Raw genomic sequence first — 56,726 nt, forward strand, 5'->3', positions numbered from 1 at the left:
TCACCGGTGGAGGACACGCTGGCTTCGCTCTACGCCGAGGTTCTCGGTGTTCCCCGCGTGGGGATCGATGACAGTTTCTTCGACCTGGGTGGGCATTCGCTGTCCGCGACGCAATTGGTGAGCCGGATTCGGTCGGTGTCGGGGGTGGAGGTCCCGATCCGGGTGATCTTCGAGTCTCCGACGGTCGCCGAACTCGCACCCCGCCTGGGTGAGGAGGCCGAACCCGACTCCCTCGATCCGTTCGCGGCCATCTTGCCGATCCGAAGCGAAGGATTAGGACCGCCGCTGTGGTGTGTCCACCCGGGTGGCGGACTGAGCTGGTGCTACATGGGCCTTCGCGCCCACCTCCCCGGCCGGCCCATATATGGCCTGCAAGCACGGGGCTTCGATGGAATGACGCCGCTACCGACGTCGATCGAGACGATGGCCGCCGACTATCTCGAGCAGATCCTCACCGTTCAGGACGAGGGCCCGTTTCTTCTGCTCGGATGGTCGTTCGGTGGCCTTGTCGCCCATGCGATCGCCACCGCGCTGGAACGCCGAGGGCTCGAGGTTGCATTCCTCGCGATGATGGACAGCGTGCCTGCACTTACGGATCGTCACATCGCTGAGGAGCCCTCGGATGAGGAACTGCGACAATCGATATGGGCATGGGCGCATGACCGATACGGAGAGATGGTCGATTCGCCTGAGAACGCGTCCATCGAGGATGCTGCCTTTATGCTGTATCGGAATCATCTACAGTTGACGAAGACCCATATCCCGCCGGTCTATCACGGGGACATGTTATTTCTCCGCCCAACGTTGACGGAAGACGGATCAATTTCACGCGACTCGTCTGCTGAAAGCTGGGAGTCGTACATCACCGGGAACATTGAGACACGTGACGTCCACAGCACACACGCTGATATGGACCAACCCGAACCACTCGCCGAGATCGCGCAGATCCTCAACGACGAGCTTTCGAAACCCGACCGGTACACGCGACTACGCGCCTACCGTACTCGGCCGTGATCATCGCAGCACAGAAGCACCACGGAAAGGGGCTTGAACTGGGAATATGACACGTCCCCTTGGGTTCGGTCGAGAAGATTTGCCCACCGCCGCCGGTATCTGGTTGCGCGGGACTACATCCACCTCTGTCTGATCCGCTTTGCTTGTAGGCTCGCGCGCGGTACGCACCCAGGCCCGGGGACAGCGACACCATCTGGATCGACGGCGTCGGAGGGTTGCCCGTAGAGCAGCGGAACCGACAGCGTTTCGAGGGACATGCTCACGATCAGCACCGAGCTGTAGACGATCGGTGGGCGCAACATCGGAACCACGACCGACCGGAGGATCCGCACGGGTCCGGCGCCGCAGACCTGTGCCGCCGATTCGAGGGAGGCGTCCGCCTGGCGCAGCGCGCCGACACAGAAGGTGAACGCGATCGGGGCCAGGGCGACGGCTTCGGTGAGCGCCATCCCGGGGATCGAGTACAGGTTCCACGGGACGAATCCGAAGAACTCGCGGAACTGGACGCTGAAGAATCCGGCGGGTCCGTAGAGGATGATCCAGCCGAAGCCGAGCAGCAGTGAGGAGATGTAGAAGGGCCAGCGCATCGAGCCGCCGATGAAGTTGCCGAAGGGCAGTTTGGTGCGGGTGCATCACGATGGCCATCGGGACGGCGAACAGTTGCGCCAGGATCGTGGTCAGGCCGGCGAACAGCACCGTGTTGACGATGACGTCGCCGAACCCGGCTTCGGTGAACAGTCGTCCGTAGTTGTCGAGGCTGAAGATTCCGCCGCTCTCGTAGAGCGGGCGGTCGATGAACGACTGGTAGAGGGTCGGCACGACCGGGGCGAGGACGAGTGCGGCGAGGATCAGCAGCACGGAGTACTGGATGATCGTTTCGCGGCCGATGTTGCGGAATTTGCGGTAGCGCGGGCTTCCGGGCTCACCCGGGCGTAGCGGGACGAAGGATTCGGGGGTCCGGGTGTCGGGCGGTGTCGTCAGTGTCATGGTGTGATGTCGCTATCTCGGCTCAGCCGGCTTGCAACGAAGACCAACGGTCCGAGAACTGTTGGATCTCTTCGTCGGATGCTTTGGTGTACGGGATGAGGATCGTGTTCTCTTTTCCTACCGAGGCGATGACGTCGCTGTAGGTGGGCACACCGCCGTCGGCGCGCTCCACCCCGTCGCGGTAGGCGGTCAGTCCGCCCTCGGCGACGGCGGCCCGCCGTCCGCGGACAACACGAAGTCGGTCAACAGCTTCGTGGTGACCGGGTGCGGGGCGCCCTGCAGCATCGACATTCCGCGGCGCAACAGCGGCGTGCCATCGTCCGGGAAGACCGCTTTGATCAGTCCGTCGGCGCGCTGCTCCGCAGTCAGGGCCGGTGAGCCCATGACGAATCCGACGGAATACTCACCGGCCGTGACTTTTTCCACCTGCGATCCGGTGGACGGGAGGGCCGGTTCTTGTTCCTCCTCGAAGGCGCGGTTGATCTCGAAGAGATCGGTGGCGACGTCGTCCGAGACTGACGGGTGCCTGAGGCGCACAATCGGTGAATGGCTTTTCGGGTCGTACAGGAGACAGTCCGTTTTCTCGCGGTCTCCGATCCCGGCAGGCTGCGGCTACGTGCCGCAACCGCCACGACGATCACCGTCATTCTCGCGATGGTGGTGCTGCTACCGGGTTCCAACCTGATCGGCCAGCCACTCACCGTCGCGCTGCTCGGGACGGTCGTCGCGATGCAGTCCTCGGCGGCGGTCAAGGACAGGGATCAGCACAGCAGGGTGATCACGACACTGCTGCTCGTGTTCCCTGCACTCGCGGCGGTGTCGATGTCCGCGGTGCTGTCACAGTTCGGGAAGGTCGCCGATGTGGGCTTCATCGCGGTGCTCTTCGCGGCCGTCTGGGTGCGGCGCTACGGCCCGCGAGGGACGGCTCTCGGGATGGTCGCGTTCATCTGCTACTTCTTCGCACTCTTCCTTCGGGCCCAGCCTGGGCAGATTCCCATCCTCGCCGTGTCCATCGTCACCGGCGTCGGTATCTCGCTCCTCGTCCGTACCGTGATCCTGCCGGACCGGCCCGGGCTCGAACTCACACGGTTGGTTCGGGCGCTGCGGGCCGCGTCGATCGACGTGCTGGAGGTGGCGTCGAACAGGGGCGATCGGAATCTCGATCTACTTCGCAAGAAACTCGATCGGCTCGGAAGCACCGCCCTGATGATCGACGACTGGCTCGACCGCAACGATGCAGCTCAGCTCCTGAGCGTCACCAACGATGATCTGTCCGTTCGTATCTTCGATGCGCAAATCGCTACCGAACAACTCGTCAGCGCGCTGTGGGCGCTCGACCCGGACAAGTCGTGGCCGAATACGCTGGGGCAGGCGACCACGGCACTGGGATCGTGCCTGCAGAACAATCCGTCGGATGACCAGCTCCGCGCTGCCCGACGGCTCGCCGCCGCGGCCGCAGACAAGTCCGATCCATCGACTCCGGCGGGTATCGCGACCGCCGTCGCGATGCGAGCAGTGCAGGCGCACATCGCGATCCATCACATCACCCACAACGCACTGCGAACAGAATCGGAGCCGAGGAAGAAGCCGGACGAGGACGAAGAAACGGACACCGGATGGAATCCGAGCACCAAAGCCGCGATCCAGGTAGCCGTCGCGACCAGCGCTGCAACGATCCTCGGTGAGCTCATCTCGCCCGACCGCTGGTACTGGGCGGTCCTGACAGCCTTCCTCGTTTTCACCGGAGCGTCTACCCGCGGAGAGATTCTCTCGCGCGCAGGGCACCGCGTCGTCGGCACCATCGCGGGAGTTCTTGCAGGAGTATTGCTGTCCGCGTTGGTCGGAGACAACCAGCCGTTGCAGTTGCTCCTGCTCGTCGTCTGCGTATTCTTCGCGTTCTACCTCGTCACGGTTGCCTACGCATTGCTCTCCTTCTTCGTCACCGTCATGCTTGCGATGCTGTACGGACTGCTCGGCACATTCAGCATCGAGGTACTCGAACTGCGCATCTACGAAACGGCGGCCGGCGGAATCGTCGGAATAGCGGCGGCGTACTTCATCTTCTCCACCGGAACGAGATCGACGCTGACCTCGAAGATCGACGACTACCTCGATCGGATGACTGCCATCGTCGACACCGCTATCGGAGCGGTCGTCCAACCAGGGCACGAGACTGACCTCGTCGCCGACATCCGGAAGCTGGACAACGCGCTGAAGGACCTTGTCACGGCGGGCAAACCCTTGGAAATGGGACCGACGACACGGACCCGTCGGGGAGCGAAACGGTTGTTGCGGATCATGACTGTCAGCAATCGGTCGTCTCATGCACTTGCCCGAGCAGGGGTGAGCGCCTCTCGCGGCGAACCGGACAGCGGACCGTCGCAGGAGACCGCGAACGCATTTCGCCAAGCAGCCGACGTCACCAAGGAAACCATCGCCGACGTCAAGCGCGCACTCGCCGGTGAGCACGTAGAGCCTCCGGAGAAACTCACCGAAACCTCGGCACCCGACGTCATGCTGCAGTCGACCACCACACCCGGGCCGGTTCGCAGTGCCGTCCGCTCGCTCAGCACCCTCAACCGCACGATGGGGGAAGCATTGACGCATGCCTGATGGCGTCGTACATGCTGCTGAACGAAGCACAAAGCAAGCCAGTCGAAGGGGGAAGCCCGTCACAGCCGGCGAATCACCCGGCTGGAGTGACTGCTCGGTCGTCTACCTCGGCAAACCCAGAATCCGTTCGCCGATGATGTTGCGCTGAATCTGATTCGACCCGCGTGCGATCCGGCGTCCCCGACTCTCGAGAAACACGCGTTGCAGAGAGTCGAGTTGATATCCGTCCCCGTCGGGGCGGGTCAGAGCCGACGCCCCGAGAAGCTCCAGCGCCGTCGACCCGAAGACACAGTGATACTCCGACCAATTGACCTTGTCGATCGCCAGCAACTTGTCCACGGTCTCTCCCTCTGCAACACGGGCACCGATCACGGAACCAACGGCACGCATCAGTTCGACCTCGACCACCAGTTCCGCCAACCGCTGGCGGACGATCACGTCGCCGAGCCGACCGTCCTTGTCCAGCCGCGCCGCCAACACGTCCAGTTCGTGGCGATAGCCGACATACTGCGTCGCCGCCTTGCCTGCTCGTTCGGCGCCGAGTGTGGTCATCGCGACCGCCCAACCCTTGCCGAGCCCACCCACCACATTGCTCAACGGGGCGCGGGCATCGGTTATCCGTTCCTGCGCGAACCCCCTGTCGCCCGACGCCATCCGGATGGGGTCGACGTCGATGCCGTTGTCCGTCATGGGAACAAGGACAAACGAGATGCCCTGGTGTCTCGGTGCGTCGCGGTCGGTGCGGCACAACAGGAACATCATGTTGGCCTGGCCGCCGCGGCTGGTCCAGATCTTGTCACCGTTTATCCGCAACTCGTCGCCGTCAACGGTTCCGCTAGTCCGCAGCGAGGCGAGATCGGATCCGGTCTCGGGTTCGGAGAAGCCCTGGCACCAGGTGTCCTCGCCCGACAGAATCCGGGGCAGGAACCGGCGCTTCTGGTCCTCGCTTCCGTGCGCCAACAGGGCGGGCGCAAGCAGGGTCTCGCCCATTCCGAGTTGCGGGCGTCGAAGTCCCGCGCGCGCGAACTCCTCCTCTACTACCAGAGTTTCGACCGGTCCCAGTCCTCGGCCGCCGTGTTCCTCCGGCCAGGACAGGCACAGCCAACGCCCCTGACGCAACAGATCGGTCCAGTGCTTCTCGGCGTCGGTGTCTTCGTGTCCGAACGGTTCCTGTGCGTATTCGAGTGGCGTTCCCTCGGCGCGGTGCTCGGCCAGCCAGGCGCGGACCTCGGTCCGCAGGTCCGCCAGCGGAGCGGGTTCGTCGGCCCGCGCCGGCGCCTCGACCGCGGTGCCGGTGGCGAGGACTCCGGCGAGCAGACGCTCGCGGTGCCATGCCGACGATCCGAACATCAGCTGATCGGTTTTCGCCCGCTTGAGATGAAGGTGAGCCTCGTGCTCCCAGGTGAAGCCGATCGCGCCGTGTAGTTGAATCGTCTCGCCGGCGATCTGCAGGTACCTCTCGGTCCCCGCGACGCAGAGCACGCTGACCAGAGCCGGCAGTTCCGGCGCATCGGTATCCGCGGCGCGAGCGGCGACGGCGACCGCAGTGGCGACCGGTTCGAGCGCCCGGATCAGATCGGCCAGCCCGTGTTTGACAGCCTGGTTGGTACCGATCGGACGACCGAACTGGTTGCGGGTCTTCGCATAGTCAGTTGTCAGGTGCAGGCACCGGCGAGCACCGCCGACCCTCTCCGCCGCCTGCACGACGAGCGCCTTGTCGAGCGCTCGGGACAGTGTCTCCGAAATGTCGGTGGGGCCGCTGATTCGTTGCGCTGCCGCGCTGTCGAAGGTGAAGGTCGTCAGCGGACGGGTCTGGTCCAACGCCGGCCGCCGGACCCGCCGAATGCTCGTGTCCGATGGTTCCACCAGAAAGAGGCCGGTCCCGTCTTCGGTTCGGGCGACGACAACGACAGTGTCGGCGCAATGACCGAAGATCACGTGATCGGCCCGTCCGTCGATCCGCCAGCCGTCGCCGTCCGGGTGTGCACGCACCGCTTCCGAGCCGGCCTGCCACCACCCGTCGGCGTCAGCAAATGCCAGACACCCGAGACGAGTGCCCGCGGCGAGACCTGGCAGCAGCTCACTGAGCCAACGCTCCTGGGCGCAATCCGCGATGGCGAGCGTGGTCAACACCGAACTCGCGAAGAAGGGGCTGCATGCTGCGGAGCGCCCGAATTCCTCGGCGACCACGACGAGGTCACCGATACCCGCGCCTGATCCGCCGTACTTCGCGTCGACGAGCATTCCTTGCAGTTCGAGTTGTTCGGCCATCGTCGCCCACATCTCGGGTCGGTATCCGAGTTCCGTGTCCTGGTCGGCCAATACTTCACTGGTTGCGGTGAGAAACTCCCGAACCGCGTCGCGAAGTGCGCGGTGTTCTGCAGTTGTTGTCATGCCCATTCGATTGTCTCCTTCGAGTGTCCCGTGTAAGCACCACCTCGGCCAGGATCCCCAGACCTGGGATGACCAGGCGTCCTGCGCCTTGTCCGCCCGGTTGTGCATTGTGTTGTCTTGTGGTATTTTGACCGCAGGTGCCGCCGTGCGTACGCATTTACACGGGCAGTGTTTTGCGCGTCAGAATCGCTTGCTTCATGGCGATTCCCCCGCCGTTGGGGTAGGCCGCAATCTTGTCGGTGAGTTCGGTTGCCCGGCTCACAACCTGCTCGTCCGGCACCATTGCGTAGGCGAAGCCGCGGCGCAGAAGGTCCGGACCGTACTGACGTTCACAGGCCAGGGTGAGCTGCAGTGCCTGGTTCACGCCGTATTTCGCGAGCAACCACTGCAGATTGTTCGGCGCAGCTACCCCCATCTCCGCCTCGCCGACCATGAGGAACGACGCCTCTCCCACTACAAGGAGGTCACAGGCGAGCGCGATCGCCGCAGCACCGTTGACAGCGGCCCGCTCCAGTGCCCCGATCAGCGGCTTCTCGAACCCGGACAGGGTCGTGTGCAGGTCGGAGATCGCCGCGGTAATTTTCGGCTCGCCCGGGCGTACTTCGGCAAGATCCAAACCGGAACTGAAGCACCCGCCCGCGCCGTACAGCAACACCGCGGTGACTGTGTCGTCGTCCTGAGCGTCAGCGAATGTTCTGGCGAGCTGGGTGACCATCGGGACCGTCAAGGCATTCTTCCGCTCGGGACGATTGAGTTCTATGTCCAGCCGTCCGCTGTGATGGTGCCGAACTATCACGACATCGCTCTCCGACGAACTCACAACATGCTCCTCACGAGTCCGTCGAACTGCCCGGCGGGGGCGGTCGGCTGCCCCGTGGCGCGTTCGCCACCTGTCCTCAGGCGCACGTTGTCTCCCGACAACATTGGTGTGATCATCGCTTCCTTCCACAATCGCTGACGACAGGCTGGTGCACTCAGGCCAGGTCGCGGACGGCGGTGCCGTCGACCGTTCTGGTTCGGCCTACTTGTTCGGGTGGTGTGCGGCGATCGTGGTTGCATCACGTTCGGGATTGACCAGGACGGCGGCGGTGAGTGCGCCAACCAGCATGATGACTCCCACGATGACGAAGCCTCGGCCGTATCCGGCGGCGGTGTCGGCGGCCCCGGAGACGAGGGAGCCGATGAGAAGTGGTGCCGCGACACCGCCGAGGCTGTAGATCGCGACGGTGATCGACATGACGGATCCGCGTTGCTTGGCGGGGACCACGTCGGAGAGTAGGGAGAACGCCAGTCCCCAGGCTGCAGTGTTGAGGGAGAACGCGAGCGCGATCAGCACCATTTGAGTGGGTCCGACGGGCAACGCGGTAAATCCGATCATGCACACACCGCCGGCGGCGAGTAGGCCGGCCGCGAACAGGGCGCGGGCGGTGCGGGACGATCGTCCGGCCAGCGAGAGGCGGGTGGAGATCAGGCCGGCGAGAAAGGTCAGGATCACGGCCGCGGCGAAGGGCAATGTGATCAGCAACCCGGTGGCGTTGGCGCTGTAGTGCAGGCCTTCGCGCAGATACAGCGGCAACCAACTCACCTTCAACGCGGTCGCCCAATAGGAGCAGAACGAGAAGATCGCGACACCGATCACTGTGGGGCGAGTCCACAGGAGCCGGACGGGCACGGTGTCGGGAAGCGTCACCGCCTGATTCCCGGTGCCCGCCCCCGCATTGCCGGCGGGTCCTTCACCGCCGATGAACAGCCAGGCCACCAACCAGATCACTCCGGCGGCCATGAGCACGAGAAACGCTGCGTGCCAGCTGTAGCTCTGGACGATCCAGGTCAGGACCGGGGCGGCGATCAGCGGGCCGAGGGAGGCTCCCATGATGACTACCGAGGCCGGTAGTGAACGACGCTTCGGGGAGAACCAGGTGTGGGCGATCTGTTGGGACAACGCCCCAGCGGGGCCTTCGGCGAATCCGAGCAGCATTCGGCAGGCGAGGAAGACCCCGAATCCGACCGTCGTGGTCATCGGGGCCAAGCTGAGCACCCATAGACCGACCAGGCCGGCGAGGAGCCATCGCGCGGAGATGCGTCCGCCGAGCGATCCGAGGGCGACCGCGCCGACGGCGAAGAGCCAAAAGAACGCGCTCTGCGCGGTGCCGAACTGCTGGTTAGTCAACCCGAGATCGGTCTTGATCTCGACGCCGGCGAGGCTGACAACGACCTTGTCGGCGAAGTTGATCAGCATGAAGGCCATCAGCATCAGGGTGATGATCCAGCCACGCCGGCGAACGCGAGGGCTATCGAGTTCAGGGTCGGCGACGAGGTCGCCCTCCTCGGCGCGGGTTTGCGGATTCTGCAGGGACACAAGGGCTCCTGGGGGTCGTTATCAGTGAGGGGTAGGTGGCGCCGGTGGCGGTTCAGGTCACGTCAGGGAGTGCTCGCCCAGCCGGTAGTGGGCGACGATCTCGTGGCTGTGTTCTCCGAGTTCGGGGACCCGCCCGGCGTCCGCGGTGCGGGGGGTGCTGCGGGAGCGGTAGGGGAGGCCTGGGATGGAGTATGTGTGTCCGTCGCCGGTGCTGCCGGTGGTGAAGATGCCGCTGGCAATCACATCGGGGACACTTTGGACCTGGTCGTAGGTGCGTACGGCGCCGGCGACGATGCCGACGGATGTCAGTGCCGCTAGGGCGGCTTCGGTGTCGAGGCCGGCGAAGAACGGTGCGAGCGCGCCGAGGAGTTCGCCGCGGTGGGCGACCCTTGACGGGTTGTCGACGAAGCGGGGATCCTTCGACAGGTCGGGTTGGCCGGCGAGGTCGCAAAGCTGGGCGAATCGCTGCTTGGTGTAGGCGGAGACGACGATCGAGCCGTCAGCGGTGGGGAAGATGTCGGCGGCCGGTGCCGCGGTGGGTTGTCCGTTGCCGCGCCGGTGGGGCGCGACGCCGGTGATGGAGTATTCGCCCCAGTTCGCGCATTGCAGGTCGATCGCCACGTCGAGCAGTGAGACGTCGATGTCGTCCCCGAGGCCGGTACGTTCTCGTCGGAACAGGGCAGCCAGCACCGCCTGGGTGACCACGTAGGAGGTGGCATGGTCGACGAGCGGGAAGCCGACGCGTTGCGGGTCTCCGTCCGCCTCTCCGGTCACTGACATCATGCCGGTTTCCGCCTGGGCGGCGATGTCGAGGCCCGGCCGGCGGCGGGAGGGCCCACCGGTGCCGAAGCCGGAGACCGCGGCGAGGATGACGGTGGGATTCAGTTCGCGTATGTCGTCGGCCGACAGGCCGAGCTTTTCCATCACCCCTGGTCGCAGGTTGTGGATCACGACGTCGGCTCGGGCGATGAGGGCACGGGCGTGGCGGAGAGCGTCCTCGGCTTTGAGGTCGAGGACGATCGACTTCTTGCGCCGGTTGTAGGCGCGCATGATGGCCTCGCCGTAGACGCCGATCCCGCGTGCCTGGTCGCCGCCGGGACCTTCGATCTTGAGGACGTCGGCGCCGAGGTCGGCCAGGGTCTGCGCGGCGCCGGGCGCCGCGATGTACTGACCGAAATCGACGACCGTGATCCCGGACAGGGGCAGGTCATCGGGAGCGTACTCGGAGTCTGGCATGGTTCCTCATTCTGTGCCGGGACGGTGTGGACTCAGGGCTGGTGGAGCCGTTCTGAGTCCTCAGCGTGGCCGAATGGGTTGCTGTCGTACCATCGGCGGCTGTCACACTCTTCACGTCGGCAGTGTGTGACCCGTCACACCTAGGAGGCGTTCGATGCGTACCGCGCCCACGGACGAGGCAACCAAAGACGATCTTCACGGCAGGATCGCCCGCATTCGCCGGTCGATTCCGCGGATGGCACGGGCAACGATCGACCGCTACATCGCCGCCTCGCCGCTCTACACGCAGACCGCGGTGCCCGAACATTTGCACCGAGAAAGCGCCCACACCGTCCGATCGATGCTCGAGGTGTGCCTGCGGTCGGTCACCGACGAGTCCATCGACGTTTCCGACACGATGCGCGAAAACATCGAACGCGGCACCGAACGAGTCGCGGAAGGGTTGCCGCTACGGGAGTACATGCGCTGCTGGCAGGCCGGATTCGACGTACTCGCCGAAGAACTGGAACGCGAACTCGGCACCGACCACGGACTGTTCTGGTTCGCATTCCGCCGCGCCCACACCACCTTTGACCGCATCCTACGAGAGGTTGTTTCCGCGTACGAGATCCACACTCACGACCTCATTGCGGCGCAAGACCGCAACCATGCCCCCATCATCGATGCTCTCCTGCGCGGCGACGAGTGGGTGTTCGACGACCCCGACTCCATCCCTGCCGAACCGAGCATCATGTTGCTGCACATCGATGACACCCCCGCCGAGCGATCCGGCGACCGCAACGCCCGATCGCTCGCGGCCACACGGAAGGTCCGTGCGATCCGCGCCCACCTGGCCCGAGCGGTCCTCGGCCTGTGGCTGATCGATGTCCGACCTCGGCACGCTCGGATCGTGATGCATCCATCGATCGGCGCTCTCGACCCGCTGGCCGTGGACCTCGCAAGGGTCAGTGGCGCATCGGTGACGATCGCGATCGAGAACGCCACCTCGATCACTGACCTTCCGCGAGCGGGCACCACGGCCGCCGAGGTACTCGACATCGCGATCCGGTCCGGCCGCACCGGCACGGTCAGCCGAATGACCGATGTCGCACTCGCACACCATTTTGCGCACCCCAGTGCGTCGCTCCCGGTGCTGCTGGACCGCTGCGCCTCCTTGCGATCGCGCCCGGACCTTGTGCACACCCTCCGGGTCTATATGGCCAGCAACCTGGACCGGCGCGCCACTGCGGACACCCTGACGGTCCACCCCAATACCGTCGACAACCGGCTCAACCGCGTCCGCGAGCTGACCGGCCTCGACGTACACATCACCACTGAACTCCTTACTCTTGCGGTCGCGGTCAGCGCCGCCACCGACGACCCCGAGGCGGTGGCTGACCACCCGCAGTGAAAGTGAATCTGTGATCGGTCACAGACCGGGGCCGGCAGGGGTGTGCGCACAGACGATTGTTCGGCGGATGGCCGGTGCACAGAATGAGGCGCACGGGACATCGCAGCGTCGCGGTCCGACACCCAAGCCGAGGAGAGCGCCACATGACGGACATCATCGACTACGCCGACAAGGTCTGGAAGGGCGAAGCCAACCAGAACGCCTACCACCACGGAGACCTCCGGAAGGAGGGAATGCACTACATCGCGGAAGGCGCCTACATGTGGCCGGCGTTCGGCAACGTCTACGTATTTCCCACCAATGCTGGTCTTTTCGTGTACGACACCGGCGACCGCCGCACCGCCGAAGACCTGTTCGCAGCCACCCGACATATCTCCGAGCAACCGGTACACACGGCCGTCTACTCGCACGGACACGTCGACCACGTCTTCGGCATGGACCCCTTCGACACGGAAGCGCACGAGCGCGGCTGGACCCGCCCCACGGTCCTCGCACACGAAAACGTAATCAGCCGGTTCGACCGCTACAAGAAGACCCGCGGCTACAACGGCATCATCAACCAACGCCAGTTCCAGGCACCGAACCTGATGTGGCCGGCCGAATACCGGTACCCCGACGTCACCTTCACGGACCAGACCGACCTCACGGTCGACGACCTGCAGGTGCAGCTTCATCACGCCCGCGGTGAGACCGATGACGCCGCGATCGCCTGGATCCCCGACCGCAAGATCCTGTGCTGTGGTGATTTCTTCATCTGGGCCAGCCCCAATGCCGGAAACCCGCAGAAGGTGCAACGCTTCGCACACGAATGGGCCCGAACCCTGCAGTGGATGGCCGACCTGGGCGCCGAAATCCTCCTCCCCGGACACGGGCTCCCCGTCCTCGGCGCCGACCGAATCCGCACCACCCTCACCGACGCCGCCGAACTCCTGGAAATTCTGCATGGCCGCACCCTCGAGATGATGAACGCCGGAGCGACCCTCGACGAGGTCGTGCACAGCGTCACCGCCCCCGCGGAACTTCTCCGCAAGCCCTACCTCGCCCCCTCCTACGACGAACCGGAATTCGTCATTCGCAACGTCTGGCGCCTCTACGGCGGCTGGTACGACGGCAACCCCGCCAACCTCAAGTCCGCCCCCCGCGCCGACCTCGCCCGTGAGATCGCGGACCTCGGCGGCGGCGCCGCCCAACTGGCCGAGCGGGCGCGCGCCCTACTGGCACGAGGCGAACACCGGCTGGCGGGGCACTTCGCCCAGATGGCCACCGATGCCGATCCGCAGAACCGCGACTCGCATCAGGTCCGCGTCGATGTCTTCGGCCAGCTGGAACAAGGCGCCACTTCCACTATGGCGAAAGGCGTCTACGGATGGGCAGTGGCGGAATCACGGGCCTTCCTCGACGGCAGCGACCACGCGACCGAACTGAAAGCCAAAACGGCCGGCCGCGCGCGATGGGCATTCTGACCTCCCGTCCACCAGCGGACTCAGGTTCGGCGGATGAGGAACCGGACTACCGGTACACGCTGGCGAACGAACGCACCTACCTGGCATGGATCCGCACCGCGATGGCGCTCCTGGCGGCAGGTGTGGCTGCCCACCAGTTACTTGCGTTGCCCTCCGGGGCAGTGCAGATGACGATCACGATGGTGTGTTTCGGGCTGGCCACCGTCCTCGCCTCCGGCGCGTATCTGCGCTGGAAGGCCGCGCAGTCGGCCATCAGGCGAAACCTGCCACTTCCGGGCTCCGTCCTCGTGCCCGCTCTCGCTCTCGGATTGGGGATCCTCACGCTCCTCGCCGCCGGAGCGGTATTGTGGTCGTGATCGGGTCCGTTGACCGGGATCCGGGACTACAACCAGACCGCACCGCGCTGGCCTGGCGGAGAACCACACTCTCCGCCGCCGCGACGACGGTGGCGCTCCTCCACATTCCCACTGCCCATGGTGACCGCGCCGCATCGCTCACCTTGGTACCGATGGCGGTGCTGCTACTCGTGATCACGAACATCAGCCACCGACGAGGCCGTTCGCTGCAGCGGGGGAGTCACGGTATGACCCGACACCATGCCTTGCTGGTAGCTCTACTCCTCACGGCTACAGCGGTCGCCGCTGCCGCGACCGCCGCCTTCGCCCGATAGCCGCACTCTCGAACTGCGACTCGAAGCACACCTCGGTCCGGGTCGACTCCTCGGCGGGGAGCCCAGTGTCGGTCATCGATTGGCTCACCGGTGGCGGCGACGTCGAGTTCGCGCGAGATGTGATCGCCCAAATGGAATGGGAAGCAGTGTAAGTGGCGCGAATGCTCCCGCACCCTCCGGCCGTCGACGAACGTTCCCACCACGGCATCACCCAGCGGTGGGCCCGCACCATTGCGGCCGCACATCCCGGGCTCGATGGGCTGCTGCACCGGCGTCGGTACCGGCCGGCCACGTCGAACCCGCTTGCGCATCCCGGCCTGCAACGCCGTCTCGCCGCAGCCGCAGCCGCGGAGGCGCTCGGCTGCACCGTCGTCTGCGGTGCGCCCACCGGGTGGCGGCGTGTCGACCGGGGGCACACCGCCGGTGGCCGCGGTCATTCGCGCGTTTTCAACCGTGAGGTGTGTCGCTTCGCTACGTCGAGGTCGGCGTCAGCGATTCCGAGTGTGTCCTGAGCGGCGCGGAGGGCGTCGACGGCGCTCTCCAACGCTTCCGGTGCGGTGGTCGGGTCGCCGAGTGCGTCCACGTCGAGCGTGTTCGCATCGAGGTCTGCGTAGGTGCGCTCGAGGTCGAGGAGGGTTCGACGTAGAGCGTGCAGTGCATCCCGGACCTCGGTTACCTGCTCGTCGAGATCAGCGGGCGTGCTCACACGATCACGTCCCAGAGCACCGCGGCGGCGTTGGTGAGGGGCGGCTGCTCGTCGGTCAGACGGCCGAGCTGCTGCTGCACGCGGGCTGTCGGTTGGTCGACGTCGGTCATGCGATCACTCCATCTACTGTGAATGACTGAGCTGTGTCGTGTAGGGCGCCCGCTCGATAGCACTTCGGCAAGAAAATCCGGTCGTGGTGACAGCTCTGCCCGGGGAAGTCGACACGTCCCGGGGCCGAGGGGGTGTGCCGTGTTCAGGAGCGGGTGAAGCGGGATCTGAGTTTGTGCATGCCGACCATGACTTTTTCTTCGGTGCTTCCGGGTGCGAGCGGGGAGCATGCCCAGCTGCATGGCTGTGTCGTTCATGGTGACGATGATCCGTAATGGGGCGATTGTGCCGTTGCGGTATGGCCGCCGAATTCTCAGCTGGTCGGGCCTGGCGGCGGGAGCGGTGCCGAGGAAGGCTCCGGCGGCGGTGGCTGCTGGGTGGGTGGTTGGGTGGTCGGGTTGTCCGACGGCGTAGGCGGGGGTGGTTTGGTGGTCGGGTTGTCGGAAGGGACAGGCAGGGGCGGCTGCGTAGGCGGGACCATCGTGATAGTGGGTTCCGGGCTGGTGGACGGCAAGGTCTCGGGCGGGAGCGTCAGCGTCGTGGGTAACGGCGGCAGTGAAGTGGGCGGCAGTCCGGGAAGCTGCAGATCCGTGGGCAGGGTTCCCGGCAACTGCTCGACTCCCGGCGCGGTCGTGGAACCGGGTGTCCCCGGCACGATGGCCGGCAGTTCGGTGGTCTGCGTCGGCGCGTCGGTGGTGGTGGTACCGGGCGTCGTCGTCGCGGGCGGCGTGGTGGGAGCGATCTTCTCGACCTCCGCGGCGAGCTTCGCACGCCACACGTCGAGTTCGTTGCGCAGATCGGCGTCGCGTACCCCGCCGGAACGGTCTGCGGCGCCCTCGAGCAGGTTCTTCGCCGCCTCCGCGTCGCCCGCGGCGATCAGCCGCTCGGCCTCCTGCAGCTGCGACGTGGTGTCGATCTGCGCGACGGTCGAATCGGCCTGCTGGCTGAACACGACCGACTTGACGCTCCACAGCGGATCGCCGGGTGCGGCGTTGTACGAGAAGATGGTGACGCCACCCATGACGACCGCGATCGCGGCGGCAGCGCCGGCGATGGGTCGCAACAAGCGGAGCTTGCCGCGGGCAGCGCTGCGTGCGGAACGGGCGTCCGAGGCGTCGATCGCCGCGATCACGTCGTCGAGCAGCGGCCCGGTCGGCATCGGCGTCGCCACGATGTCGGCGCGCCAATTGGTCAGCAGAAGCGCGAGCTCGTACTGCTCCGGCGAATCCGTCGCGACAGGACCGCCACCGGCGATCGCGTCGATCAAAGCGTCGTCGCGGCGCACTGCCGCGACGTCCACCGGTGCGTCGTCTCCTGGGAGATCGGCATCGGGATTGCCGTTGCGCTTGCTCCTAGCCAAACCTCTCACCTGCCCTCGTCACCCCCGCGGTACTGGTACTACCCACGGCCGGGGCCGTTTCCTCGGCTGACATACCGACCACGAGGCGGAGGATCAAGATCTCCCGGTGCTCTTCCGGCAGTGTGCTCAGCAGTTCGTTCATCTGCCTGCTCGCTTCCGAGTCCAGCGCCCTCTGTTCGGGTCCGTCATCGTTGACTACGACATCTACTACGTCGGTGACGGGCTCCGACTTGTTACCGCATGTCAGAGAAGAGCGACAAGAAATCGGAGCTCCACGTCGGTTGTGGGTTCCGGTGTTGTCCGCATGTCGTCGGTTGCCGCACGACCACACCCGTCCTCTTTGGGCCGACCCCGGCGCACTGGGGCGGTCCTGAGGCCCTGGGCCGGGGTCGACGTCTTTGCAACGGCATCGTCTTCGGAGTGGACGATTCTCCTACGTGGATTATCCCACTGGTGGCCGGTACTCGGCGAGGTCAGCAGTTGTCGCACCCTCGACTGGGCAGACCAGCGTCGCTGACCGTCCGCGCGGTCAGCCGCGGCCGATGTACGGCATCCCGGCGGCCATGATCGTCATCGCCGGCACGGTGACGTCCAGGGGAAGTTCCACCAGTCGGGTCACCGCCTCCGCGACGTACCGCGGGTCGAAGGTGGGTTCCGCTCGCATCGATCCGTCCGGTTGGCGGGCGGACTGGCCGATGCCGGCCGTCATGGCGGTTGCGGCGTTCCCGATGTCGATCTGGGTGCAGCAGATGCCGTGATCGCGCCCGTCGAGCGCGATCGACTTGGTCAACCCCGACACCCCGTGCTTGGTTGCCGTGTAGGCGACGCTCGCGGGTCGGGGCGTGTGCGCGGACAAGGAGCCGTTGTTGATGATGCGACCGCCGCGGGGTGTCTGCGTCTTCATCAACCGCACCGCCTCGCGCGAGCAAAGGAAGACCCCAGTGAGATTTGTGGCCACCGTACGGTCCCAGTCTTCCGGGTCGATCTCGTCCACCGCGCCGGAGGGGCCGAAGGTGCCCGCATTGTTGACGAGTACGTCCACGCGGCCGAACCGTTCGGCCACGACGGCGAAGAGGCTGTGCACCGACTGTGGTGACGAGACGTCGGCCGGCACCACGAGCGCGTGTTCGTGACCGTGCGCTGTCTCGTCCAACTTGTCTCGCGCCCGTCCCGTCAGCACCACGTGATGTCCGGCATCGAGTAGTCCGGTCGCCATGGACCGCCCGATTCCCGATCCGGCACCCGTCACCACGATGACCCGTTCCGTCACGTCCACTCCCTTGCATCACGTAGTTCCCGGACAGCTGTCGGCAGCCCCCGAATTGTCGCCGATCGGCGGCCTCGCTGGGGCTGTTCACGCGTTCCGTTCGCGGTTGTCGACGAGGTCGCGGAGGATCTCAGGAATCACGGTGCGCCTAACACTGGAGTGGGGGACGGCGGTCGGCTTTCCTGTCCGGGTGACCATCGCAGACATCGCACCCCGCACGGCGCTGCAGCAGCGCTACTGGGACCCCGCCCTCACCGAGCCCGCGCAGTGGAATCCGGTTCTGGAAGCCCTGCACTCGCACCGTTCGGTTCGCCGCTACCTACCCGATCCGCTGACCGACGAGACGCTCGACGTCCTCGTCTTGGCTGCGCAGTCGGCCGCCACGTCGTCGAACCTCCAGGCATGGAGTGTCGTCGCGGTCCGCGACCCCGACCGCAAGGCTCGTCTGGCCGCGCTCGCGGGCGAGCAGGCTCACATCGTCGAGGCCCCCGTCCTGCTGGTCTGGCTCGCCGACTTCGCCCGAGTCCGCCAGCTCGCCGGCGACCGCGCAACAACCCCGAGGAGGTCGCGGCGGAACTCGGCCTGCCTCCTCACGTGTTCGCGGTGTTCGGGCTCGTCGTCGGACATCCGCATCCGGACGCCGACGCCCAGATCAAACCGCGGCTGCCCCGAGCGGCGGTGTTGCACCACGAGAAGTACGACCTGCCCGCACAGCGCGACCACGTCGACGCTTACGAGGGGCGGATCGCCGCCTTCTACTCGGCGCAGCAGCTCGACCATTTCTGGATCGAAAGGGTTCTGGACCGACTCGCGTCCGCGGCGCGGCTGAACGGGCGGGATCGGCTGAAGGAATCGCTCATCCGTCTCGGGTTCCCACTTCGCTAGAGGCGAATAGCGCAACAAGTGCGGCGTGACTGTTCGAAGTCCGAAACCCGGTGGGTGGCTCTGCGGGACCTCCCGCCGGGTTTGCTGTCGCCGGGATGGGGGTGGGTCTGGCGGTGCCGATCAACTCGACGACGAGGCAGATCATCGCCGCGCTGGTATCGGCGGGGCGGGTGCGTCGGGCCTGGCTGGGGATCGCGGGCATGCAGGTTCCGCTGCCTCCGAAGCTGCAGGGGCGGATCGGGTCGAAGACTGGTTTGCAGGTGGCCGGTGTCTCGCCGGGAAGCCCGGCCGCCGAGGCGGGGTTGCGGCGCGGGGACATCATGGTCGAACTCGACGGCAAGCCGATCGTGACGACGACTGCCGTCCAGCGGTTGATGGTCGAGGATGCGATCGACCGGCAGATCGAGATCACGGTGTGGCGCAACGGTGCGCTGGTGGACGTGTTCGCTCGTCCTCGTGAGCTCGCGGCCTGATGACCACACAGCGACGTGGGATCCGATCGACGGTCACCGATTCATCCCGTGCCGGATCGCGTCCTGGACTTTCCCGTGAGCCACCGCGATACCGCCCGCGATATCGGTCAGTGTTCTTCGATGCTGGAGGCGCAACGGGTCGTTCACTGCGCCATCGTGCAGGTGTTGCCGGTGGGGGAAGACTGGGCGCGGCTCGGTCTTCATGAGGTGCCGGTTGAACGTCCCAGTGAGCTGCGACAGCTCGTTGAGTCGTCGGTAAACGTCATCGCTGGCCACGACCCGCGCCTGGCTGAGCAGGGAATCGAACTCGTCGCCGGCGATCTCGTCCGCGTCATTCGGGTGCGATGCAGCCGAAGTCGTTGCGGTTGCGGCGAGGCGGGCCGTCGCTCGCAGCAGGTCGGCGTAGATCGCGAGCCGCAGTTTCACGAGTTGGTCTCGGCGCGCAGTCTTGCTGCGCAGCCGTTCGGTGATCCACGGTAAGAGGGCCGTGCCCACGATTCCGGCCACGCCCATCCACATGATCGCATTCACGATCAGTCTCCCGTCTCTTCCTGCTTTCGGGCCGAAGACCCACGTTCACGTCCCGCCGCGTCCGCGTTACTCATTCCCGGGCACTCTGGCGGGTGCGGTTCACGGCCGGATCTGGTTCGTCGTTGTCGCCGAAGATCGCCTTGGCCTCGAGGTACTCCACCAGGCCGAATTTGCCGAACTCCCGGCCGTTGCCTGACTGCTTGTAGCCTCCGAACGGAGCATCGAAGGCCAGCGGAGCCCCATTGAGATGAACCATTCCCGTCCTCAACTTCCGGGCGACATTCCGCGCGCGCTCCGGATCGCTCGACGAGACCATCCCGGACAGCCCATACGCGGTGTCGTTCGCGATGCGGATTGCGGCGGCCTCGTCCTCGTAGCCGATCAGCATCATGACGGGGCCGAAGATCTCCTCGCGCGCGATGGTCATATCGTTCGTCACGTCCGCGAAGACGGTGGGCCGGACGAAGTAGCCGGTGGACAGTCCCGCCGGGCGACCGACTCCACCGGCGACGAGCGTGCCGCCCTCATCGATGCCGATCTGGATCAGGCGCTGCACCTTGTCGAACTGTGCCTGTGACACCAGCGGACCCACGGTCGATCTCTCGGACTCGGGTTGTCCGACGACGATCGACGCGGCGGCGGTCTTCGCGATCGCGATCGCTTCGTCCATACGGTCCCACGGAACCAGAATGCGCGAGGCGGCATTGCAGGACTGGCCCGAATTGACCACCACGCCTACAACGTCTCGGGTGATGACCTCCTCGAAGTCCGCGTCGTCCAGCACAATGTTCGCCGACTTGCCACCGAGCTCCTGTGTGACACGTTTGACCGTTGTCGCAGCGTTCCGAGCGACCTCGACGCCGGCACGCGTCGATCCGGTGAACGAGACCATGTCGATGTCGGGGTGCCTCGACAGTGCGCCTCCGACGGTAGGTCCGTCACCCTGAACGAGGTTGAAAACTCCCGAAGGGACTCCTGCTTCGTGAAATATCTCCGCGAAGATGATCGCATTCAGTGGCGCGATCTCGGACGGCTTCAACACCATCGTGCAGCCTGCGGCCAACGCCGGCGCAACCTTCGCGGCGATCTGGTTGACGGGCCAGTTCCAGGGTGTGATGAACGCACACACGCCGACCGGCTCGCGCACCACCGTCGTCGTGCCGATCTTCTCCTCGAATTCGAACTCACGGAGCGCATCGACGGCTGTGGTGAGATGCACCAGGCCGGACGGTGCCTGAGCGGTCGTGGCCAGTGAAGTAGGTGCTCCCATCTCCTGGGTGATCGTCGATGCCAGCTCGGCCATCCGTCGCCCGTAGACCTCGATTATCTGATCCAGTAACGCAATCCGGTCGGCGCGTGTCGTCGACCCGTAACCGTCGAACGCTCTGCGGGCGGCCGTGACGGCGCAGTCGACGTCCTTTTCGTCGCCCAGCGCGATGGTGGCGACGATCTCTTCTGTCGCAGGGTTGACGACGTCGAGCGTGTCGGTCCCGATCGGGTCGATCCACTCGCCGTCGATGTAAAGCCCTGGGTGTTCTCCATGGTGGTCCTTTGGTCGGTTTCTGCAGAAGGTGAGGGGTGGGGTGGGGTAGCGCATTGGTGACCGTGCGGGTGAGCCGCGATGGCGTCCCGTGTTGTGGAGTCCTGTCCTCCCGGGGTTTGCGTCGGAGTGTTTCCGGCGTCTGAATAACAATGACTCGCCGCAGCTCTGCCGTCTGTCCGCCAACCGGGCCCCGCTGGGGGAGGAATACGTGTCCCCCAATCGGAGGACAACCGCGATGTCGGGGTCGAGCGTCAGGAATGCGAGGCGGTCGATCCAGCCCGGCTGATCGGCGAACGATGTTTCTCGAGAACGGAATTACGGTGCGCTGTTGGTTCCAGCGCCGAATGCCGGTCAGTTCCGTTCGCACGAATGATCGTCTGGGGCCAACGTCACGATGTGGGATATCGACGATCGACCGTGAAGCGAGCCCTGTGCGGCGGATGGCGCGGCGTCAACGCGACGCGCTCACCGACGAGGACCGCGCGGGCCGTCGGAGTGCGGCGGCCGCCATCGTGAGCGCCACGGCATCCTCCGCAAGCGCGGCCTGCCAGTCCGGCATCCGCCGGCCGGCCCACTGTCGCCACCACGCGCCGCCGTAGGAGCCGGCGAGGGCGCCGACGGTTCCGATGATCAGGGCCGACGCCGCGTCGGCGCGGTCGCGGCGGGCCAGCGCCGCGGCGCCTCCTCCGCCTGCGATGAGTCGTCCGGTGAGCGCGGGCTGGGAGAGGCGCGACGGTACGTTCGGGTTCTTGTCGGCGACCAGTTCGCCGCCGACGAGCGCCGTCGCACCAACGAGGCGGGACCAGTGTGCCGAGCCGGGGGCACCCGAAAGCAGTGCCGCCGCGATGCCGGTGGAACTGCGGAGACCGCTGGCCACGCCGATCACGGCCGACCGGACAGTGCTCGACCGTTCCGCCCCCGGCTCCCTGCGGTGCCCCGTCGCCTCGTCCTGTTGCCGCAGGACTGTGGTGACGGTGGCGCCGTAGACGAGATGCGGCACGAGGTCGCTGAGCCAGTCCTGAGCGGTCCACTGTCGCGGGTCGCTGATGCCGCGCATGGCGATCGGGATGTCGGTGGCTGCCATCGCGGCGAGACCGATACCGATCGTTCCGGCAGCCGGGGTCAGGCGGGCGCCGGCCCGGCGGACGAGGGCGGCGGCCACGCCGAGTCCGGTGCCGACGGCGATCCCGCCGAGCGCCCCGAACGCCGACCGCCGGGCCGCGAGCACGTCACCGCGTCCCGGTATCGCGACGCCCAGAGCGGTCGCAACGGACTCGACCGTCTTCTCCGGAACGGTGCTTGCGGGGCGGCCTCGGATCGCCATGTCCAGGTATGTGACGGCGTCGAGCATCGTGGTGCCTGCGGCACCTGCAACGATGCCGGTCGTGACAGTGTTCATCGGACTGCCTCTCTCGCGTGATTCGACGACGGGGTCGTCCTTCCCCGGAGCATCCCCCGGCGGTGTACCGGGCAAACTGGACGGGAGTGTTGGGCGCGAGGCACGGCGGTATCCGGGCAGAAGTGTGCAGGACGCGATTGCGGGCGAGGGTGACTCGTTCGGCACTGGGAAAGTAGGCCAGGAATCGCGCCGGCAATGGTGGAGTCGGGGAGCGAGGCGACGCCGGATATCTTGTGGCGCAGCCAAGCGCAGCCCCCGCCAGCGATCGGTGTCAGCTGGCAGGGGCGCTACACGGACAAACCGCGCGTAGTAACGAGCGGCGCATTAGTGATCTTCGTGAGCCGGGGCATGGAAGTCCAGAGAGTGTGATCCACGCCATTGTGCAAATTTCTTCACCTCATCATTACCGACCAGTAGGTGTAATTTCGGGGTCGTCAACGGCGCATGTGTGAATAGTTGGCGCTGCCGAGTTCCGATCGGCAAGAGTCTGCGGTACCGGCCGAAATTCTCGATTGATCAGGCGAGAATTCTACGTAATGAACCGCCGAACATGCTGTGCCACAGCATGTTCAGATGTCGCTCGGAGCTGTTCTGCGGAATCGAGCCAGGCGACGAGCTACTCGCAGGCCGTTGTCGATGATCCCGGGTGTGATGAAGAACACAACATAATTTCTCGCGAAGTGTGGTGGTCGGGAATGAGGTGTGGTTAAACCCCTGTCTGGGACCCAAAAGCGGGTATGGGTGTAGGTGATTCGGCCGTTGTGTAGGTGTCGAAGTCGGACGAGTGTGTGTGGTGCACCGTCATCGACCCGGCGGCCAGAATCTCGGCACGTGAAGGAAGAGTGTAATGGCACGGATCAGCAAGAAACTGGGGTCCGATCTACTGGAAGCGTTGCGTGTCAGTGTCGTTGGCACCATTGCGTGCGCCGGACTGGTCATGGGCGTAATTGTCCTGGCGATGTGGAACTTCCCCGTACCGGGTGTGTAGGCGCGCGTGGCTTGTGGTCGTTCGCTGGTGCCGGTCATTCGGAGTGCAACACCAGGCGGCAGTTCGGCGATATAGCTGACGGGGGTGAGCCCGTGGGTTCGGATGATCGGTGAACGGCACCTGTGACGGGCGTCGTGTGGTGCGGAAGGAACTGGAATGCTTGGGACGGGAATGGGTGCGATGGTTGGCCTACTCGTGATTGCGGTGCTGGTGGTCCCCGTCTCGTTCGGCGTGGCGGTACGGGCGGATGCGAAGGCCCGCCGCCTCTCGGAGTCGCAGGCGCTCGAAACGGACCTGGGGCGATCGGTCGCGGTCGCGGAAGTGGCGGGTCGGTGCGATCAGTGGCGGCAGCTCGCAACGCGGGCGTGGCTGATCTGCGGCGGCGCCTCGCTTGTCGCAGTAGTGATCGTGGGCGTCCTGGTCTGTATCGGGTGAGGGCGGCGCGGACCCGGGACCGCGCGATTTCTGGTTCGCTGCTGCGGCTGAGCTGTCGACATCGAGCCCGAGCCTCGCGTCGCACGGGAATCTGAAACCTCTCGGCTGCCGTGACATGCGCGTCCTGAGATCGTCCGGTAGTGCGGCGAAGCGCCCGGTGAGCCGAAGCGGCCCGGTCGGAGTGTTCTCCGCTCCGGCCGGGCCTCGCCGGGACGTGCAACAGGGCGTCGCCGCGCTCCATCGGACGATTGGATCCACGCCGGTGTGCCTGGGTGGTATGCCTGGCCAATGTCTTCCCGGGCGTTGGGGATTGCATCGGCGACCGGTACTTGGTGTGTACTGGCGCGAGGAAATGGTAGATCTGCCAGCCGGTCGCGTCGCAGCGATGTGAGCTACACCACATATGTTCTTCTCGTGGTGGCCCAACTGGATGAGTGGGGTGGTCGGTGTCGATACCCTGCCGCGGTGGCGGTGAGGGGTCCCCGATCACACTGTCTGCCATGTGAAGCCGTCGGGGTCGGTGAAGGGTTCGGCGTCGCCGCTGATGACGATCCGGTGGGCGCCCGTGCCGTCGGGGGAGACGCCGGCGTCCTTCGCGAGGGCACGGCGCCCGTAGAGCGCGAGCTTGACGTTCGGGCCGGTGGCGAACTCGACGTATTTGCGACCGAAGCTTCGTGTCACTTCCAGCCCGTGGTCGAGGTAGAACTGCTTGCTGACCTTGACGTCTTCGACGCCGAGCAACAGGACGAGGTCCTCGATGTGCCGCGTGGCCGGCCCGGTGTTCTTCTTCGACGAAGTCGCGACTTTCCAGAGCGCTCCGTCGGGGCCCTGCACGACACCGCCGTACCCCCACAAGCTCTTCTTGACCGGTTTGATTGTGGTGCCGCCATTTTCGAGGGCAGCCCCGACGTAGGCGTCGACGATGTTCGGCTGGGACACGACGAGTGAGAGGGTGTAACCGCGGAAGCCGGTGGTCGGTGCGTCCGTGTCGCGGGCACTGATGCGTTCATCTATGCCGAGTGCGGCGTGGAAGGCCTTCACCGTGGTGGGCTCGGGGGTTTCGAGGGTGAGGGATTCGATGTTCATGCCGGTGACGTTAATGCGGCCCTTGGGTAGGCGCTTCTCGATTCCTGATCAGTCTGCGCCCCGTAGTTGCATGAGCGTGAGTGCACCGAGGGTGCGCGCGAAATCCGATTTCCTAGCGCCTGCATATCGAGGTCGAGGGTGGGGGTGGCGTGCGGCTGCTCGACGAGCACGGCGCGGAGCGGGTACAACGCCGGGGGCGTCGTGGGAGTTGCCAATTGAGGGTGGCATACCGTGGCTGGTCTGGCTTCTGGACTTGGTGATCACGGCTCCTGACGCCGCTGCAGGCCGACCACATGGTTCGACCTGAAAGGGTGAGATAGGCGGCGCGATCGTCACGGAGGACATTGCGCCTGTCAACTGCTGCCGAATGGTCCGGGAGGCGGCTCGACGGGGTAGGCCGCGACCTCCATGCTCACCGAGTACTCGCCCGACCAGGACGGCTGCGTGGGTGCCGCCCCCGCGGGCATGGCCCCGACAGCTGTCCCGGACGCGATCAACCCGGCTAGCAGCAATGACTTGCGCATGACGAGATTGAATCACAGGCTTCGGCGGTGTACGGGGCGTATGGGCCGGCCGACGCGAACGTCTGCTGACACACTGACACCCTGGACACGCAGAAAGCAACCGGCGCTCGGGCGCGGTGAGCGCGGTCGTGGAGACGGCGTGTTCCGCCCGTCGGGGTGGGCGGGCGAATCTTGTGCGCGCCGGCCCGTGTCGGCGAGGATGGGTCCGATCCCTGACGTGCGAAGAGGAGTCGGCGCGATGACGAAGTACCTGATCTCGTTCCCGAGTGGTGCCATGGACTTTCCCGACGAGGATCTGCAGGCAGCGTCGGATGCGTCGCATGCGGTGGTGGAGGAGGCGAAGGACGCCGGCGTCTGGGTATTCGGCGGTGGAATCGACGAGAGCGTTCCGCCTGTCCTGGTCGATGGGGATGGCACGGTGACGGAGGGCACGTACCCGCAGACGAAGCAGCTCGAAGGCGGCTACACGATATTGGAGTTACCCTCCCGCGAGTCGGCACTGGAATGGGCTGCGAAGATCGCGGTTGCCTGCCGGTGTGCGCAGGAGGTGCGTGCGTTCCATTACGATCCCGCCAGCTGACGGGGTTCGACCTCCCAGGCAATCGCATTCGGCTTCGGCCAGATCCCCTTCCCGCCCCACCATCCACCGGGGCAAGACCCGCACCGCCGCCATGTGCACCGCGACCGGCTCGCTCGGGGCGTTCAATCTGTTCACGTCGACTGCCGGGGCCAGGTCCATCACTCGCCGTGAGCCGTGTAGCGCTCCTTTTGCTCGTGGCCGAACTCGATCGGCCGGCTGTGGATTCCTGCGGGGGTGAGCGATCTGGTCGTCACGCTCGGGGAGCGTCGTGGCCACATCCGGTTCCTCTCGACGGGTCTCCCTTGTCCGCGAGCACCCGATGCGGGCACGTTCTCGGACGTCGTCGTCCGGATCGAAGTCGACCGCAAGCGCAAACATGCTGAACTCTCGGCGGAACGCTCATCGAATTCGCCTGCAGGTGAGCGCCATTCGGGGGGATGCTACCGAGCAGGAGATCCTCGACCTCGACTTTCCTCGCCGTCGCGCGGCACCCAGGACGCGTCGGCCGGGATCTGATTCACGGGCCGGCCACTGAATGGGAGATCCAGATTGCCCTCATTCGTGCAACTGGCTGCGCGAGTACAGGATCGACCACGTCGCACATCTCGGACCGTCCGCAGTCACTGGAATCGCAAACCTACTCGGACTCGACACCGAGACCATCGATCAGGCTGTCGGGAGGCCAAGGTGGTACTGACGATCCCTGGGTAGTCGTCGGCGACAAGCCTAACGTGGAGCTATGGAACTTGGACTGCACATCGCCGACTTCACCTTTCCGGACGGCCCGTCGACCCTCGCGCACGACTTGTCTCGCATTGCCGTCACCGCCGAGGACGTGGGTTTCGCCAAGATCAGCGTCATGGATCATCTCTGGCAGATCGAACCGGTGGGACCGATCGACACCGAGATGCTCGAGGCCTACACCACTCTCGGTTATCTCGCTGCCGTCACGAAGAAGGTGGACTTGCTGGCCTGGGTCACCGCGACTGTCTACCGCGAGCCAGGCCTTCTTGCCAAGGCCGTGACCACGCTCGACGTCCTGTCCAAGGGTCGTGCCTACCTGGGAATCGGCGCCGCCTGGAACGAGGACGAGAGTGTGGGACTCGGACTCCACTTCCCGCCCACGGCCGAACGCTTCGAACGGTTGGAGGAAACACTGCAGATCTGCCTGCAGATGTGGAGCGAGAACGACGGGCCGTTCGAGGGGACGCACTACCAGCTCGGCCGCACGATGAACGTGCCGCAGTCGCTCCGGCGCCCACACCCGCCCATTCTGATCGGCGGTGGGGGTGAGAAGAAGACGCTTCGGCTGGTCGCGCAGTACGCGCAGGCCTGCAACCTGTTCGGCGGACCCGAGGTCGAGCACAAGCTGGAGGTGTTGAAGAGCCACTGCGACGCTCTCGGAACCGACTACGACGCCATCGAGAAGACCGTGATGTTCCCACTCGACCCGGGTGCGGGTGGACAGAACGTGGACAGCCTTCTGGGTCAACTCGAGGACTTGTCGAAGCTGGGAGTCACCCACGTTCACGGATGGGTCCCGCAAGTCGCGTCGATCACGCCCCTCGAGATCTTGGGCGAGCGCGTGGTTCCGGTGATCGCGGACTGGTGATCCCTCCGACGCACGGATCGCTGGATCGGTCGCCCGCGGTAGCGCCCGCCAGGCCTCGGTGGAGTGCATGGTGGCGAAGCTTCGGCGAGGCCGATGGTGGACGGAAACTGGACGGCGAGGGGCGCAGCCTGGTCCCGGTGAACGCGACCGATGCGCGTGTGAACCGCGGAGTGTTCGCATGGTGAACCAAAGTGGTCGAAGTGAATCAAAATCGGGCGCTTGAATATGCTCTGATGATGTCGCACCTAACCTGGACTCGACGCGAGACCGATAGCCTCACGAGGAGCCTATCGACCTCGGAACGAACTGACGCGGGAGAACAACCATGAGCGCCGATAAGCATCCAACCATCATCTACACGCTGACCGACGAGGCGCCGTTACTCGCCACCTACGCGTTCCTGCCGATCGTGCGCACCTTCGCCGGTGCCGCGGGCATCGAGGTCGAGTCCAGCGACATTTCGGTACCGGCGCGGATCCTGGCCGAGTTCCCCGACCGCCTCACCGAAGAGCAGCGCGTCCCGGACAACTTGGCCGAGCTGGGTCGGCTGACGCAACTGCCCGAGACCAACATCATCAAGCTGCCGAACATCAGCGCGTCTGTGCCGCAGCTCCTGGCCGCCATCAAGGAACTGCAGGGCAAGGGCTACCGGATTCCGGACTTTCCGGAAGCCCCCAAGACCGACGAGGAACGCGATATCCGGCAGCGCTACGGCAGGATCCTCGGGAGTGCGGTCAACCCGGTCCTGCGTGAGGGCAACTCCGACCGTCGCGCACCCCGGGCCGTGAAGGAGTACGTCCGCAAGCACCCGCACAGCATGGGTGAGTGGTCGATGGCCTCGCGCAGTCACGTCGCGCACATGCGGCACGGCGACTTCTACCACGGCGAGAAGTCGATGACACTGGACCGGCAGCGCACGGTCCGGATGGAGTTGGTGACCGACGGCGGCGAGACGATCGTCCTCAAGGAGGGGCTGACCCTGGGCGAGGGCGACATCATGGACAGCATGTTCATGAGCAAGAAGGCCTTGCTCGACTTCTACGAGGAGCAGATGGAGGATGCGCGCAAGACGGGCGTGATGTTCTCCCTCCACGTCAAGGCTACGATGATGAAGGTCTCGCACCCCATCGTCTTCGGCCACGCGGTGAAGACCTTCTACAAGGACGCCTTCGCCAAGCACCAGAAGCTGTTCGACGAACTGGGCGTCAACGTCAACAACGGCCTCGTCGACCTCTACGACAAGATCGAGACGCTGCCGAGCACGCAGCGCGAGGAGATCATTCAGGACCTGCACGACTGCCATGAGCACCGTCCCGAGTTGGCCATGGTCGACTCCGCCCGCGGCATCTCGAACTTCCATTCGCCCAGCGACGTCATAGTGGACGCCTCGATGCCCGCGATGATCCGCTCGGGCGGCATGATGTACGGCGCCGATGGGCGACTCAAGGACGCCAAGGCGGTGATGCCGGAATCCACTTTCGCGCGCATCTACCAGGAGATCATCAACTTCTGTAAGACCAACGGCGCGTTCGACCCGACGACCATGGGCACTGTCCCCAACGTCGGGCTCATGGCGCAGAAGGCCGAGGAGTACGGCTCGCACGACAAGACCTTCGAGATTCCGGAGGACGGCGACGCCAACTTCGTGGATGTCGAGACCGGTGAGGTGCTGCTCACCCAGCACGTCGAGGCTGGTGACATCTGGCGCATGTGCACCGTCAAGGACGCGCCGATCCGCGACTGGGTCAAGCTCGCGGTCACCCGGGCACGCAACTCCGGCATGCCGGTGCTGTTCTGGCTGGACCCGTACCGCCCGCACGAGAACGAGCTGATCAAGAAGGTCGAGCTGTACCTGCAGGATCATGACACCGAGGGCCTCGACATCCAGATCATGTCGCAGGTGCGCTCGATGCGTTACACGCTGGAGCGGCTGATCCGCGGCATGGACACCATCGCCGCGACCGGCAACATCCTGCGTGACTACCTCACCGACCTGTTCCCGATCCTGGAACTCGGCACCAGCGCCAAGATGCTGTCGATCGTGCCGCTGATGGCCGGCGGTGGCATGTACGAGACGGGCGCCGGTGGGTCGGCGCCCAAGCACGTCAAGCAGCTGGTGGAGGAGAATCACCTGCGATGGGATTCACTCGGTGAGTTCCTGGCATTGGCCGTCAGCCTGGAAGATCTCGGCATCAAGACCGGCAACGAGCACGCCAAGATCCTGGCCAAGACGCTCGACGCGGCGACCGGCAAGCTGCTGGACGAGAATAAGAACCCGTCGCGCAAGACCGGCGAGCTCGACAACCGGGGCAGCCAGTTCTACCTCGCGTTGTACTGGGCACAGGAACTCGCCGCGCAGACCGAGGACAAGGAATTGGCGGAACGTTTCGCCACGCTTGCCGAGGCGTTGACCGAAAACGAGGAGACCATCGTGCGGGAGCTCATCGAGGTTCAGGGCTCGCCGGTCGACATCGGCGGCTACTACCAGCCGGACAGCGAGAAGGCCGACGCCGTGATGAGGCCGAGCAAGACTTTGAACACCACGCTGGCGGCCGCGCAACAGTGAGCCCGAACCACTGAATCGCCGGTTCGTGAACTGTGCACGGGTCGAACACTGGTGCGGGGCAGGGTCCTGGCCCTTGTGGGTCAGGGCCGCCCCTCCAGCGACCCCGTGACCGCCAGGTCGTCGAGCAGCCCCAAAAATGCTCGGGCACAGGGGAGGTCGGCAGTGGCCCCCGCCACGGTGGGCCAGTCGACCTGCTCGCGCAAAGCGCGGGCGACCGGCAGCATCGGCACGAAATCACACCGATGGGAACCGAGACGACGGAGTTTGTCGATCATCAGATCGGTTCCGCTGAGGACAGGCGCCCAGAGCTGCCCGATCCGCATCGTCTCGGCCCGTGCGAGGAGTCCCTCCCCGGTCCCAGTGGTACCGGCCGGATACAGCAGGGTGACCCGGAGATCACCGCCGACGACCTGCCGTGACCCGAGGCGGGAGGAAGCGATGGACCGCATCCCACCCGCAGCCAACGCGGTCCGTGCCTCGGTCAGGTGTTCGTCCGAGGCGATGATGGTCACCTGGTGCTCGGCTGGCGGTCCGCCGCGGGCGTAGACGGCACAGTCCCCGCCGACCGCGAACGGCACGTCAGCGGCCGAGAGGATGGTCACTGCCCGACCCAGCGTCCGCATCAGCTGGGCTTCGCGGGCCGCGACTATTCGAACGGTGGGGTAATCCTCCGTCCGCGGAGAACAATGGCGCGGCAGGTGCTCGGTGGTCATGACCGGTGGGTACCCGGCGTGTGCGGACCTCAACCGTGCGATGGGCCCTCTCGCTTCACGGAGTGCGGCCACAGGCGGTTGATCGCGGGACCTTCGTCAGGGGTGCCGAATACGGGTCTGCCAGCGTGTCTTCGCCCGTGGCGACTCTTGCAGCAGAAATCGACCGATGGGCATTCTTTTGGCGGTCTCATCGAAATGGTGGACTCCGGTGTAGTCGACTGACCGCCGTCGGTCTGCGCAGCCGCGATAGACGTGCTGGCGGCGTCAATGTCTCATTGGCTCTGTACAATTCGGAGGTACCCGATGGTGCTGGAATCGGGACGGATCCGCGGTAGGCAGGAATGGGGTCACACAGCGCGGGTTTTCCTGGAGACTCGCGGGTTTTCCTGGAGACTGATGAGTTATGACCGATCAGCTGCATGCCGACCTCACAGAACGTCTGGGCCGGGCAGTCGCCCGTGCCGCCATGGATGGTGATCCCCTGTTCGGTACCGTCGAGATCACCATCGCCGAGCTTGCTGAGCTGCTCGAAAGCCGAACCTCTCCCGGCGAGTGACCGGGGGATGTCTGGTCAGGGTTGTCACCGGTTCGTCGCGCATACACTAGGGCGATGACCGATTCGTCAGCGCCGGTGGCTCCGTTCGGGCGCGTTCTCACCGCGATGGCTACGGCGTTCACCGTGGATGGCGAGATCGATGAGGAGGCGACAGCTCGGATCGCCGTACATCTGGTCGATCATGGGCACGACGGGCTTGTCGTCTCGGGGACGACCGGTGAGGCGGCCACGACTACCACCGCCGAGGACGGTCGGATCTTGCGAGTGGTCAAGGATGCGGTGGGCGGCCGCGCGAAGATCGTTGCCGGGGTGGGAACGAATGACACGCGGCACACACTCGAATTGGCGAGGCAGGCTGTCATGCTCGGAGCTGACGGGTTGCTGCTCGTGACGCCGTATTACAACAAGCCGAGCCAGGGGGGTGTACTGCAGCACTTTCGGTACGTCGTGGAGGCAGTCGATGCTCCAGTCATGGTCTACGACATTCCCGGCCGGGCCGGTACCAAGCTGGCGCCGTCGACGTTCGAGACGATGGCGGAGTGGCCGTCCGTGGTGGCGGTCAAGGATGCCGCCGGAGATCCCACTCAGGCGATCATGTTGCGCGAATTGGGCTATGCGGTCTACTCGGGAGACGACAGTCTCACTCTGGGTTTCCTGGCGTATGGGGCGTGCGGGGTTGTCTCTGTTCTCGGTCACGTGGCAGGTGACGAGATCCGCACGATGATTGACGCCTTCTTGTCGGGGGATGTCGGAACCGCACGGGAGATCAATGCCCGCCTGCAGCCGGCGTTGCATGCGGTCATGGGTGTCCCCAATTACGGCGCGACGACGGTCAAGGGGGCACTGCAGTTGCTCGGAGTGCTGCAGAACAGAACTGTGCGGTCCCCGCTACTTGCCCTCGACGACGGCGAGTACGAGGCGTTGCGGACGGGGCTGCTCGCTTCGGGGTTGCTGCACTGACCGAGCTGAGCATGCACTCAAAGCTGTCGACGCCGACGTTCCCGCCACACATGCTGCTACCTGGCCCCAGCGCACGGGTCGCCATGGTTGTCAGGTGCCGGAGGCGGCACCGGTGGTGATTGGTTGCCTGAGGATCGTGCGTTGCTTCTCGGGCGTGATCCTGCGGAAGTCGTTGAGGTAGATCTCGTGGTGCTTGCCGGACACACACAGTCTGTTGCTGGGGATGAACTCGTCGTGCAGTTGTGCGAGCACGCCTGCTTCGTCGTCGAACGAGCCGGCGTGCAGTGTCTGCACGCACCGCCCTTCGCTCAGCGCCTCGAGTCGGACGTCGTCCAGACGTATCGGGCGGTTCTTGGCACCGGCCTGTTCGACCGCGGTGGTGAACATGGCGTGTTCGACCCAGTTCGGGGTCATGATCATCATCGTCCAGTCCCATCGCGACTTGTCCCGCACCGTTGTGAAGGAGTCCATGTCGTCTGCCCACCACAAGCCCTCCAGCGGAGGAACGACATAGTCGCGGCCGAGCTCGCGCTTGCTGGCGAACTTCAATTTGTACGCGAGGGGGTAGAGCGCTTCGACGGCGTCGCTGAATGCCGGTGAGGTGTTGGGGTCGCCGTGACCGTCGATCATGAGGTACTGCATGTCGGGCACATCGACGATCCTGAACTCGCCTCGTGGGGCCTGGTAGGCGGCGAGGGTTTTCTTGAAGTCGGTCTTGTCCGTCATCGGGCACCTGGACTCGCGTAGCGAGCCATACCTTTCTGCCTCCACGAGGCTCGACGATTATGAGAACTGTGGGGGTGCGGTTCCGTCTCGGCCGCCACGAGGTGGAGTCCGCGGCGGCCGAGGATCCGCGAGCACCTTCGGGGTACGGGCCGGAGGAGGATCTCGAGGTCAGTCAGTAAGGGTGGGCGGCGCAGTGAGGAACGGGCGCACTTCGAGCCACTCATGGATCGGTTTCCCTCCCGCCCCCGGAGCGGCGGAGAGCTCACCTGCCAGCTCGATGGCGCGGTCGTAGCTGTCGACGTCGATCATCATCCAGCCGGCGATGAGGTCCTTGGTCTCGGCAAAGGGGCCGTCGGTGACCGGTGGGCGACCCTCGCCGTCGTAGCGGACGAACACCCCGTCGGGGGCGAGCGCTTGACCGTCGACGAACTCGCCGGTGCCTTCGAGTCGGTCTGCGAAGTCTTGCATGTACTGGACGTGGGCCGAGATCTCTTCCGGCGTCCACTGGTCCATCGGCACTTCGTTGACCGCAGCAGGGGCGCCGCGGTAGTGCTTGAGCAGAAGATACTTGGCCATTGTGGTTCTCCTCGGTGATGGTGCGGCCCATTGTGGTCGCGTTCATTGTGGAGACGGAGCCAGTCAGGATTTCTCGACACGCCGCCGAAGAATTTCTTGGGGTCTCGTCCGAACCGGGTGCGGGGGCTGGTAGTTGCGGTGTCCGGGCGCGTTGTGCACAGCGCTCGCGACGCAGCACCTCACAGTGTCGGCCGATCGAGCGGACGTAGCAGGGGATCGAGCGCGCCGGCGTCCCGTAGCCGGCCGTATACGCGAACAACCGTGTCGACGTCGCCCGGTGCTGCAATGTGCAGAAGCCGGCCGCTGCTCAGCGTGTCCTGACGGACCGCCTCCGGGCCGTCGGGCACCAGGACTGCGCGGGCCGCGGACAGATAGCCGAACCGGCCGACGACCGGATCGCCGACGGTGAAGCCGGCGTCGTCTTCGAGGGCATCGAGAATGTCGTCGTCGCTCACGTCACCGAAATCCGGTTCCCACACCGACGCAAGCGTTGCGAGCAGTTCGGATTCGGGGACGACGGCGCCGTCGGGCGCATCGACCGTCATCACCAGCGACTGCAGGAGAAACTGCGGGGCACCACCCGCCACGCCGGACAGTTCCACTGCCCACCCGTCCGCACCCGCGTGCATCAGTCGTAATCCGGTCCCCGTCAGGTCCGACCACGCTTCCGCGCCCTGAGCGTCCAGGAGTACCGCTGTCAACTCGTCCGGCGCACAGGCGGTGTCCGGTCCCGACGCGTGAACCTGCCGCCACTCGCCTCGCGCCGGTGGCGCAGCCGCCGGCAGCAGTTCCGTGACGTGCTCCAACGTCTGCCGCCACTGTCCTGCCAGCGTTTCGACCGGCTCCGGCCGCAGTCCCCAGAAGGCCCGCACGACGCGTCGCATTCGAATATGTCCTCCCTCGCGATCCCTACGATCGTCCGTGCGTCCCCGGGCGGGATCAGGGTCCGCAACGAACCGTGGAGCACCTGATTCTGTCATCAGATGCGTCCTGCCAACTGGAAAGGAAGCATCGATTCCCGGATGCTGGTGACCATTCGGCGATCCCCTCAGCTGGGGCAGGCTTCAGGGTGAGGTGACACCCAACATGCCGTGACCTGCGGCAATGTAGAGGCCGCGGTGACCGGGAACCGGGCCGATGGACGGCAGGCTGTCGGGCGTGGCCGGTCGCAAACCGGTACGGGCTCAGTGCTCCGATGATCGGCAACTGGATGCCCAGGGGAGTGAGAAGCGCGTTTGTCGCGGCACCGAGCGCGATGACCGCGTGGTCGTTGTCCAAGGAGTGGTCCGGCGTTTGTATCGACCACTTCGCGCCTGCGGGAGTGACGGTCTCCACGGCAGTGTGCTGGAGGACGATGACGCCCATGTCGGTGACCTTCTCGAGCAGACCTTGGAGCAAGGATTACCGGTTGACGTGTCGGTCGATCGAGGTGTGGGCGGCGACCTGCACCCCGGGGCCGACGGCAGTACCACGTTGACGTGCTTCGTCACCGGACAGGTATTCGATGCTGCCCGGGAAGCCCAGTCCTTTCGCCTCACTTCGGCGTGATGGTCTCAGGTACGGAGCTGCTCTCGCCGCGGCCGACGATGAGCGCGATGCATGCTGAGGCGGCCGAGGCTGGGCCCGGACCCGCGCGTACCCAATTCCAGCGATACCAGTCGGTCAGGGTTGTGTGCACCGCCTCGGGTGGGAAAGCAGGGTCGAACAATGGCGAGGTTCGCGTCCACGAAGTAGATCGGGAGGACCAACAGGGTCCCGACCATGCCTACGGTCGCCAGAGTCCAGGCGCGGCGCCCGGGTCGATGACTCTCGACGGCGGAGTAAGTGGTGATGGCGACCATCACTGTCGAGGCGAGGTCGAAGGGGAACACCGCCGCTCCGGTGACGGGGCCATAGACCGCGAAGTGGTGCAGGAAGTCCGCTGGTTCCATGGCAGCCAGGTCGGGACGATCACGGTTTGGCTGAGCAGGGCGCCGCCGGCGAAGGCCGCGGTGGTGGCTACCGCGGCGGTGTCGATGGTACGGGCCGCGCGCCCGGAAGGCGCTGGTCCGCGAGGAGGAGTGATCCACTGAGGGGTCAGGGCCATTGGGCGACTCCATATCTCGTGCCCTCGATGGACCGGTCGGCGCTGGTGGTTGACGATTGGTTTTGATGAACGAGTGGTTCTAAAATGTGGCGAATGCCCGTGCGAGTACGCCGTCACGGTCGGCGGCGGGAATCACGGATCGGGGGAATCGCCGTGGTTCGCGCAGTAGACTGACGGTCCCCGACGAGGAGGGTCCGATTGCTGATCTTCGGCGAGCCGTACGAGGCGAGTAACGGCATGGTGATCATTACTGTGTCGCGGACAGGCTGGGGTCATCGGGCTGAGCGCCCGGTTGGCATCTACACAGTCGGTGCGGAGGGTGTTACCTGGACGCCTGCCGTCGATGCGAGCTGGCACGCGTTGATCGGGGTCTGCACGGGTTTCGCGGCGGCCGTAATCGGTACGATCGCGGTTTTGCGGCGTCCTCCATGGCCGGAGATGACCGAGCGGGTGATGACCGCGCTTGCGCAGGCGCGGATTGCTGAAAGCCGACATCGGTAGGACATCGATCCGCTCGCCGCACTCCTCCGCGCTGATTGCGATGCAGGTGGGCTGGTGCCGCGCATTGGTGGTCGCGCGTCGGACGGGGGTAAGGATCTTCCGTCCCAACCAAGTCGAACGCTCCGGCCGGGGTCCACGGCGACGAATTCACGTATTCTGAATGCAGATTCGCCAGGTGCAAGGATGTCGGGTGCCTCGAAGCGGCATCCCAGGCCCGCGCCTCGGCGGAGCTGGATCCGGTATTACGCAGAGGGCATCCGGACCGAAACCGCATGGGCGCCCGCATCTATCAGCGCAGTGCGTCCTCTAGCAGGAACAGGGCATGGACGGTAGTCGCCTCCACCACGTCGCCGGGATCTCCATCGAAGTGCCGCAGCTCGGTGCGAGCGGAACCGTCGGCGAAGACCCCGAACCACACTGTCCCCGGTGGTTGTCCGTCCTGAGATTGGGGCCCGCCGGCACCGGTGACCGCCACCGCGAGATCCGCGCCGAGCAACTCGGCTACTGATGTCACCATCGCGCGGGCACTGAGTTCGCTGACTACCGGGCCGTCGGGAACCTGCAGCAATCCATGTTTCACCGAGCTGGCATAGGCCACGATGCTGCCTCGATACCACTCTGACGACGACGGCGCGGCACCGAGAACGGCGGAAATTCTCCCGCCAGTCAAGGATTCCGCTGTGGCAATGGTGAGTTTCCGATCGCGCGCAGCCACAGAGATCCGTTCCGCACGCTCGTCACACCTACTCATACGCCGCGCACCGCCCGGCCGATGCGGTGAGGTCCAGAGACACTCGCCCTTGCCGCCGCGAGCACAATCACCAACAACATCACATTGATCATCTGGCCTCCATCTCGTGCTTCGAGTAGAACTCGTTGCCGACTCTTCCGGACCTGTAATTCCCGCGAGTGGTGCACCGCTCGCCTTTGACAGATGAACCGGCGCCGGTAATTCTCGGCGGCGCGCCGGCTACGGGCTGAACCGGGGAGCCTGGTCGTCGTTGCGTCCGGACACGACGACCTGGGTACCGAAATACCCCACGAAGAGTAGGCGTAATCCCCGGATCGCAATCGCCCTACACGCGAGTGCCAATTCGGGAGAACCGCTACCGCGACACCCGACGATGAGCGAGCGCGGGGTGCGGACTGGGACTCCACGAGCTCGTGTCGACGACGACTCGCGGAGTCTCGGCTCGGCGCGACGTGCAGAAAGGAATTCGGGCCGGCGCGTTCACGGACTGGACGCGAGGTACCCCCTCAATGCCGCGACAGCCACCGAGGGGTGCTACCAATCCGGTCAACACACCGCGCGTGCTTACTCTTACCCACCGACCAGGAGCGCAGGGCCTCACTGGGTGTCGACCTCCGGGGCGGGCATGTACAGGTCAGAGGTTGTGAAGAGCCGCGGCGAGGAAGACGAGGCCGGCGGCGATTCCGAAAGCCCCGGTGAGGATGCCGAGGAGCGCTTCCAGTCCCTTGGGCTCGTTCCCTTCGACGGCGGGGTGCCGGTAGGCGGCGATTCCGGCCGCGATGGCGCCGGCACCGAGCAGGATGCCGAACCCGAACATCCAGAACATCACGATCGACAGCGAGCCCAGCATGAACGAGAGGTCGGTGCAGTATTCACCGAGAAGACGGGGCGGCCTGGGCCAGGATGAGCGTGGCACGGATTTGTGGGGATCGTGTCGGAGCCCGGTCGTGGTGGCCGTCATCTTTCAGGTCCTCAGAGTGTATGCAGTGGGGATCGGATATGTTTGTCCTGCACCAGGTCCGGTCCAGCGGTGGCGGTGCACCGCTGAACCGAACTGGCGTGCGTGGTGCGCGGGTCAGGCTTCGATGGGGGTGCGGTCACCGCACGCCACGGGTGAGCCGCCGCGGGTGATCTCGATGCGCCGCGGCTTCGCTCGTTCGGTGACCGGCAGAATCACGCTGAGAACACCGTTGTCGTAACTGGCCGAAATACGGTCGACGTCGATGTTCTCTCCGAGCGACACCTGGCGCCGGTAGCGGCCGCTGAATCGCTCCGATGTCAACCACTGCACACCATCGTCTGGCTGGCTTCGATGGGCGGTCAGGGTCAATACCCCGGCATCGACATCGATGTCGATCGAGCCGGGGTCCATGCCGGGCAGATCGGCGTGCAGGACGTAGTGGTCGTCGACTTTGTACAGGTCCATCGGCATGAACCGCGGACGACGCGACGATCCGGTATGAGCGCCCAGCAACGACTGGGTCATCGAGTCGATGTCGGTGAAGGGATCGAAACGCAGCACAGCAACACACCTCCCATGATCAGTTAAGTGGTCCGCCACCTCGGCGAAGCCTCGATCACTGTGCGAAAGCAATTTAGCACTCGGTCGCTCCGAGTGCCAGAGCTGATGGTGGTGTTTCGTTCTCCTCCTCTTAGTCGTACCCCCGCTACTCGGTGGTTACCGACGAGGAGGGGTCGTCGGCGGGGTGGCGGCCCGGCCGTTTCGAATGGGGGTCATGCTTCGGCGAGGGGAGGGGCGTCCATCGGCCGTGGTGGGTTATCGAGCCCAAGCTCGCGGCCGCGTCGGTGCCGTCCGGCCTCGTCAAATTGGGGCCACGCGGTGCCCGGATCGAGGCCGGGTGCTTCGATCCGGCCTCGACAGCATCGACGGTGTAAACCGTGGGCTCTAGGTCTACTGACCCTTGATGGATCGGCGGCACGTTCCTCGCCGACCGGTATGTCGCGCGGTCGAACCTGGCCCTTCCGGGAGAGTGTACCGATTCTCATCGTCGGTCGATCACCTGCTGAGCGATCGCACTCACGCGGCGTGGGTGGCGAGAACTTCGCCCGCGGCTTCCTCTTCGGAGCCGAACGCGTGCGCAGAGAAAGCAGATAGGTTGAGTGCCCCATCTTTCCGTCGACGGTATACAGCTGAAAGGACATCGAACTGGGAATCCCCACATCGACTGCGGCCGCCGCGAACTGCGGTCAACGCGGTTCCGAACGAAGATCGTCGCTTCGCACCAAGGGATTGTTGAGCGCCGCCGCCACACACACGGTCCCTGTCCGAGTTGATGCTGTGCATGGTCGAATTTGTTGAAGTAGTGGGGAGGTGGGCGCGACGGTCTCGAACCTCTTGCCGGAGACGAGCAGAATGCCCGCGCACGCCTTCGGCGGCATCAGCTCGACAACCTCGTCGGTGACAGCGCGCAGCCGTTCGTCGAGGGAGCGTGGGCCGGAGAGACTGCGGGCAAATTCGGCCATGGCGCGGCTGAGATCCCGGGCACCGGAATCGCTGGTCTTCGGCGGGGAGGGAAGCGTCCGGTGACGCGCAGGAGCCGGCCGGGCAACAACTACACCCTCCGGTGCCAGGCGAGACGTTCTCCTGGAGCAGATTTGGGCTGGAGTGAGGGCTCTCACCTGGTTCCTCACGCAGACGGTGCGCCCCACGAGAGTTGCCTACCGAAGGGGTGTTGCGCCCCGGGTTCAGCCGAGACTCTCGGTGACCCGATCGGCTCTTCTGGCGGGTTAGCGTGTGCGGCTTCGAGGGGGTGGGATCATCCCGTGAAGCCGACGGTGGGCGTGGCGGTGGGTTTGCTTCCTGGGAGATGCGCGTTACCGTGGAGCAGAGGTTGAGTTCACAGCCCGGCAGACAGTGTCCGTCACCGGCTACGATTCTCGGCCTTTTTCTTTTTGGGGTCTTTCGGGCCGGTCCCACCCCGGAGGAACCTCATGACCTATTTCCGTGCCGTTGTCGACTTTCCGGAACAGGTGCAGGCCTGGTTAGCGGACACCTGCCGATGGAACACCACCGCCGCCGGGGCCACCGAGTTCCGGATCGAGATCGACGATCCCCCCGGCGGCCCGGTCGCGATCAGGATGGCCGGGAACGTGGACGCCGGCACCGTGCCGGTGCAGTACGGCCTGTCTCGGCGAATCGGTGCTGACCGGTCACAATGTCGTCGTCGACCTGCGAGATGTTCCTTTTCTCGGCTGCCCAGGCGTCGCCGCATTGCACCGCACCGTCACCGATCTGTCGGCGCAGCGGTGCCGCCTGACCGTTGCCGCATCCGCCGATGTGCACTCGATTCTGGACCGAATCGGCATCGGTGCAGCGGTGCCCTGCTTCGGCATCGTCGCCAACGCATTCCACGCCGCCCGCTCACCCCAGACCTCCGCCGGCAGCGAGGATCCGACCTTCACGATCCTCGACCGCTCGGGCCAGCGAACTGCTCTCGCGGAGTCCACGCCGTGGGTCCCGGTTGTCCCGGAGGGCAGAGCGTTGCCCGATGACAGCGCCGTGTCGATGCACTGTGTCTGCCGCCGGATGGTCATCGGCCCGGTGACTGTCGCCGGCGGTACCGCCGGCAGCGGGCAACCGACTTTGCGTCAGCCCAAGGGTCCGGACCCGTTGTGTGGCAACCGGTGCGCGGGACCACCAGGGCGGCGATGGCAGCGGAAACGACGGAGTTGACAGCGCTGAGCCGGATGGTGGCCTTCGGATTGCGGTGGTGCGCCATAGCAGTCGCCCTGCCGGGGTCATCACGGCCGATTTCGGGATGGACAACGTGGCGTTTCTCCGGAAGCTGGTCGCATACCTCGAGATCGCTGCGCCGGCACCCCTGCGGCCGGATCTGGTCGATCGGACGTCGCTCGTCGCCCGTCGACGGCTCTGGCTGGGCACCTGGCCAAGCATGAGTAGACCGATTGGGATTTTATGTTGGTCGTGTTGTGCGCCGGGCATTGTTTCCAGTCTCCGGCGCAAGGACTCGCCGCGGACCAGACCCACCGACCGTCATCGCGGAGATGTGGCGCATCGTGGGGTCCTGCCGGGAGGTCGAGTCGTCGTTCCTCTCCCCGGAGAGGGCGCGTGGCCGGGACCGGGCGCGGCACGAAACGCACGCCCAAAAAGTCTGCCAGGCCACCCGTAATTACAAGTGGCACGTCTGCCGCGCAGGACCGAACCGAAATGAGTGACACCGAGCCGATGACTTCTGAACCTGCTGAGTGTTCGACATGAGATGGTTTCTTTCCGCGCAGACCGATATTCAGACGAAGCGATCAAGTGCGGGCGGCTGGGCTAGGTGGTTGCGCAGTGTCCTGCAGCCGCCGGGCTTGGTGTCGGCCGTCAAGTGCACTGTGGCAGTGCTTATCGCGTGGTGGGTGGCCGATCGAGTGCTGCAGAGTCCCGAGGCCTTCCTCGCGCCCTACGCCGCCCTGTTCATCATCGGCACCACGGTCCGCAGCTCGGTCACCGCTGCCGCACGTCAGGTCACGGTCGTAGTGCTCGGTGTGCTTGTGGCCGCGCTGGCGGCACGAACCTTGCCCGAACTCGCCGCCATCGCAGGTGCGGTCGCAGTCGGTACGATCCTCGGCCGCAGCCGGTGGTTGGCACCGGACGGAATGTGGGTGGCGATCACCGCGCTGCTGGTGTTGCTGTACGGCACGGCAACAAATCCCACCCTGGTGTTTCATCGTGTCCTCGATGTCACAGTGGGTGTGCTGGTCGGTGTGGCGGTCAACGCTCTCGTCCTGCCTCCCGACAGGCTCTCCACGGCGCGTGATCTGATTCTGCAACGTGCCGAGGAACTCTCCGCCCTGCTCGCCGATCTTGCCCACGGACTACGGTCCGGGCGCCACGATAGTGATATAGGGCGGCAACGGGTGTGGGATCTGCACAAGTCGACCGGCGCCGGCGCTGCTCTGAGCGAGGGTCGGGAAAGCTTGCGAGGCAACATGCGCAGCGTCGGCTGGGCCAGAGTCGGCGGATCTCGGGTGTACCAGCCGATAGCTACGATTCTCGACGACACATTGCTGCAGGTGTCAGTGCTGGAGATCGCAGTCGAGGCACTCACCGCCTCGGACGATCAGTTGGAAGATCCCGATCAGCTTCGGTGCGAAGCAGCGGGGCTGATCGAAGCGTTTTCCGCCGCATTCGACAAACTCACGTGGGACCCTGCCCACCATCGAGAGCCCTATCTTCACGTCGTGCATACCGCTCTGCCTGATGCCCGCTCGCGCCTCGAGTCCTTCAGGGAGACAGTCCAACGGCATCAACCCTCATCCGGTGCGTTGCAGGCCATCTCGTTGGCGGCGGATGGATTGTGGGCCGCACTGACCGTGCTGGACAATTTCGACGAGCGCTGAGAGCGTCATGAGTATCCAGGTGCAGATCTGTCACTTCAACCGCAGCGGCGGATCAGCGGATGGGAGTCGCTGACGGTCGTCTCACCGAAGCGGTACAGCAGAATCAGTTCGCTGTCGTGGACCCGTCCTCGTGCGTCCGTAATTTCTGTTTCCTATCCGCGGGTTCTCCAATCGAACTCCCTCCACACACCATCCGGCGGGTTCTCTGCGGGCGACACCACTGGGGGTGGAATGCCACAATCGTGCCCATGCCCGCCGCATCGAAGGACAACCGTGGCCCGATCGTCCCGGTGGCGCGGGTCCGGGCAGCGGCGCTCACTCGGCTTGGGTTCTCGATGAGGTGGTCGACGACTACGCCGCGGAAGCGGGTACCGGGGCACGTGACCCGTCACAGATAAGCCGCTGGGTGGTTCCACTCGGGCCGGTGCCGCCTTGGCCCTTGCACCGAACGGCGCGACGATCGCGACTTTGACCATCCCCAACAACGCATCCGGCTTCTCCGATGCCCTCGCGTGGATCGCCGAGCACGCCCCCGGCCCCGCGTCGTGGTCGGACTCGAAGGCACCCGCAGCTGCGGAATCGGCCTGGCTCGCGCGTTGACCGGTGCCGGACGGACCATCGTCGAGGTCGAGTGTCCCGTCGTCAGACACGGCGCCGTGGCAAGTCCGACCCCATCGACGCGAGACTCGCCGCACTGCAGGTGCTGCGTATGCCAGAAGATTGAAAGGCGCTGCCACGCAGTGATGGGGCCGGTCGGGGGGATGGGTGTTGCCGAGGGTGAGGGTTCACTGCGGTTCCGCGTTGGTCCGGTGTTGGGTTGTCTGTGTCCGCCAAGTTCTTCGACGGAGAGGTCGCGTGACGGTCCTATTGGTGGGTGCGCAGCCAGAGGGTGGTGTCCGGTGGCAGGGAGCGGGTATCGGTCAGATCGGTGGAGGCGAGCAGGACCGTTGCGTCCGGGGCGATCGCGATCGGTTGTCGGGACAGGTTCACGACACACCGAAACGACTGCCCGCCGTCGAAGGCGAGGGCATCGGTGGGTGATGGCTGCCACGCAAGGCGTCGCCACGCAGGGCGGGCAGTGTGCGGCGGAGTCGGAGTGCGGTGCGGTGCGGAAAAGGGTGAGCATCGAATCGGGGTCGCCGGTCTCGGCCGTGACGGTCTTCGACTTCCAGCCGTCGGGCTGGGGAAGCCACGGTTGGATGCCGTCGGCGGTGAATCCGAAGGGCGGGTGGTCGCCGCTCCAGGGGAGCGGGACCCGGCATCCGTCGCGGCCGCAGATGGTGTGCCCGGATCGTTCCCAGATGGGGTCCTTAAGTAGTTCTTCGGGCAGGTCGGTGATTTCTTCGAGGCTGCGCGACACGGGCACGCCCGAACCCGCCGACCTCGATGGAGTATTCCGGCGGTTGAAAAGCAACGAGTTCGATCTGGTCGCGATCGGGCGACTGCACCTGGCCGATCCGGCCCTGGCTCGCACGCTGCGCCGCGGTGGGCCCATCCCGACCTTCGACCGCGAACGACACGAGGGACAGCTGTACTGACCTGGATTTCGAGGTCAAGATCGATCTGAGTGTCCACAGCTTCCCTCAATGACCCGGCCAGCTGGTGAGTTCCCATTTCGGACGCGGCTCGAGAAGGGAACGTGGCAGTCCCGATTCACGTTCGCCTGCCTTCGGACCATCTGCCGGTTGTAATGAAGGTGGACGGGACCTACAAGAGCGAAGACGGAAGGGGGACAAAGAATCTTTCCACGCGGGTCAGATCATCACCCGCTTTGGCTCGAGTAATATCCGGCTCGATCACAGGCATTGAAACCAGGTGCTCAAGTCCTATGAGGGGGGCACTGCGTAAGAAGGTGGAAAGGACACGCGGGAACTGATCAAGGTCGTTGTGGACGAGGTACGCAGCTTGGCCGGTGCGGGAGCCACCGCGGAAGGTGGAGTTGTACCTCCGCCGCTGAGTACGCAGATGGACGACGATTCGTTCTTCGACGCCACCATGGGTGTTGCACAAGCCGGTGCAATCGGCACAGCGCAAATACGCGACCTTCTCCGCGCCCTCGTTGCATCGGCGCACAGCGAGTACGAGACAGGCGACGGCGAGGATGACCGTGTCAGGGCCTTGGATCAACCGTCGCTCATAGGAGTACTCGCTGGCCACGAGACCGACGGAGGCGCCGATGGTGTTGCCGGTGAATCGTTGCCAGTCCTCGATCTCGACCGCGAGGCCGAACGCAGTCAGCGTGGACACCCCTCGTAGACGTCCGAGCCTGCGCACCATCTGCGTGTAGGGGCTGTCCTCGGCCATGTCTGCGATCGCGGCATCGAGGCGGTCACGGCGTGCGAGTGTCAAAATCATCGCCTCGTAGTCCGAGTAGAACGCCGCTTGAAGTGCCGGTTGGTCGAAATTTTGTCCGCGCAGCCATACGTCGTGAGCAGCGGTCCACGCCGCCCCACCGGAATAGACGAGGCCCTGCCGCAGCGGTAGTTTCGACAACCGATGCCGGCACCGCATCAAGTCCCCCCGGGCGTCCTCACGGGCACGGACGAGATCGCGGGCCGCTTCCTGTTCCACCGAAGGCACGCTCACTTCGACGATCTCACTCAACTGCAGGAGTCGAGCCAGATGCAGGGCGTCACGGGCATCGGTCTTGATCCGGTCCCCGGCAGGGCGTTGGAGCTTCGACGCAGCCACCACCACGCACTCCACAGCGGCCGCGGTCAGTGCCCGACACAGCCCGAACCCTGTCGGGCCGGCCTCGTACACCACCTTCACCGCGCTCGGGAGCGTTCGTAGCCAGGCAAGGGCCTCGCCGTAGTCGGGACTCAGCCGCCTTCTGAACACTTCGCCAGTATCTTCGTCGATCCCGCACGCCACCACCGACAATGCGTGCACGTCCAAGCCGACACTTGTACGCTGAACTCGCACCGGGGGCCTCCTGACCTGCAAATGTGGCTCTACCAGCCTTGATCTGTCACCTGGCAACCCACGAGGCTTTGCAGAACGAGGCCCTCGGCCCCACAACGCAGGCACTCATACCAACTTGTTGAATTGCTGCAGGGAATCGCGGTCTGCAGCCATGATTTCCTAGGCACCGACCGGGATCGCTCGCTTCATACCTCTCTCTGTCGTCGACAGCCGAGGGAGAATAGTGCGGGTATAAATACGCCTTTAGCCGGCGCGTGGGCGCAGGCGTCCGCCGCGGGACTCCGCCAGCAGGATCGGCCGGTGCTTGGCCGTGAGGGTGGCCGTATCGGATTCGTTGTGCGCGAGGAGCTGTCGGCGTATCGAGGCTCGATCGTCGGCGGAGGCGATCGTTGCGGCGCGAGCGTACGCCAGGATCGCTTCGTAGGTCGTCTCCGACAGTGAACTCAGGGGCGGCAGGATCCCTTTTGCACTTGCGCGATAACGCGTCTCGAGGTCGGTGTTGTCTCCGAACCCTTGGAAGTAGCCGAACGCGGCCCATACCCCGTCGGCATCGGAGTTGCCGATGAATTGTTGGGTGGCCTCATCGAGTACGAGTGCGAATGTGCGAGTGGTGGACCGCAATCCGTGCTGGGAGCACTGCCGTTCGAAGAACACCTCGTCGTGTCCGACAAGTGAGGACAGGATCAACTCGGCACCCGAGCGCCCGATAGTGTCGACGACTTGAGTAAAGTCCGTGGTCCCCAGAATCTGGTAGGTCTCGCCGAGGACCGAGCCACCGGCTTCGGCGACCACGCGCCGTGCGGCCCAATGTGCCCCGTATGACCACGAATAGCGCTGGCCCACGAAAAACCAGTTACGGCCACCTGTCTCGGCCATCAAGAGGGGCACCCCCGCGCGGACCTGCGCAAGCGGTCGTTCCCCGAGTCGGACGACACCGGGGCTGGGCCGACCGCCTTCGTTGAGGACCGTGTGGACCAGCAGCACGCCCGTACCGTGCAATGCAGATGCGGCAGCGTTGAACGTCGCGGAGGTCACGCACGCGAACACCACGCGGCAACCGCTGCGCATCAACCGCATCGCTGCAGCGGCACCGGCGGCCGAATCGGATGCGTCGTCACCCACGACCAGGTCCACAAGGACCCCACCGATACCGCCGTCGGCGTTGACTTCCTCGACCGCAAGCGTTGCCAGCGACTCGGTTGCCTGGGCGAAGACCGCCGCCGAGCCCGACTTGCTCACGAGCAGTCCGATCCGGTGCCGATCAGCACGCGGCGGTTCCGGTGGTACATACCCGCGCTTGTGCGCGAGCCAAGTCAAGCCATCTTGATCCAGACTCGACTCGACAACGATCCGGGATCCGACTCCGTCAGGAAAAAACCGAACCACGAGTCGCCCGCGCCATGGCTGATGGTGGACAATCAGAACCGAACGATCGCGCTTGACACCGGCGACATGGCCTAACAAGGTGATCGGCGATCCCGCAAAGCCCATCTGTGCTCCGTCGCCGACCGGCAACGAGATCGACATCGCCGCCCCGACCACGAGGTGATCACATTCGAGCTCGAGCAGCTGTCCCGCCTCGAACCTTTCAAAAGCCCTCGTAGGCGGTTCGGGGACGGCGATCTGGGCGGTCACAGAGAAACCGGCCACGTGCTTTCCCACCTGAGTTAGAGGTCGCAGGTCGGCTCATGCCCGGCGACGTACGGAGCCGCCGTCCGGATCGACCGTCGGCGACATCGGAGAGTCACTGGTCTTCGCTCCCAGGGCGCGTTCGAGCAGACCACGAAGGAACTGCAGAGCATCGTTGGCCGGTCCCATCGGGTCGATCGAATACAGGCGATGCCGTCCCTGGCGTCGCTCGAGCACGACACCGGATAAGCGCAGCGCTCTCAAATGCGTAGACACCGTGGTGCGTCCCACTGTCGAAATCTGGTCGCTGATGAAGCCGGCGCTGCACTCCCCATGCGAGGCGAGTGTGTCCAAGATCTGACGCCGAACCTGATCGGCCAGCACGGCAAACGCCAACTCTTCGTTTCGCTGAGTAGTCACTGCCCTCTGGACCACGCTTCCCTGCAACCCAAAAGCTAATATGTCAACAGAGGTCAACATATCGTACGTGTTCCGGAAAGCAAAGCCTTGCCGCGGTGTCGACCGTTTACCGTCGATCGACACCGCATCCAGCGTTCCAGCGACCCAGGAGGATGAACGACCGGAGGCGCGTCCAGCGGTCTTAGCCCTCAACTGGTTGGGCGTCGCGCAGCATGCCGGTCTGGGGGTGGCAGTTGATGTACTCATACAGCTGGTCGTGGGCGTCGAACACCGAGACCTCGTGATAGAGCCGCAGTTTTGACAGGCCGGCGGCGACGCGGAAGAAGGTGGTGAAGATGCGCAGGTGGGTGGGATGGGATTCTGCCCAGCGCTCGAGTTTGTCGAGCGAACTCCAGTGGCCGATGTTGTAGCTCAGATCGAGGAAGTTCCCGTCCAGGTCGATGTTGCGCACGAACCTATTGCTGTAGCAGCCTAACGAGTCGCCGTTGTCGCGAAGAAAATCCATGCCCTGCTGCAAAGTTGGGAGAATTTCGTCGAGATACAGGGAACGTTCCTCGGATTCGGCATCCTTCCAATCCTGTCCGGAGCGAATTAGCGCGATGTTGTCGTGGCCCTTGACCACCACGCGGCCACCTGCGGCAGGATCGCCGCTGATCACCCGCAGTTCGCCCGAGGGCTGCATCCAGTCGGTCTGGGAAATCGGGAAACGTTCACGCATTGAACCCCAGTACCCATGTTCGTTGATCTCGCCGCTGGTCCCGTCCATGACGGCACCGACACCGGGGAGGCGGTCCTGGAAGGCGTACAGCGTTTCGAACTGCTCGGCCCGCGGGGCCACGATCTCACGGAAATAGCCAAGGCCCTCGGACAGCCGTTCGTCCGATTGCCACCAGTCGGCCACGGCCGGTCCTTGGAGCCAACGGTTATGGGAAGCAATGTCTTTCCAGTATCCCACGATCATCAGATTCTCGTAGCCCTGATTGTCCGCATGATGGGTCAGGTCGTAGTGCAGTGGGCCGTCGTCCAGATCGAAGCTGGCCACGATCTCGCGCATGGCCGCGAGTGCGGCCGGGCGCTGTTCGTCGTCGCGGAACTGCACGCCAAAGTAGGCCATGACTACCTGCTGCAAGCTCTCGTCAGCACGTCCTACCCACATGGGAAATGGAGGTTGGTAGTCGTCGGGCACACGCCGGGTCAACGTCCGTGGGCATGTGAGGTGGCTGCTGATTGCAGATTCCATGAGGACTCCTGATTCATCGAGTTGGGGCTTGCCGAAAACGTTCGGCAACTCGGATAGATCAGAAGCTACCGTCCTGTACGCGTGTGCATTTGACTGCGGGCGACAGATGGTTCGACGATAAGCGACAGTCAACGAGGGAGCCCGTGGGCCCGGCCGCGAGCGCGCCGAGGGAGCGAGACCCGAACTACTCAGGTGTTCAGCGTCCCGTTCGTCGGGAAGGGGACACGGTGTCAGCGGAGCGAGAGGTGCCGCGAAGACCGCGGCCGGTACGTGACGGTGGGGTAGCCGGTGACGGGATCGACGGCGACCCCCGCCCGCACCCGGTACACCTGCTCGACGAGGGCCTCGGTGATCACGTCGGCGGGACGGCCCGCGGCGACGATGCGGCCGCCGTCCAGCACCACCACGCGATCGCAGAACATCGCGGCCAGATTGAGATCGTGCAGGGCGATGTAGCTGGTGAGGGGCAATTCGGCGACCAGGGACAGGATGTCGAGCTGATGCTGGATGTCCAGGTGGTTGGTCGGTTCGTCCAGCAGCAGTTCGTCCGGCTCCTGCGCGAGGGCCCGCGCGATCTGGGTGCGCTGCCGTTCACCGCCGGACAGTGTGTGCCACAGGCGGTGCGATCTCGACGTCATGCCGGTGTGCGCGAGGGCGCGCTCGACGGCCGCGGCGTCCGCCGACTCGTCGCCGCCGAACACTCTGCGGTGGGGGATGCGGCCGAGCCGGACCACGTCGAGGACGGTGATGTCGACCTCGGTGTCGGAATGCTGGTCGACCATCGCCACCCGGCGGGCGATCAGCCGTCGCCGGAGGTTCCTGATGTCGGTGTCTTCGAGGAGGACCCTGCCGGTGTGGGGCTCGCCGATCCCGCTGAGCAGTCGCAGGCCCGCCACTCCCGCGAGCACCACCCGCGACGTGCCGCCGCCTGCACCGGTCGCCAGCAGCATCACCAGGGCAAACGAGATCACCGCCCCCGCGAAGGCACCCGCCGACAACGACACCGCCCCGGCGCCGAGACCGAGGACGACGACGAGCACCGCCCCGGTGGACGCGCCCGACGAGATGCCGAGCACGAACGGGTCGGCGAGCGGATTGCGCAGCAGCGACTGCATGATCGCTCCGCACAACGCCAGCCCGGCGCCGCACACCGCCGCGAGGAGGGTCCGCGGCAGGCGCAACTCCCACACGATGCCGTCCTTGATCCTGCTCACCCCCGAACTGCCCAGACCGAAGTGCTCGAGGACCACCGCGTACACGTCGCCCACCGACAGGCTCGCCGGGCCGAGGGTGATGACGACCGCGATCGACGCCGCGAGCACCAGAACACCGCCGAGGAGGAGCGCGACGAGCAGCGGCCTGGAGTCGAACCGTGTTGCCGCCAAAGTCAGTTCGCCAGTCCCCACTGTTTCAGTGCGGCCGCCGTCTTCTCCACACCGTCGACGCTGCGGATCGACGGATTCATGTCGGCACCGTTCACGACGATGTACCGCTTGTCCCGGACTGCGGTGAGCCGCTGCGTCACCGGGTTCGACTCGAGGAACGCGGTCTTGCTGTCGAGAGCGTCGCCGTCGATGCTCCGGCGGCTGAGGTCGGCCAGGACGAGGGCGGTGGGGTCACGGTCGAGGACGCTCTCCCAACTCACCTGCGGCCACTCGTTTGTGGTGTCGGAGAAAATGTTCTGCGCTCCCACCGAGTTGGTGATGATGCCCGAGGATCCGCAGCAGCCCGCCATGTACGGGGTCTCGGTGTCGGCGAACCAGTACGCCAGCGACACCCCGGAGGCCTCGACCTCACGCGAGGCGGCGTCGAACCGCTGCCGCAATTCCGCGACGAACTGCTCACCGCGGTCGCGGACGTCGAAGATGGCGGCGAGTTCGCGGATCTGCTCGTAGACCGTGTCGATGCGCAGCGGCGCGGTCCGCGCCCCGTCGGCGTTGACGCTCTCGTCCGCCATGCCTTCGCAATCGGTCGGCGACAGGTAGCTGGGGACACCCAGTCGGTCGAACTGGTCGCGATCGGCCACACCGCCCGGCCCGAGGCTGCCGCCGAACGACGCGGTCACGAAATCGGGTTCGGTATCGAGTACCACCTCGAACGACGGCTTGTTGTCGGCGAGCCGCGGAACCTTCGCGTTGTCGGCGGCCAGGTTGTCGCGGACGGGGTCGGTCCAGGTGGCGGTTCCCACCAGGCGGTCCGCGAGACCGAGGGACAGCAGGATCTCGGTGGAGCCCTGATTGAGCGACACCGCTCGCCGGGGCGGGGCGTCCACGGTGACCGTGTGCCCGCAGTTCTCCACGGTCATCGGGTAGCTGGGGGAATTCGAGGCGGCGGTCTCCTCGGTGGCGGGGGAGTCGCCGGCCGACGAGCAACCGGAGACGAGCAGCACGGACGCCGCGGAGAGAACGGCAGCAGTCTGCCGGAACGAGATGCGCATGGCGCGGGAACTCCTTCATCAGGGCCCAGTGGGGTGGGTCGCCAGGCCCGGAGGGCACGCGTTGCGGTGCAGCGGGAAGTCCGCCGAGTGGATCAGACCCACAGTTGGTCATCAAACTCGAGCGATTCGCCAAGCCTGCGTCCGCGGGGTCCACGGTGCGGCCGTCGATTGTGATTGATTCGAGGCTTCTGACGGGACGGGGTGTTGATCCTGGGCTATCTGTACGAGGTCGCTCTGCCGGCGTGATCCTCGGCGTACCAGCTGTCGTGGTGGTGTGTATCCGTCGACTGCGCGACCACGTCCGATGACCGCATTTCCGCCCGTGCCGCGGCGATTCTGCTGACAATCCCCTTCAAATCGGCCGGCAAGCGGTGGGGGCGCAGTAGAAGACCGCGAAGAGCGACGACAGCGTCTTGCAACAAAACGGCATGTCAGATCTCCGCATCGGGCCCCAGACGGATAAATCCGACCATGACGATGGACCGCGAAAATCGCCACCAGTGGGATGAAAAGTAGTTGCTTGCCAAGAGGAATCGAGAGGCAGGACTGGTTCGAGGCCGGTTCGGCCCGCGCCGATGTTTGATCGGCGCGGGCCGAACCGTGATTGTCGAGGCTGCTCGACCGGCAGTGTGGGTTAGCTGGTCAGCGCGGGTGCAATCGCGACCGGTTCCCGGTGTGCCTCGTGGTGGTTGGCGTTGCGAGGTGCGGCCAGTACTGTTCTCGTCCGTTCATCGAGAGCGTTGTCCGAGAGTGCACCTTTGTCAGCGAGCACGGCCTCGAGCGCTACGAGCCAGTGTTCGTAGTAGCTCCACGGTTCGGAACCTCGGCCGTCTTCCCATCGCCTGATCGACTCGACCAGCGAGAGCTGGAATTCGGACCAGGCGTAGTGCCCATTGTCGTAGGCAGCCACGGCCATCGCGAAGGCCCGCAACTCCCAGGGCTGCTCGAACGGCTGATCACCCGCGTCGGGCAGACCACAGACCAGGTCCTCGATGCGGCGCCGAGCCGCGTCGAGTTCGGCGGTGTCCTGGTGTAGCGAGGCGCTCATGAGGCTGGGGCGGCGACGGGGCCGACGCCGATCATCGAGTCCCGGGTCACCAATGCCGCGAGCTGGTCGAGGCTCAGTCCGTCGGTGCCGGCCGGGCGCTGCGGCAGCACCCAGTACCGAAGCTCCGAGCTCGAGTCCCACACCCGGATCTCCACCGAGTCCGGCACCGTGAATCCGAAGTCCTCGGCGAGGAGCTTGCGGGGCTCGCGCACGATGCGCGCCCGGAATGGCGGTGCCTTGTACCAGTTGGGCGGCAGGCCTAGTACCGGCCACGGGTAGCAGGAGCAGAGGGTGCACACGATCACGTTGTGCACGGTGTCGGTGTTCTCGACGACGGTCATGTCTTCGCCCTGCAGGCCACCGATGCCCAGTTCGCTGCAGGCAGCGGTGGCGTCGGCGAGAAGGCGGGACTTGAACTCGGGGTCGGACCATGCCCGTGCCACGACCTTGGCGCCGAGTTGCGGCCCGACCTCGTTCTCGTAGACCTCGGCCAGCCGGTCCACCGCGGCGGTGGTCAGGACGCCCTTCTCGATCAGCACCGCTTCGAGGGCCTTGACCCGGGCGGTGATCTCCTCCTGCGTGCGCAGACGGGTGTCGGTTGCGGCCATGTTCACTCCTTGGTTTGGGTGGTGACGAGGGTCAGGTATGGCTCCCAGACATCGAAGTAGACGACGCTGTTGGGATCACCGGTCTCCTCGCCCCACAGTTCACGGGCGGTAAAGCGCACGGTGTAGAGGTGTTCGGGGGCGTCGGGGCCGCCGTTGCCGGCGCTGTCGGGATAGATGAAGGTGCCGTGCGCGCCGGTGATCACACCGGTGCGGCCACGGACGTAGCGGGCCCGGCGGGTGTGGCCCGTCGGGCTGTCGGCGGCGACGGTGACGGTGTCACCGACCGAGAACACCGCGACCTTGTCCGATTCCCGGGCGGCCGGTGCCCCGCCGGTGACGGCGGCGTCGACGAACGCGAGCAGCTCGGGGTCCTCCCGCTGCGGCAGGGGGGCGTCCGGGTTGTCCAGGTAGAACTGGGTCAGCCGGTCGAGTTCGGCCGGGTCGATGACGCCGGCCTTCTCCCCGGAGTGCTCGGCGACGTGCGCCCAGTGCTCGTAGTAGTTGGACAGCAGGTACTCGGCCGGGTCCATCTGCTCGATGCCGTGCCGGAAACTGTCGATGTTGAACAATCCGGCACGGAAGCAGCTGGCGAACAGGGAGAACGCGATCTTCTCCCATTCGGCGCGGAAGACCGGTTCGTCGTCCTCTGTCACCACCGGGCCGAGCCCGTCCGTGCCCCCGAGGTCGAATACTCCGTTCATGCGAAACTCCTTGCGGTCGCGGCGGCCGGTGGCGCGGGGAACGCGCCGACCGCCTGTTCATAGGTGTGTGCCACGCGTAGAACCGTGGCGTCGTCGAATCGCTTGCCGACGATCATCAGGCCGGTTGGCAGGCCGCCGACCAGGCCAGCAGGGACCGAGCACGCCGGGTGCCCGGTGACGTCGAAGGGGGCGGTGTTGCCCACCATCGACAGCGCAACGTGCAGGTAGTCGCCCAGACTGGCATCGGCCGGGGGGATCTGTTGGGCGGTGTAGGGGACGGTGGGCATGACCAGTACGTCGTAGCGGGTCAACGCGGCGTCGTAGGCGGCGCGCAACTCGGGCACGAGTTGGCGGGCCATGGCGTAGTACTTGCCGCCGCCGACCTCGAAGGTGTACCGGCCCGACAACCCGACCAACTTGACGGTCTTGGACAGCTCGTGGCCGCGGTCGAGGCGCTGGGCGGCGAAGTGCGCGACCAATTCCGGGTCGTAGAAGCCGTCGGTGTTCATCCCGTAGGCGTTGCCGTCGAGCATCTGGTACGCGGCGCCCTCGGTGGCGATCACGTTCCACACGTGCATGGCGTCGAGATGCCAGGGAATCGACACCTCCTCTGCCGCGAGTCCGGCGCCGCGCAGGACATCGACCGCCGCCCGCACGGTCGCGTCGACGTCCGGATCGGACCCAGGTGTGCCGAAGCCTTCGGCCACGACACCGACCCGCAGCCCGGCGGCCGGGTCGGCGATCGCGGACATGTAGTCCACGGCCTCGATCACGGTGGGCTGTCGGGGGTCGGCCCCGTCGGGGCCAGCCAACACACCCAGCATGAGGGCCGCATCGGCAACGGTGCGGGTGATCGGGCCGAGATGATCGATGGTTCGCTCGATGGGGAACGCTCCGGTGTAGGGCACCAGCCCATGTGTCGGCTTGTGCCCGACGATGCCGCAGAACGCCGCCGGGATCCGGATGGAGCCGCCCTGATCGCCACCGACCGCCAGATCGACTTCGCCGCTGGCAACGAGTGCTCCACTGCCGCTGGAGGACCCGCCGGCATTGCGTGTGGGGTCCCACGGGTTACGGACCGGCCCCGGCTGCGACGTGAAGCTCGCCCCGGAGAAACACAGGTCCTCACACACGGACTTGCCCGCGATCGTCGCTCCGGCATCGAGCAGACGGTGCACCACTGTCGCGTCGTGGCGAGGGACGAAACCCTCCACCGTCCTCGATCCGTTCATCATCGGCACGCCGGCGACGGCGACGTTGTCCTTGACCGCCACCGTCTTGCCGGTCAGCGGGCCTTCCGATGCGCCGGTAAGCACGGTGGTGACGTACCAGGCGCCGAGTTGGTTGCGCTCCGGGGTTGGCGGGACCCACTCTCGCTGCGGCGTCGTCGGGGCGGAACGCCGGTAGAGGCGCTCGACGGCGGTCGAGGCATCGAGGGAGGCCTCGACCGCAGGGGCGAATTGCTCGAGATCCGCAGCGGACAGGCCGAACCGGAAATGCTGGTCCAGCGCGGCCAGGCGTGCGGAGTCGGGTGGGGGCAATGTAGACATGAACCGGTGTCTCCTTCGGTTAGACCGCGGCGCCCACGGGGACGTGGTCGAGGATGGTCAAGAACCCAGTGCGGTTGTGGCAGTTGATGTACTCGGCGGTGGCCCGGTCCCGGGGAATCACCGCGGTCTCGCGGTAATAGCCGACCGGCCCGGTCGACAGCCGCGACGCCCAGAACATTTCGACGCTCTCCTGTGCCGCCCACCGGTGACAGTCGTCCGGACAGAACCAGTACGCCTTCAGCGTGGCGTTGGCGTATCCGGAGGTATCGATGAAGTGGCCTCGCTGGAAAACCGTGGGCCGCGGATCGTTGTCGAACAGTCCCACCATGTCGTCGATCGCCGCGTTCGCCTTTTCCAGATTCGCTGCCTGCACCCAGAAGTGGGCGAACAGCACCTCCGTCACGTCCTCAGGAAAGGTGGTCGACCACCTATCGAACCGTGGTGCGTTGTCGGTGATGCGGATTTCACGTGGCATCGCTGCGCAACCTCCAGCACAGATCGTCAATCAGTCCAGGAGGTCCCCTGAACCATCCGGGGATTCCGGCGTACTCGAACGGTAGGCGCTTGCGCGGCGGAATGTTTGACGCTCAGCGACAGCTTCCTTTGCACTCTGCGACACCGCTATCGCACGGTCGGAGCCATCACTTGATGTGCCAGAAGAACAGCGGGTGTGAGGCGTGAGGAGAATCGCAGTCGACCCCCCGTCTCGCCTGTGGTCTCGCTAGGCTCTATTGGTACCGAGATGGGGGTGGAGGAACGAATGTCTGGGCAAAAAGCGTTCGATGCGATCGCGGACCCGGTACGCCGCGAAATTCTCCGCCTTCTCGCCGCCCGTGACGAATGCAGCGTCAGTCAACTCGCCGAGAGTATCGCCGGTTCCGGATCTATTCGGTCGATGCGACCGGAACCGCGCGTGATGTGCTCGTGGAGATGCACAAATTGTTCCAGGGCTACGTCATCGGCCCCGGGCAGAGCGCCGCAGATTGGGTGTTCCCGGTTCCCGCCGAATCCGGTCCGCGTGAGTCCGGTTAGCCCACCACGGGTTGAAATCGTGTTTCGCCCACGTAAATAAGTCAGCGTGCATTGACATGTTGTTTCCGCCCTCCTAGCGTGGGGTTCACGCGAGGAGAAGGAGCTGTTCATGTCAATGTTGCCGCCGTCTGATGGCGACCTCGTGGACAGTACCTGTCCGGATCGGCGTTCTGCGGAAAAGTCCGCGCTGGTGCCTTTCCCTCCGCCGGCGGCGTCGACACCTCGCCGTCGCCGCGAGGTAGTGCGAACCACCGCGCTCGACACCTGGATCGACACGATCCGCGACACGTTCGTGGCACTGGACGTCGCCGCCGAACCCACGCACTTCACCGGTACGGTGCATACCCGTCAATTCGCGCATCTGATGGCGGCCGACGTCACAGCCACATCCCAGACCTTCCGCAGAACGCCGAGGCTCACCAACCTCCACCCACGCGAGTTGATGCAGATCGGCATGGTGGTCGCCGGTGAGGGGCAACTCATCCAGGACGGACGCACCTGCACCCTCGGCCCCGGAGACTTTGCCCTCTACGAGAGTTCGCGACCGTTCACCTGGAACCTGCATCCGGAATGGCACCTGCGCGTGTTTACTTGGCCGCGCGCGGCGGTGTCGCTCACCGAAAGCCAGTCGCAGGAGTTGACAGCACGAACCGTCAGGTCCACATCGCCTGTGGGACAGCTACTGTCACCGATGCTGTCGAGCCTCCTGGC

56 protein-coding genes and 4 pseudogenes (2 of these 60 only partly in view) are annotated in these 56,726 nt (G+C 65.4%); 23 read left to right on the forward strand and 37 right to left on the reverse strand.

The genetic code is table 11. From position 1 onward, the window contains the following. Positions 1 to 1,014, forward strand: the end of a protein-coding gene (locus tag GO592_RS10445) for an amino acid adenylation domain-containing protein (protein WP_202715111.1). The gene continues 11,574 nt to the left of window position 1, outside the view; the window shows 1,014 of its 12,588 coding nt (coding positions 11,575-12,588); the start codon falls outside the window, past its left edge; it ends in the stop codon at positions 1,012 to 1,014. A gap of 113 nt (positions 1,015 to 1,127) precedes the next feature. On the opposite strand, the gene GO592_RS10450 is transcribed toward GO592_RS10445, so the two are convergent. Further along, positions 1,128 to 1,601 carry an ABC transporter permease subunit gene (locus GO592_RS10450; RefSeq protein WP_007297781.1) on the reverse strand — a complete coding sequence of 158 codons (474 nt, stop codon included), beginning with the start codon at positions 1,599 to 1,601 and terminating at the stop codon, positions 1,128 to 1,130. 10 nt (positions 1,602 to 1,611) lie between these two features. On the opposite strand from GO592_RS10450, the gene GO592_RS10455 reads away from it, so the two are divergent. Continuing rightward, positions 1,612 to 1,950, forward strand: a complete 339-nt coding sequence (locus tag GO592_RS10455) for a hypothetical protein (protein WP_007297780.1) — start codon at positions 1,612 to 1,614, stop codon at positions 1,948 to 1,950. 73 nt (positions 1,951 to 2,023) lie between these two features. Here GO592_RS10455 and GO592_RS10460 read toward each other — a convergent pair whose 3' ends face one another. Beyond that, a complete protein-coding gene (locus GO592_RS10460; protein WP_157234247.1) occupies positions 2,024 to 2,173 on the reverse strand; it encodes a hypothetical protein in 150 nt (49 codons plus the stop codon). A 17-nt stretch (positions 2,174 to 2,190) separates the two neighbouring features. Beyond that, positions 2,191 to 2,538 (reverse strand): hypothetical protein, encoded by a 348-nt coding sequence (locus GO592_RS10465; protein WP_007297779.1) that lies wholly within the window; start codon positions 2,536 to 2,538, stop codon positions 2,191 to 2,193. A gap of 9 nt (positions 2,539 to 2,547) precedes the next feature. Between GO592_RS10465 and GO592_RS10470 the strand changes: the two genes are divergently transcribed. Continuing rightward, positions 2,548 to 4,614, forward strand: coding sequence for an FUSC family protein (locus GO592_RS10470; protein WP_007297778.1), 2,067 nt, complete (start codon positions 2,548 to 2,550; stop codon positions 4,612 to 4,614). A gap of 102 nt (positions 4,615 to 4,716) precedes the next feature. On the opposite strand, the gene GO592_RS10475 is transcribed toward GO592_RS10470, so the two are convergent. The 4 genes from GO592_RS10475 to GO592_RS10490 form a co-directional block, all read right to left on the reverse strand. Next, entirely contained in the window at positions 4,717 to 7,014 is a 2,298-nt protein-coding gene (locus GO592_RS10475) for an acyl-CoA dehydrogenase (protein ID WP_007297777.1), read from the reverse strand. Between the two features lie 151 nt (positions 7,015 to 7,165). Then, positions 7,166 to 7,828, reverse strand: coding sequence for an enoyl-CoA hydratase/isomerase family protein (locus GO592_RS10480; protein ID WP_007297776.1), 663 nt, complete (start codon positions 7,826 to 7,828; stop codon positions 7,166 to 7,168). Positions 7,829 to 8,029: 201 nt separating this feature from the next. After that, on the reverse strand, positions 8,030 to 9,367 hold the full coding sequence (locus GO592_RS10485; RefSeq protein ID WP_007297775.1) for an MFS transporter: 1,338 nt from the start codon (positions 9,365 to 9,367) through the stop codon (positions 8,030 to 8,032). A gap of 57 nt (positions 9,368 to 9,424) precedes the next feature. Then, the gene (locus GO592_RS10490) at positions 9,425 to 10,603 is read right to left on the reverse strand and encodes a CaiB/BaiF CoA transferase family protein (protein WP_007297774.1); all 1,179 of its coding nucleotides are present in this window, start codon (positions 10,601 to 10,603) and stop codon (positions 9,425 to 9,427) included. A gap of 154 nt (positions 10,604 to 10,757) precedes the next feature. Between GO592_RS10490 and GO592_RS10495 the strand changes: the two genes are divergently transcribed. The 4 genes from GO592_RS10495 to GO592_RS10510 all read left to right on the forward strand — a co-directional run bounded on the left by GO592_RS10495 (position 10,758) and on the right by GO592_RS10510 (position 14,126). Further along, the gene (locus GO592_RS10495; RefSeq protein ID WP_007297773.1) at positions 10,758 to 11,993 is read left to right on the forward strand and encodes a PucR family transcriptional regulator; all 1,236 of its coding nucleotides are present in this window, start codon (positions 10,758 to 10,760) and stop codon (positions 11,991 to 11,993) included. Positions 11,994 to 12,136: 143 nt separating this feature from the next. Further along, complete coding sequence (locus tag GO592_RS10500; protein ID WP_007297772.1) at positions 12,137 to 13,456, forward strand: alkyl sulfatase dimerization domain-containing protein; 1,320 nt, start codon at positions 12,137 to 12,139, stop codon at positions 13,454 to 13,456. After that, positions 13,444 to 13,812 carry a YidH family protein gene (locus GO592_RS10505; protein WP_007297771.1) on the forward strand — a complete coding sequence of 123 codons (369 nt, stop codon included), beginning with the start codon at positions 13,444 to 13,446 and terminating at the stop codon, positions 13,810 to 13,812. Before GO592_RS10500 ends, GO592_RS10505 begins: the two co-directional genes overlap by 13 nt. Next, positions 13,809 to 14,126: a DUF202 domain-containing protein gene (locus GO592_RS10510; RefSeq protein WP_237720436.1), complete on the forward strand. Its 318-nt coding sequence runs from the start codon at positions 13,809 to 13,811 to the stop codon at positions 14,124 to 14,126. The genes GO592_RS10505 and GO592_RS10510 overlap by 4 nt, the downstream gene beginning before the upstream one ends. Positions 14,127 to 14,559: 433 nt before the next feature. Here GO592_RS10510 and GO592_RS10515 read toward each other — a convergent pair whose 3' ends face one another. From GO592_RS10515 to GO592_RS10525, 4 genes and pseudogenes are all read right to left on the reverse strand, one after another. Then, a complete protein-coding gene (locus tag GO592_RS10515) occupies positions 14,560 to 14,832 on the reverse strand; it encodes a hypothetical protein (protein ID WP_005260568.1) in 273 nt (90 codons plus the stop codon). Between the two features lie 421 nt (positions 14,833 to 15,253). After that, entirely contained in the window at positions 15,254 to 16,309 is a 1,056-nt protein-coding gene (locus GO592_RS10520) for an anti-sigma-D factor RsdA (RefSeq protein WP_202715112.1), read from the reverse strand. Continuing rightward, positions 16,293 to 16,535, reverse strand: a pseudogene (locus GO592_RS44195) (RNA polymerase subunit sigma); the annotation flags it as partial. The gene GO592_RS10520 and the pseudogene GO592_RS44195, both read right to left, overlap by 17 nt. A 294-nt stretch (positions 16,536 to 16,829) precedes the next feature. Next, complete coding sequence (locus tag GO592_RS10525; RefSeq protein ID WP_007299405.1) at positions 16,830 to 17,576, reverse strand: SDR family oxidoreductase; 747 nt, start codon at positions 17,574 to 17,576, stop codon at positions 16,830 to 16,832. A 181-nt stretch (positions 17,577 to 17,757) separates the two neighbouring features. On the opposite strand from GO592_RS10525, the pseudogene GO592_RS10530 reads away from it, so the two are divergent. Together GO592_RS10530 and GO592_RS10535 are read left to right on the forward strand one after the other, a co-directional pair. Beyond that, a pseudogene (locus GO592_RS10530) lies at positions 17,758 to 18,452 on the forward strand (nitroreductase family protein). A 95-nt stretch (positions 18,453 to 18,547) separates the two neighbouring features. Next, positions 18,548 to 18,925: a S1C family serine protease gene (locus tag GO592_RS10535; protein ID WP_237720545.1), complete on the forward strand. Its 378-nt coding sequence runs from the start codon at positions 18,548 to 18,550 to the stop codon at positions 18,923 to 18,925. Positions 18,926 to 18,958: 33 nt separating this feature from the next. On the opposite strand, the gene GO592_RS10540 is transcribed toward GO592_RS10535, so the two are convergent. The 3 genes from GO592_RS10540 to GO592_RS10550 all read right to left on the reverse strand — a co-directional run bounded on the left by GO592_RS10540 (position 18,959) and on the right by GO592_RS10550 (position 22,398). Next, positions 18,959 to 19,456 (reverse strand): hypothetical protein, encoded by a 498-nt coding sequence (locus GO592_RS10540; protein WP_007299403.1) that lies wholly within the window; start codon positions 19,454 to 19,456, stop codon positions 18,959 to 18,961. A gap of 70 nt (positions 19,457 to 19,526) precedes the next feature. Beyond that, a complete protein-coding gene (locus GO592_RS10545; RefSeq protein WP_007299402.1) occupies positions 19,527 to 21,053 on the reverse strand; it encodes an aldehyde dehydrogenase family protein in 1,527 nt (508 codons plus the stop codon). Between the two features lie 397 nt (positions 21,054 to 21,450). Then, entirely contained in the window at positions 21,451 to 22,398 is a 948-nt protein-coding gene (locus GO592_RS10550) for a hypothetical protein (protein WP_007299401.1), read from the reverse strand. 1,144 nt (positions 22,399 to 23,542) lie between these two features. Between GO592_RS10550 and GO592_RS10555 the strand changes: the two genes are divergently transcribed. Next, a complete protein-coding gene (locus GO592_RS10555) occupies positions 23,543 to 23,821 on the forward strand; it encodes a hypothetical protein (RefSeq protein WP_007299399.1) in 279 nt (92 codons plus the stop codon). Positions 23,822 to 24,307: 486 nt separating this feature from the next. Here GO592_RS10555 and GO592_RS10560 read toward each other — a convergent pair whose 3' ends face one another. Both GO592_RS10560 and GO592_RS10565 read right to left on the reverse strand, forming a co-directional pair. Next, positions 24,308 to 24,907, reverse strand: a complete 600-nt coding sequence (locus GO592_RS10560) for a glyoxalase (RefSeq protein WP_007299398.1) — start codon at positions 24,905 to 24,907, stop codon at positions 24,308 to 24,310. A 353-nt stretch (positions 24,908 to 25,260) separates the two neighbouring features. Continuing rightward, positions 25,261 to 25,431, reverse strand: a complete 171-nt coding sequence (locus tag GO592_RS10565) for a hypothetical protein (RefSeq protein WP_167332385.1) — start codon at positions 25,429 to 25,431, stop codon at positions 25,261 to 25,263. A gap of 238 nt (positions 25,432 to 25,669) precedes the next feature. Here GO592_RS10565 and GO592_RS10570 point away from each other — a divergent pair, with 238 nt between their 5' ends. The 4 genes and pseudogenes from GO592_RS10570 (at position 25,670) to GO592_RS10580 (ending at position 30,189) form a co-directional block, all read left to right on the forward strand. Continuing rightward, the gene (locus GO592_RS10570) at positions 25,670 to 26,011 is read left to right on the forward strand and encodes a YciI family protein (protein WP_007299397.1); all 342 of its coding nucleotides are present in this window, start codon (positions 25,670 to 25,672) and stop codon (positions 26,009 to 26,011) included. Positions 26,012 to 26,484: 473 nt separating this feature from the next. Continuing rightward, positions 26,485 to 26,693: pseudogene (locus GO592_RS44200) on the forward strand (MmgE/PrpD family protein); the annotation flags it as partial. A 57-nt stretch (positions 26,694 to 26,750) separates the two neighbouring features. Continuing rightward, the gene (locus GO592_RS10575) at positions 26,751 to 27,623 is read left to right on the forward strand and encodes an LLM class F420-dependent oxidoreductase (protein WP_007299396.1); all 873 of its coding nucleotides are present in this window, start codon (positions 26,751 to 26,753) and stop codon (positions 27,621 to 27,623) included. Positions 27,624 to 27,948: 325 nt separating this feature from the next. Next, positions 27,949 to 30,189, forward strand: a complete 2,241-nt coding sequence (locus tag GO592_RS10580; protein WP_005263781.1) for an NADP-dependent isocitrate dehydrogenase — start codon at positions 27,949 to 27,951, stop codon at positions 30,187 to 30,189. 80 nt (positions 30,190 to 30,269) lie between these two features. On the opposite strand, the gene GO592_RS10585 is transcribed toward GO592_RS10580, so the two are convergent. Continuing rightward, entirely contained in the window at positions 30,270 to 30,902 is a 633-nt protein-coding gene (locus GO592_RS10585) for a hypothetical protein (RefSeq protein ID WP_039952296.1), read from the reverse strand. A 403-nt stretch (positions 30,903 to 31,305) separates the two neighbouring features. Here GO592_RS10585 and GO592_RS10590 point away from each other — a divergent pair, with 403 nt between their 5' ends. Then, positions 31,306 to 31,458: a hypothetical protein gene (locus GO592_RS10590; RefSeq protein ID WP_005568109.1), complete on the forward strand. Its 153-nt coding sequence runs from the start codon at positions 31,306 to 31,308 to the stop codon at positions 31,456 to 31,458. A gap of 54 nt (positions 31,459 to 31,512) precedes the next feature. Continuing rightward, complete coding sequence (gene dapA / locus GO592_RS10595; protein WP_039952295.1) at positions 31,513 to 32,418, forward strand: 4-hydroxy-tetrahydrodipicolinate synthase; 906 nt, start codon at positions 31,513 to 31,515, stop codon at positions 32,416 to 32,418. Positions 32,419 to 32,508: 90 nt separating this feature from the next. On the opposite strand, the gene GO592_RS10600 is transcribed toward dapA, so the two are convergent. The 4 genes from GO592_RS10600 to GO592_RS44205 form a co-directional block, all read right to left on the reverse strand. Further along, on the reverse strand, positions 32,509 to 33,144 hold the full coding sequence (locus GO592_RS10600) for a GyrI-like domain-containing protein (RefSeq protein WP_007299393.1): 636 nt from the start codon (positions 33,142 to 33,144) through the stop codon (positions 32,509 to 32,511). A 168-nt stretch (positions 33,145 to 33,312) separates the two neighbouring features. Next, entirely contained in the window at positions 33,313 to 33,720 is a 408-nt protein-coding gene (locus GO592_RS10605) for a YciI family protein (protein WP_007299392.1), read from the reverse strand. 179 nt (positions 33,721 to 33,899) lie between these two features. Further along, entirely contained in the window at positions 33,900 to 34,604 is a 705-nt protein-coding gene (locus tag GO592_RS10610) for a hypothetical protein (protein ID WP_007299391.1), read from the reverse strand. A 180-nt stretch (positions 34,605 to 34,784) separates the two neighbouring features. Next, entirely contained in the window at positions 34,785 to 34,892 is a 108-nt protein-coding gene (locus tag GO592_RS44205; protein ID WP_167332384.1) for an FAD-dependent oxidoreductase, read from the reverse strand. On the opposite strand from GO592_RS44205, the gene GO592_RS10620 reads away from it, so the two are divergent. Both GO592_RS10620 and GO592_RS10625 read left to right on the forward strand, forming a co-directional pair. Further along, on the forward strand, positions 34,858 to 35,268 hold the full coding sequence (locus GO592_RS10620; protein ID WP_007299390.1) for a hypothetical protein: 411 nt from the start codon (positions 34,858 to 34,860) through the stop codon (positions 35,266 to 35,268). The two genes, GO592_RS44205 and GO592_RS10620, sit on opposite strands and share 35 nt — an antisense overlap. A gap of 736 nt (positions 35,269 to 36,004) precedes the next feature. Next, positions 36,005 to 36,307, forward strand: coding sequence for a hypothetical protein (locus GO592_RS10625; RefSeq protein ID WP_005263763.1), 303 nt, complete (start codon positions 36,005 to 36,007; stop codon positions 36,305 to 36,307). Between the two features lie 289 nt (positions 36,308 to 36,596). On the opposite strand, the gene GO592_RS10630 is transcribed toward GO592_RS10625, so the two are convergent. The 3 genes from GO592_RS10630 to GO592_RS10640 form a co-directional block, all read right to left on the reverse strand. Next, positions 36,597 to 37,058, reverse strand: a complete 462-nt coding sequence (locus GO592_RS10630) for a CinA family protein (RefSeq protein WP_039952293.1) — start codon at positions 37,056 to 37,058, stop codon at positions 36,597 to 36,599. A 634-nt stretch (positions 37,059 to 37,692) separates the two neighbouring features. After that, on the reverse strand, positions 37,693 to 38,019 hold the full coding sequence (locus GO592_RS10635) for a hypothetical protein (RefSeq protein ID WP_007299387.1): 327 nt from the start codon (positions 38,017 to 38,019) through the stop codon (positions 37,693 to 37,695). Between the two features lie 114 nt (positions 38,020 to 38,133). Continuing rightward, positions 38,134 to 38,580 (reverse strand): Hsp20/alpha crystallin family protein, encoded by a 447-nt coding sequence (locus GO592_RS10640; RefSeq protein ID WP_005568125.1) that lies wholly within the window; start codon positions 38,578 to 38,580, stop codon positions 38,134 to 38,136. Between the two features lie 1,638 nt (positions 38,581 to 40,218). Here GO592_RS10640 and GO592_RS10645 point away from each other — a divergent pair. From GO592_RS10645 to GO592_RS10655, 3 genes are all read left to right on the forward strand, one after another. Continuing rightward, positions 40,219 to 40,752, forward strand: coding sequence for an STAS domain-containing protein (locus GO592_RS10645; RefSeq protein ID WP_007299386.1), 534 nt, complete (start codon positions 40,219 to 40,221; stop codon positions 40,750 to 40,752). A 665-nt stretch (positions 40,753 to 41,417) separates the two neighbouring features. Further along, positions 41,418 to 42,425, forward strand: a complete 1,008-nt coding sequence (locus GO592_RS10650; RefSeq protein ID WP_050998673.1) for an FUSC family protein — start codon at positions 41,418 to 41,420, stop codon at positions 42,423 to 42,425. Positions 42,426 to 42,857: 432 nt separating this feature from the next. Beyond that, complete coding sequence (locus GO592_RS10655; protein ID WP_172651000.1) at positions 42,858 to 43,025, forward strand: hypothetical protein; 168 nt, start codon at positions 42,858 to 42,860, stop codon at positions 43,023 to 43,025. Between the two features lie 264 nt (positions 43,026 to 43,289). On the opposite strand, the gene GO592_RS45780 is transcribed toward GO592_RS10655, so the two are convergent. Then, positions 43,290 to 43,415 carry a hypothetical protein gene (locus tag GO592_RS45780; protein WP_257225835.1) on the reverse strand — a complete coding sequence of 42 codons (126 nt, stop codon included), beginning with the start codon at positions 43,413 to 43,415 and terminating at the stop codon, positions 43,290 to 43,292. Positions 43,416 to 43,828: 413 nt separating this feature from the next. On the opposite strand from GO592_RS45780, the gene GO592_RS45785 reads away from it, so the two are divergent. Beyond that, positions 43,829 to 43,963 (forward strand): hypothetical protein, encoded by a 135-nt coding sequence (locus tag GO592_RS45785; protein ID WP_005263752.1) that lies wholly within the window; start codon positions 43,829 to 43,831, stop codon positions 43,961 to 43,963. A gap of 568 nt (positions 43,964 to 44,531) precedes the next feature. Here the strand turns inward: GO592_RS45785 and GO592_RS44210 are convergent. The 12 genes and pseudogenes from GO592_RS44210 to GO592_RS45790 form a co-directional block, all read right to left on the reverse strand. Then, positions 44,532 to 45,350 (reverse strand): annotated as a pseudogene (locus GO592_RS44210) (IS110 family transposase); the annotation flags it as partial. Between the two features lie 243 nt (positions 45,351 to 45,593). After that, positions 45,594 to 46,877 carry an ABC transporter substrate-binding protein gene (locus tag GO592_RS10675; RefSeq protein ID WP_337952687.1) on the reverse strand — a complete coding sequence of 428 codons (1,284 nt, stop codon included), beginning with the start codon at positions 46,875 to 46,877 and terminating at the stop codon, positions 45,594 to 45,596. 159 nt (positions 46,878 to 47,036) lie between these two features. Continuing rightward, positions 47,037 to 47,522: an ArsR/SmtB family transcription factor gene (locus GO592_RS10680; protein WP_237720543.1), complete on the reverse strand. Its 486-nt coding sequence runs from the start codon at positions 47,520 to 47,522 to the stop codon at positions 47,037 to 47,039. Positions 47,523 to 47,580: 58 nt separating this feature from the next. Further along, positions 47,581 to 48,639, reverse strand: coding sequence for an aliphatic aldoxime dehydratase (gene oxdA / locus GO592_RS10685; RefSeq protein WP_007299380.1), 1,059 nt, complete (start codon positions 48,637 to 48,639; stop codon positions 47,581 to 47,583). 230 nt (positions 48,640 to 48,869) lie between these two features. Continuing rightward, on the reverse strand, positions 48,870 to 50,045 hold the full coding sequence (locus tag GO592_RS44215) for an iron chelate uptake ABC transporter family permease subunit (RefSeq protein WP_007299379.1): 1,176 nt from the start codon (positions 50,043 to 50,045) through the stop codon (positions 48,870 to 48,872). After that, positions 50,027 to 51,076, reverse strand: coding sequence for an ABC transporter substrate-binding protein (locus GO592_RS10700; RefSeq protein ID WP_007299378.1), 1,050 nt, complete (start codon positions 51,074 to 51,076; stop codon positions 50,027 to 50,029). Before GO592_RS10700 ends, GO592_RS44215 begins: the two co-directional genes overlap by 19 nt. A gap of 634 nt (positions 51,077 to 51,710) precedes the next feature. Next, on the reverse strand, positions 51,711 to 52,124 hold the full coding sequence (locus GO592_RS10705) for a nitrile hydratase accessory protein (protein WP_007299377.1): 414 nt from the start codon (positions 52,122 to 52,124) through the stop codon (positions 51,711 to 51,713). After that, positions 52,121 to 52,732 (reverse strand): nitrile hydratase subunit alpha, encoded by a 612-nt coding sequence (gene nthA, locus GO592_RS10710; RefSeq protein WP_007299376.1) that lies wholly within the window; start codon positions 52,730 to 52,732, stop codon positions 52,121 to 52,123. The genes GO592_RS10705 and nthA overlap by 4 nt, the downstream gene beginning before the upstream one ends. 2 nt (positions 52,733 to 52,734) lie before the next feature. Next, positions 52,735 to 53,433, reverse strand: coding sequence for a nitrile hydratase subunit beta (nthB, locus tag GO592_RS10715; RefSeq protein WP_007299375.1), 699 nt, complete (start codon positions 53,431 to 53,433; stop codon positions 52,735 to 52,737). Further along, positions 53,430 to 54,983 (reverse strand): amidase, encoded by a 1,554-nt coding sequence (locus tag GO592_RS10720; protein ID WP_039952291.1) that lies wholly within the window; start codon positions 54,981 to 54,983, stop codon positions 53,430 to 53,432. The genes nthB and GO592_RS10720 overlap by 4 nt, the downstream gene beginning before the upstream one ends. Positions 54,984 to 55,002: 19 nt before the next feature. After that, on the reverse strand, positions 55,003 to 55,458 hold the full coding sequence (locus GO592_RS10725) for a phenylacetaldoxime dehydratase family protein (RefSeq protein ID WP_007299373.1): 456 nt from the start codon (positions 55,456 to 55,458) through the stop codon (positions 55,003 to 55,005). Positions 55,459 to 55,704: 246 nt separating this feature from the next. After that, entirely contained in the window at positions 55,705 to 55,839 is a 135-nt protein-coding gene (locus GO592_RS45790) for a hypothetical protein (protein WP_265146054.1), read from the reverse strand. A gap of 417 nt (positions 55,840 to 56,256) precedes the next feature. On the opposite strand from GO592_RS45790, the gene GO592_RS10735 reads away from it, so the two are divergent. Beyond that, positions 56,257 to 56,726, forward strand: partial view of a helix-turn-helix domain-containing protein gene (locus GO592_RS10735; protein WP_007299372.1) — the 5' portion only. It continues 445 nt past the right edge of the window; 470 of the gene's 915 nt are visible here — the first part of the coding sequence; its start codon is at positions 56,257 to 56,259; its stop codon lies off the right edge, out of view.

It is taken from the genome of Rhodococcus sp. 21391, from assembly GCF_016772255.1.
Taxonomy (GTDB): domain Bacteria; phylum Actinomycetota; class Actinomycetes; order Mycobacteriales; family Mycobacteriaceae; genus Rhodococcus_F; species Rhodococcus_F opacus.

Coding starts and splice junctions, on each gene's coding strand:
- GO592_RS10560 (WP_007299398.1), bottom strand. CDS start 24,907: ATGAACATCGAATCCCTCACCCTCGAAACCCCCGAGCCCACCACGGTG.
- GO592_RS10475 (WP_007297777.1), bottom strand. CDS start 7,014: ATGGGCATGACAACAACTGCAGAACACCGCGCACTTCGCGACGCGGTT.
- GO592_RS10725 (WP_007299373.1), bottom strand. CDS start 55,458: ATGCCACGTGAAATCCGCATCACCGACAACGCACCACGGTTCGATAGG.
- GO592_RS10550 (WP_007299401.1), bottom strand. CDS start 22,398: ATGAACACTGTCACGACCGGCATCGTTGCAGGTGCCGCAGGCACCACG.
- GO592_RS10585 (WP_039952296.1), bottom strand. CDS start 30,902: ATGACCACCGAGCACCTGCCGCGCCATTGTTCTCCGCGGACGGAGGAT.
- nthA (WP_007299376.1), bottom strand. CDS start 52,732: ATGGCCGCAACCGACACCCGTCTGCGCACGCAGGAGGAGATCACCGCC.
- GO592_RS10470 (WP_007297778.1), top strand. CDS start 2,548: ATGGCTTTTCGGGTCGTACAGGAGACAGTCCGTTTTCTCGCGGTCTCC.
- GO592_RS10705 (WP_007299377.1), bottom strand. CDS start 52,124: ATGAGCGCCTCGCTACACCAGGACACCGCCGAACTCGACGCGGCTCGG.
- GO592_RS10700 (WP_007299378.1), bottom strand. CDS start 51,076: ATGCGCATCTCGTTCCGGCAGACTGCTGCCGTTCTCTCCGCGGCGTCC.
- dapA (WP_039952295.1), top strand. CDS start 31,513: ATGACCGATTCGTCAGCGCCGGTGGCTCCGTTCGGGCGCGTTCTCACC.
- GO592_RS10580 (WP_005263781.1), top strand. CDS start 27,949: ATGAGCGCCGATAAGCATCCAACCATCATCTACACGCTGACCGACGAG.
- GO592_RS10575 (WP_007299396.1), top strand. CDS start 26,751: ATGGAACTTGGACTGCACATCGCCGACTTCACCTTTCCGGACGGCCCG.
- GO592_RS10630 (WP_039952293.1), bottom strand. CDS start 37,058: ATGAGTAGGTGTGACGAGCGTGCGGAACGGATCTCTGTGGCTGCGCGC.
- GO592_RS10505 (WP_007297771.1), top strand. CDS start 13,444: ATGGGCATTCTGACCTCCCGTCCACCAGCGGACTCAGGTTCGGCGGAT.
- GO592_RS10720 (WP_039952291.1), bottom strand. CDS start 54,983: ATGTCTACATTGCCCCCACCCGACTCCGCACGCCTGGCCGCGCTGGAC.
- GO592_RS10570 (WP_007299397.1), top strand. CDS start 25,670: ATGACGAAGTACCTGATCTCGTTCCCGAGTGGTGCCATGGACTTTCCC.
- GO592_RS10605 (WP_007299392.1), bottom strand. CDS start 33,720: ATGGCCAAGTATCTTCTGCTCAAGCACTACCGCGGCGCCCCTGCTGCG.
- GO592_RS10545 (WP_007299402.1), bottom strand. CDS start 21,053: ATGCGCTACCCCACCCCACCCCTCACCTTCTGCAGAAACCGACCAAAG.
- GO592_RS10590 (WP_005568109.1), top strand. CDS start 31,306: ATGACCGATCAGCTGCATGCCGACCTCACAGAACGTCTGGGCCGGGCA.
- oxdA (WP_007299380.1), bottom strand. CDS start 48,639: ATGGAATCTGCAATCAGCAGCCACCTCACATGCCCACGGACGTTGACC.
- GO592_RS10675 (WP_337952687.1), bottom strand. CDS start 46,877: ATGTCGATCTCGTTGCCGGTCGGCGACGGAGCACAGATGGGCTTTGCG.
- GO592_RS10555 (WP_007299399.1), top strand. CDS start 23,543: ATGCTTGGGACGGGAATGGGTGCGATGGTTGGCCTACTCGTGATTGCG.
- GO592_RS10620 (WP_007299390.1), top strand. CDS start 34,858: ATGGACGGCAGGCTGTCGGGCGTGGCCGGTCGCAAACCGGTACGGGCT.
- nthB (WP_007299375.1), bottom strand. CDS start 53,433: ATGAACGGAGTATTCGACCTCGGGGGCACGGACGGGCTCGGCCCGGTG.
- GO592_RS10610 (WP_007299391.1), bottom strand. CDS start 34,604: ATGCGACGCGTCGTGCGGGCCTTCTGGGGACTGCGGCCGGAGCCGGTC.
- GO592_RS10535 (WP_237720545.1), top strand. CDS start 18,548: ATGGGGGTGGGTCTGGCGGTGCCGATCAACTCGACGACGAGGCAGATC.
- GO592_RS10635 (WP_007299387.1), bottom strand. CDS start 38,019: ATGACGGCCACCACGACCGGGCTCCGACACGATCCCCACAAATCCGTG.
- GO592_RS10600 (WP_007299393.1), bottom strand. CDS start 33,144: ATGACGGACAAGACCGACTTCAAGAAAACCCTCGCCGCCTACCAGGCC.
- GO592_RS10565 (WP_167332385.1), bottom strand. CDS start 25,431: ATGCGCAAGTCATTGCTGCTAGCCGGGTTGATCGCGTCCGGGACAGCT.
- GO592_RS10450 (WP_007297781.1), bottom strand. CDS start 1,601: ATGCGCTGGCCCTTCTACATCTCCTCACTGCTGCTCGGCTTCGGCTGG.
- GO592_RS10500 (WP_007297772.1), top strand. CDS start 12,137: ATGACGGACATCATCGACTACGCCGACAAGGTCTGGAAGGGCGAAGCC.
- GO592_RS10455 (WP_007297780.1), top strand. CDS start 1,612: ATGAAGTTGCCGAAGGGCAGTTTGGTGCGGGTGCATCACGATGGCCAT.
- GO592_RS10490 (WP_007297774.1), bottom strand. CDS start 10,603: ATGCCAGACTCCGAGTACGCTCCCGATGACCTGCCCCTGTCCGGGATC.
- GO592_RS10495 (WP_007297773.1), top strand. CDS start 10,758: ATGCGTACCGCGCCCACGGACGAGGCAACCAAAGACGATCTTCACGGC.